The 57527-nt window shown below is 67.5% G+C and carries 47 protein-coding genes (1 of these 47 only partly in view); 32 read left to right on the forward strand and 15 right to left on the reverse strand.

The window, feature by feature from the left end; translation table 11 throughout:
* Nucleotides 1-11 precede the first annotated feature (11 nt).
* Complete coding sequence (locus AC1D2L_RS16910) at nt 12-938, forward strand: tyrosine recombinase XerC (protein WP_476847053.1); 927 nt, start codon at nt 12-14, stop codon at nt 936-938.
* Between the two features lie 67 nt (nt 939-1005).
* On the forward strand, nt 1006-1566 hold the full coding sequence (locus AC1D2L_RS16915; RefSeq protein ID WP_476847054.1) for a DUF4337 domain-containing protein: 561 nt from the start codon (nt 1006-1008) through the stop codon (nt 1564-1566).
* 6 nt (nt 1567-1572) lie between these two features.
* On the opposite strand, the gene leuD is transcribed toward AC1D2L_RS16915, so the two are convergent.
* Together leuD and leuC are read right to left on the reverse strand one after the other, a co-directional pair.
* The gene (leuD, locus tag AC1D2L_RS16920) at nt 1573-2190 is read right to left on the reverse strand and encodes a 3-isopropylmalate dehydratase small subunit (protein WP_476847055.1); all 618 of its coding nucleotides are present in this window, start codon (nt 2188-2190) and stop codon (nt 1573-1575) included.
* Nucleotides 2187-3593 (reverse strand): 3-isopropylmalate dehydratase large subunit, encoded by a 1407-nt coding sequence (gene leuC / locus AC1D2L_RS16925; protein ID WP_476847056.1) that lies wholly within the window; start codon nt 3591-3593, stop codon nt 2187-2189. The genes leuD and leuC overlap by 4 nt, the downstream gene beginning before the upstream one ends.
* 120 nt (nt 3594-3713) lie before the next feature.
* On the opposite strand from leuC, the gene AC1D2L_RS16930 reads away from it, so the two are divergent.
* The 13 genes from AC1D2L_RS16930 (at nt 3714) to AC1D2L_RS16990 (ending at nt 18538) form a co-directional block, all read left to right on the forward strand.
* Complete coding sequence (locus AC1D2L_RS16930) at nt 3714-4523, forward strand: GntR family transcriptional regulator (protein ID WP_476847057.1); 810 nt, start codon at nt 3714-3716, stop codon at nt 4521-4523.
* A gap of 25 nt (nt 4524-4548) precedes the next feature.
* Nucleotides 4549-5511: a Bug family tripartite tricarboxylate transporter substrate binding protein gene (locus AC1D2L_RS16935; protein ID WP_476847058.1), complete on the forward strand. Its 963-nt coding sequence runs from the start codon at nt 4549-4551 to the stop codon at nt 5509-5511.
* Between the two features lie 52 nt (nt 5512-5563).
* Entirely contained in the window at nt 5564-6784 is a 1221-nt protein-coding gene (locus tag AC1D2L_RS16940; RefSeq protein WP_476847059.1) for an ABC transporter substrate-binding protein, read from the forward strand.
* Nucleotides 6785-6959: 175 nt separating this feature from the next.
* A complete protein-coding gene (locus AC1D2L_RS16945; RefSeq protein WP_476847060.1) occupies nt 6960-7832 on the forward strand; it encodes a branched-chain amino acid ABC transporter permease in 873 nt (290 codons plus the stop codon).
* Nucleotides 7829-8815: a branched-chain amino acid ABC transporter permease gene (locus tag AC1D2L_RS16950; protein ID WP_476847061.1), complete on the forward strand. Its 987-nt coding sequence runs from the start codon at nt 7829-7831 to the stop codon at nt 8813-8815. Before AC1D2L_RS16945 ends, AC1D2L_RS16950 begins: the two co-directional genes overlap by 4 nt.
* Complete coding sequence (locus AC1D2L_RS16955; protein ID WP_476847062.1) at nt 8815-9570, forward strand: ABC transporter ATP-binding protein; 756 nt, start codon at nt 8815-8817, stop codon at nt 9568-9570. Before AC1D2L_RS16950 ends, AC1D2L_RS16955 begins: the two co-directional genes overlap by 1 nt.
* The gene (locus tag AC1D2L_RS16960; protein WP_476847063.1) at nt 9563-10264 is read left to right on the forward strand and encodes an ABC transporter ATP-binding protein; all 702 of its coding nucleotides are present in this window, start codon (nt 9563-9565) and stop codon (nt 10262-10264) included. Before AC1D2L_RS16955 ends, AC1D2L_RS16960 begins: the two co-directional genes overlap by 8 nt.
* Nucleotides 10265-10272: 8 nt before the next feature.
* A complete protein-coding gene (locus tag AC1D2L_RS16965) occupies nt 10273-11697 on the forward strand; it encodes an MmgE/PrpD family protein (RefSeq protein ID WP_476847064.1) in 1425 nt (474 codons plus the stop codon).
* Nucleotides 11698-11716: 19 nt separating this feature from the next.
* Nucleotides 11717-12613 carry an isocitrate lyase/PEP mutase family protein gene (locus AC1D2L_RS16970; protein WP_476847328.1) on the forward strand — a complete coding sequence of 299 codons (897 nt, stop codon included), beginning with the start codon at nt 11717-11719 and terminating at the stop codon, nt 12611-12613.
* Entirely contained in the window at nt 12610-14349 is a 1740-nt protein-coding gene (locus AC1D2L_RS16975) for a hydantoinase B/oxoprolinase family protein (protein WP_476847065.1), read from the forward strand. Before AC1D2L_RS16970 ends, AC1D2L_RS16975 begins: the two co-directional genes overlap by 4 nt.
* Nucleotides 14346-16406, forward strand: a complete 2061-nt coding sequence (locus AC1D2L_RS16980; protein WP_476847066.1) for a hydantoinase/oxoprolinase family protein — start codon at nt 14346-14348, stop codon at nt 16404-16406. The genes AC1D2L_RS16975 and AC1D2L_RS16980 overlap by 4 nt, the downstream gene beginning before the upstream one ends.
* A gap of 129 nt (nt 16407-16535) precedes the next feature.
* Nucleotides 16536-17150, forward strand: coding sequence for a cysteine hydrolase family protein (locus AC1D2L_RS16985; protein ID WP_476847067.1), 615 nt, complete (start codon nt 16536-16538; stop codon nt 17148-17150).
* A complete protein-coding gene (locus AC1D2L_RS16990) occupies nt 17147-18538 on the forward strand; it encodes an FAD-dependent oxidoreductase (RefSeq protein ID WP_476847068.1) in 1392 nt (463 codons plus the stop codon). Before AC1D2L_RS16985 ends, AC1D2L_RS16990 begins: the two co-directional genes overlap by 4 nt.
* Here AC1D2L_RS16990 and AC1D2L_RS16995 read toward each other — a convergent pair.
* Nucleotides 18529-19917: an amidase gene (locus AC1D2L_RS16995; protein ID WP_476847069.1), complete on the reverse strand. Its 1389-nt coding sequence runs from the start codon at nt 19915-19917 to the stop codon at nt 18529-18531. The genes AC1D2L_RS16990 and AC1D2L_RS16995 overlap by 10 nt on opposite strands.
* A 100-nt stretch (nt 19918-20017) precedes the next feature.
* Nucleotides 20018-20776 (reverse strand): GntR family transcriptional regulator, encoded by a 759-nt coding sequence (locus AC1D2L_RS17000; protein WP_476847070.1) that lies wholly within the window; start codon nt 20774-20776, stop codon nt 20018-20020.
* Nucleotides 20777-20928: 152 nt separating this feature from the next.
* On the opposite strand from AC1D2L_RS17000, the gene uxaC reads away from it, so the two are divergent.
* The 9 genes from uxaC (at nt 20929) to AC1D2L_RS17045 (ending at nt 29971) form a co-directional block, all read left to right on the forward strand.
* A complete protein-coding gene (uxaC, locus tag AC1D2L_RS17005; RefSeq protein ID WP_476847071.1) occupies nt 20929-22332 on the forward strand; it encodes a glucuronate isomerase in 1404 nt (467 codons plus the stop codon).
* A gap of 130 nt (nt 22333-22462) precedes the next feature.
* On the forward strand, nt 22463-23296 hold the full coding sequence (gene kduI, locus AC1D2L_RS17010; protein WP_476847072.1) for a 5-dehydro-4-deoxy-D-glucuronate isomerase: 834 nt from the start codon (nt 22463-22465) through the stop codon (nt 23294-23296).
* Complete coding sequence (gene kduD, locus AC1D2L_RS17015; RefSeq protein WP_476847073.1) at nt 23296-24060, forward strand: 2-dehydro-3-deoxy-D-gluconate 5-dehydrogenase KduD; 765 nt, start codon at nt 23296-23298, stop codon at nt 24058-24060. Before kduI ends, kduD begins: the two co-directional genes overlap by 1 nt.
* Nucleotides 24057-24398, forward strand: coding sequence for a cupin domain-containing protein (locus AC1D2L_RS17020; protein WP_476847074.1), 342 nt, complete (start codon nt 24057-24059; stop codon nt 24396-24398). Before kduD ends, AC1D2L_RS17020 begins: the two co-directional genes overlap by 4 nt.
* Nucleotides 24399-24529: 131 nt before the next feature.
* The gene (locus tag AC1D2L_RS17025; RefSeq protein ID WP_476847075.1) at nt 24530-25513 is read left to right on the forward strand and encodes a TRAP transporter substrate-binding protein; all 984 of its coding nucleotides are present in this window, start codon (nt 24530-24532) and stop codon (nt 25511-25513) included.
* A gap of 158 nt (nt 25514-25671) precedes the next feature.
* The gene (locus AC1D2L_RS17030; RefSeq protein WP_476847076.1) at nt 25672-26205 is read left to right on the forward strand and encodes a TRAP transporter small permease; all 534 of its coding nucleotides are present in this window, start codon (nt 25672-25674) and stop codon (nt 26203-26205) included.
* A gap of 4 nt (nt 26206-26209) precedes the next feature.
* A complete protein-coding gene (locus tag AC1D2L_RS17035) occupies nt 26210-27490 on the forward strand; it encodes a TRAP transporter large permease (RefSeq protein ID WP_476847077.1) in 1281 nt (426 codons plus the stop codon).
* Nucleotides 27487-28977: a mannitol dehydrogenase family protein gene (locus AC1D2L_RS17040; protein WP_476847078.1), complete on the forward strand. Its 1491-nt coding sequence runs from the start codon at nt 27487-27489 to the stop codon at nt 28975-28977. Before AC1D2L_RS17035 ends, AC1D2L_RS17040 begins: the two co-directional genes overlap by 4 nt.
* A 163-nt stretch (nt 28978-29140) precedes the next feature.
* Nucleotides 29141-29971 carry a transporter substrate-binding domain-containing protein gene (locus AC1D2L_RS17045; protein WP_476847079.1) on the forward strand — a complete coding sequence of 277 codons (831 nt, stop codon included), beginning with the start codon at nt 29141-29143 and terminating at the stop codon, nt 29969-29971.
* 97 nt (nt 29972-30068) lie between these two features.
* Here the strand turns inward: AC1D2L_RS17045 and AC1D2L_RS17050 are convergent, their stop codons facing one another.
* A complete protein-coding gene (locus AC1D2L_RS17050) occupies nt 30069-31238 on the reverse strand; it encodes an amidohydrolase (RefSeq protein ID WP_476847080.1) in 1170 nt (389 codons plus the stop codon).
* Nucleotides 31239-31412: 174 nt separating this feature from the next.
* Between AC1D2L_RS17050 and AC1D2L_RS17055 the strand changes: the two genes are divergently transcribed.
* The gene (locus tag AC1D2L_RS17055; protein WP_476847081.1) at nt 31413-33122 is read left to right on the forward strand and encodes a lysine--tRNA ligase; all 1710 of its coding nucleotides are present in this window, start codon (nt 31413-31415) and stop codon (nt 33120-33122) included.
* A 112-nt stretch (nt 33123-33234) separates the two neighbouring features.
* On the forward strand, nt 33235-33915 hold the full coding sequence (locus AC1D2L_RS17060; RefSeq protein WP_476847082.1) for a nitroreductase: 681 nt from the start codon (nt 33235-33237) through the stop codon (nt 33913-33915).
* On the opposite strand, the gene AC1D2L_RS17065 is transcribed toward AC1D2L_RS17060, so the two are convergent.
* From AC1D2L_RS17065 to AC1D2L_RS17090, 6 genes are all read right to left on the reverse strand, one after another.
* Entirely contained in the window at nt 33896-34861 is a 966-nt protein-coding gene (locus AC1D2L_RS17065) for a DUF808 domain-containing protein (RefSeq protein WP_476847083.1), read from the reverse strand. The two genes, AC1D2L_RS17060 and AC1D2L_RS17065, sit on opposite strands and share 20 nt — an antisense overlap.
* Before the next feature lie 93 nt (nt 34862-34954).
* Nucleotides 34955-35737, reverse strand: coding sequence for a 2-keto-4-pentenoate hydratase (locus tag AC1D2L_RS17070; RefSeq protein ID WP_476847084.1), 783 nt, complete (start codon nt 35735-35737; stop codon nt 34955-34957).
* A complete protein-coding gene (locus tag AC1D2L_RS17075; RefSeq protein WP_476847085.1) occupies nt 35734-36882 on the reverse strand; it encodes an acyl-CoA dehydrogenase family protein in 1149 nt (382 codons plus the stop codon). The genes AC1D2L_RS17070 and AC1D2L_RS17075 overlap by 4 nt, the downstream gene beginning before the upstream one ends.
* 144 nt (nt 36883-37026) lie before the next feature.
* Entirely contained in the window at nt 37027-38226 is a 1200-nt protein-coding gene (locus tag AC1D2L_RS17080; RefSeq protein WP_476847086.1) for an acyl-CoA dehydrogenase family protein, read from the reverse strand.
* A 142-nt stretch (nt 38227-38368) separates the two neighbouring features.
* Entirely contained in the window at nt 38369-39553 is a 1185-nt protein-coding gene (locus AC1D2L_RS17085) for an acetyl-CoA C-acyltransferase (RefSeq protein ID WP_476847087.1), read from the reverse strand.
* A 177-nt stretch (nt 39554-39730) separates the two neighbouring features.
* Nucleotides 39731-41812, reverse strand: coding sequence for a 3-hydroxyacyl-CoA dehydrogenase NAD-binding domain-containing protein (locus tag AC1D2L_RS17090; protein WP_476847088.1), 2082 nt, complete (start codon nt 41810-41812; stop codon nt 39731-39733).
* A gap of 290 nt (nt 41813-42102) precedes the next feature.
* Here AC1D2L_RS17090 and AC1D2L_RS17095 point away from each other — a divergent pair, with 290 nt between their 5' ends.
* Genes AC1D2L_RS17095 through AC1D2L_RS17110 form a run of 4 tightly spaced genes read left to right on the forward strand, consistent with a single transcriptional unit; the run spans nt 42103 to nt 45424 of the window.
* Entirely contained in the window at nt 42103-42855 is a 753-nt protein-coding gene (locus AC1D2L_RS17095; protein ID WP_476847089.1) for an enoyl-CoA hydratase-related protein, read from the forward strand.
* Between the two features lie 7 nt (nt 42856-42862).
* The gene (locus AC1D2L_RS17100; protein ID WP_476847090.1) at nt 42863-43666 is read left to right on the forward strand and encodes an IclR family transcriptional regulator; all 804 of its coding nucleotides are present in this window, start codon (nt 42863-42865) and stop codon (nt 43664-43666) included.
* Nucleotides 43663-44187, forward strand: a complete 525-nt coding sequence (locus AC1D2L_RS17105) for an N-acetyltransferase family protein (protein ID WP_476847091.1) — start codon at nt 43663-43665, stop codon at nt 44185-44187. Before AC1D2L_RS17100 ends, AC1D2L_RS17105 begins: the two co-directional genes overlap by 4 nt.
* Nucleotides 44188-44194: 7 nt before the next feature.
* Nucleotides 44195-45424, forward strand: coding sequence for a CaiB/BaiF CoA transferase family protein (locus AC1D2L_RS17110; protein WP_476847092.1), 1230 nt, complete (start codon nt 44195-44197; stop codon nt 45422-45424).
* 56 nt (nt 45425-45480) lie between these two features.
* On the opposite strand, the gene AC1D2L_RS17115 is transcribed toward AC1D2L_RS17110, so the two are convergent.
* The 4 genes from AC1D2L_RS17115 to AC1D2L_RS17130 form a co-directional block, all read right to left on the reverse strand.
* Complete coding sequence (locus AC1D2L_RS17115; protein WP_476847093.1) at nt 45481-46983, reverse strand: tripartite tricarboxylate transporter permease; 1503 nt, start codon at nt 46981-46983, stop codon at nt 45481-45483.
* A gap of 4 nt (nt 46984-46987) precedes the next feature.
* Nucleotides 46988-47479 (reverse strand): tripartite tricarboxylate transporter TctB family protein, encoded by a 492-nt coding sequence (locus AC1D2L_RS17120; protein ID WP_476847094.1) that lies wholly within the window; start codon nt 47477-47479, stop codon nt 46988-46990.
* A gap of 104 nt (nt 47480-47583) precedes the next feature.
* Nucleotides 47584-48576: a tripartite tricarboxylate transporter substrate binding protein gene (locus AC1D2L_RS17125; RefSeq protein WP_476847095.1), complete on the reverse strand. Its 993-nt coding sequence runs from the start codon at nt 48574-48576 to the stop codon at nt 47584-47586.
* A gap of 128 nt (nt 48577-48704) precedes the next feature.
* Nucleotides 48705-50138 carry a serine protease family protein gene (locus tag AC1D2L_RS17130; protein ID WP_476847096.1) on the reverse strand — a complete coding sequence of 478 codons (1434 nt, stop codon included), beginning with the start codon at nt 50136-50138 and terminating at the stop codon, nt 48705-48707.
* 204 nt (nt 50139-50342) lie between these two features.
* Between AC1D2L_RS17130 and AC1D2L_RS17135 the strand changes: the two genes are divergently transcribed.
* Together AC1D2L_RS17135 and pbpC are read left to right on the forward strand one after the other, a co-directional pair.
* Nucleotides 50343-55604: an alpha-2-macroglobulin family protein gene (locus AC1D2L_RS17135; RefSeq protein ID WP_476847097.1), complete on the forward strand. Its 5262-nt coding sequence runs from the start codon at nt 50343-50345 to the stop codon at nt 55602-55604.
* Nucleotides 55605-55700: 96 nt separating this feature from the next.
* Nucleotides 55701-57527, forward strand: partial view of a penicillin-binding protein 1C gene (pbpC, locus tag AC1D2L_RS17140; protein WP_476847098.1) — the 5' portion only. It continues 330 nt past the right edge of the window; only the first 1827 of its 2157 coding nucleotides appear in the window; its start codon is at nt 55701-55703; the stop codon falls past the right edge of the window.

Consider the following 57527-nt stretch of genomic DNA (forward strand, 5'->3'; position numbering starts at 1 on the left):
GCGGAAACACAATGACCGACCTCGATACCCTGCGCCGCGACTGGCTCGCGCATCTGGCCAATGAGCGCCGCCTCTCGCCCAAGACGCTGGAAGCCTATGGCCGCGACCTCGGCCAGTTCTCGACGTTTCTCGAGGGCCATCTCGGCGCGACGCCGGCGCTTGCCGATATCGCAGCCCTCAAGCCGTTCGACCTGCGTGCCTTCCTGGGCCAACGCCGTCGCGACGGCGTCGGCAACCGCACGCTGATGCGCCAGCTCGCGTCCCTGCGCTCCTTCGCCCGTTTCGGCGAGCGTACCGGCAAGCTGACGGCTGCGGCCTTTGCCGCGACGCGCGGGCCGCGCATCGGCAAGTCCCTGCCGCGCCCGCTCGACGCCATCGCCGCCCGGGCCGTGACCCGGACAGATATCCGCGCTGGCGAGGAACGCGAGGCCTGGGTGCTCGCCCGCGACGCTGCCGTGCTGGCGCTGCTCTATGGCTGCGGCCTGCGCATTTCCGAGGCCCTGTCGCTGACCCGCGCCCAGGCTCCAGCGAGCGCAGGTGAGACCCTGACCGTTATCGGCAAGGGCCAGAAGACCCGCATGGTCCCCGTGCTGCCGGTGGTGGTCACGGCCATCGCAGAATACATCAAGCTCTGCCCCTGGCGGCTGGCGCCGAACGAGCCGCTGTTCCTCGGCGTCAAGGGCGGCCCGCTGTCGCCGCGCATCATCCAGCTGGCGGTCGAGGGACTTCGGGGGGCGCTTGGCCTGCCCTCCTCGGCGACGCCGCATTCGCTGCGCCATTCCTTCGCGACGCACCTGCTCGGGCGCGGCGGCGACCTGCGCGCCATCCAGGAACTTTTGGGGCACGCCTCGCTCTCGACCACGCAGATCTACACCCGCATCGATTCCGCCCGGCTGATGGCAGCTTATGACGCAGCCCATCCACGCTCGGGCCGCTGAAAGAAGCGGTTGCTTTCGCATTGCAACAAAGCCATCCCCCAACGTCACATCTGGGGGCGCGAATCATATGGCCGATATTCCCGACGTCACTGACGGCAAGAACAAGCGCATCGGCCTGCTGATCGCGATCCTCGCACTGCTGCTGGCCTTCTCCGAGATCGGCGGCAAGAACGCCGAGCAGGACGCGCTCGCCAAGAATGTCGAGGCCTCCAACCTCTGGGCCTTCTTCCAGGCCAAGACGATCCGCGGCACCACCGTGCGCACGGCCGCCGAGGCAATGGAGGTCGAGCTCGCCGGGGTCAGCGATCCCGCTCTGCGCGATCGCATGCAGAAGCGCATCGCCTCCTGGCAGGCGACCTTCGCGCGCTACGACACCGAACCGGAGACGAATGAGGGTCGCAAGGAGTTGATGACCCGCGCCAAGGCAGCCGAGGCGCAGCGCGACATCTCGTCGGCGCGGGACGACAAGTACGACGTGGTCTCCGGCCTGCTGCAGATCGCGATCGTCGTTTCCTCGGCTGCAATCATCACCGGCGTCACTATGCTGGCCTTTGCCGGGGTCGGCCTCGGCCTGCTTGGCTGCGCGCTGATGGCTGTCGCGCATTTCGCACCGACGGCCCTGTTCTGAGGCGCCTCAGCCGGCGGAGGGGCGCGCCCACGGCCTCGCAGCCGAGTCCGCCATGCGGAAGCGCTCAATCTCCGCCGCGAAAGAGCGGGTCACGTCGATATCGTCCCAGCCATTGAGCAGTTGCTCGCGCCAGACCGGATCGACGGAGAAGGCGACCGAGCGGTTGCCCCAGCGCACCGTCTGCTCCGCCAGGTCCACCGAGACCGCAAGTCCAGGCTGCGCCGTCAGCGCCGCCAGCAGGTCCTCGATATCGGCCTCGTCCAGCACTGCCGGCAGCAGCCCGTTCTTGACCGAGTTAGAGGCAAAGATGTCGCCGAAGGTCGGCGCCAGCACGACCCGGATGCCGGCATCCGCGAGTGCGTAGACCGCAGCCTCGCGCGACGAGCCCGAGCCGAAGTTTCGGCGTGCCACCAGGATCGGCGCGCCACGCCAGCCCGGACGGTTGAGCGGGAAATCGGGGTTCTCCGCGCCGGCCTCATTCCGGCGCAGATCGTAAAGCAGGAAGCCGCCATACCCCTCGGAGCGCGGGCGCTTCATGAAGCGCGCCGGGATCAACTGGTCGGTATCGACGCTGGCGAGCCCCAGCGGGCAGGCCGCGCCGTCGACGCGCGTGAGCGGTTTCATATCCGGCCCTCCAGCATCGGCCTGACATCGGCGAGATGGCCGCTGACGGCCGCCGCCGCCACCATGGCGGGCGACATCAGATGGGTGCGCGCACCCGGCCCCTGCCGGCCGCGGAAATTGCGGTTGGTGGTGGAAGCGCAGCGCTCGCCGGCCGGGACGCTGTCGCCGTTCATGCCGACGCACATCGAGCAGCCGGATTCGACCCATTCGAGCCCCGCCGCGAGGAAGATGCGATCGAGTCCCTCCGCCTCGGCCTGCCGCTTGACCGCGCTCGAGCCCGGCGAGACCAGGCCGGGCACGCGCGCCTTTCGCCCGGCCAGCACGCTGGCCGCGGCGCGCAGATCCTCGATGCGGGCATTGGTGCAGGAGCCGATGAAAACGCGGTCGATCGCGATCTCGCTGAGGCTCTGCCCGGCTGAGAGGCCCATATAGGCAATCGCGTCGCGCATCGCCGCCGCCCGTCCGTCGTCGCTGACCTCGGCTGGATCGGGCACGCGCCCGTCTATAGGCAGGGCGTCCTCAGGGCTCGTGCCCCAGGTCACGACCGGCGCGATGGCAGCGGCATCGAGCGTGATCTCGCGATCGAACACCGCCCCCTCGTCGCTCGGCAGTTGGCGCCAGGCCGCGATGCCTGCTTCCAGCGCGGCGCCCTTGGGCGCATAGGGTCGGCCCGCGATCCAGGCAAAGGTCGTCTCGTCGGGGGCGATCAGCCCGCAGCGCGCGCCGGCCTCGATCGACATGTTGCACATGGTCATGCGCCCGGCCATCGACAGCGCCCGCACCGCCGCGCCGGCATATTCCACCGCATAGCCGCGCGCGCCATCGGAACCGATCCGTGCGATGATCGAGAGGATGAAATCCTTGGCGCCGACGCCGGGCGCCGGCGTCCCGTCGATCGTGATCCGCATGCGCTTGGGCTTCTTCTGCCAGAGCGTCTGCGTCATCAGCACATGGGCGACCTCGGAGGCGCCGATGCCGAAGGCGTAGGCTCCAAACGCGCCATGCGTCGAAGTGTGACTGTCGCCGCAGACCATGGTCAGTCCGGGCAGCGTCAGGCCCTGTTCGGGCCCCACCACATGCACGATGCCCTGGCGGGGATCGCGCAGGCCGAACAGCTCGATGTGATGGCGCTGCGTATTGGCGCTGAGATCGTCGATCATCCGCGCGATCTCGGAATTGCCTGGTTGGCGGTCCCTGCCTGTCGGCACATAATGGTCGGCAACGCCAAAGGTCAGGCCGGGCTCGGCGACCTCCGCCTTGCGGCCCGCCACCTGCGCGAAGGCATGGAACGAGCCCTCATGCACGAAATGCCGGTCGATCCAGAGCAGTGCGTCGCCGGACGGCCGCTCGACGATGACGTGAGCGTCCCACAGCTTGTCGAACAGGGTACGTGGCGCTGTCATTGTCCGAAATCCTCTCCGCCGTGAACATAGCGACCAAGGCGCTTGACGCAAGCAAGTTGTTCTATACGCTAGACAGGTAGTTGTCCTGACAGCCAGTCAGATTTGCGAGAGAGGACCCGCGTGGACGCATCGCTCGAACCCCTGAAGGCACGGCGGATCTATCTGCTGCTGCGTGAACGGATCGCCAGCGGTGAATTCGCGGCCGGAGCCCGCCTGCCGAGCGAGCCGGCGCTGGCCACGGAACACGGCGTCTCGCGTGTCACGATCCGGCGCGCCCTCGACAGCCTGGCCGGCGACGGCCTGATCGACCGCCGCGTCGGCTCCGGCACCTTCGTGCGCGAACCCGATGTCCAGCGCCCGATCGTCGCAGACTTCTCGAACATGATGACGCATCTGGCCGAGATGGGCCGGCGCACCGGCGTGCGCCTGCTCGCCTTCTCCTACACCATCCCGCCCGAGGCGGTGGCCCAGGCGCTCGGGCTGGAGCCCGGCGAGCGGACGCAACGTTCTGTGCGCGTGCGCCTGATAGACGGCCAACCCTTTTCCTATCTGACGACCCATGTGCCCGAGCGCATCGGCGTCGCCTATTCCGAAGCCGACCTCGCCAACCAGCCGTTGCTGGCGCTGCTGGAGCGCACCGGCGCTGCCGTCGAGCGCGCGACCCAGACGATCAGCGCCACGCTCGCGGGGCCCGATGTCGCAGAGGGGCTGGAACTCGAGGTCGGCTCGCCCCTGCTCTCGCTGACGCGCGTCGTCTACGGGCCCGATGGCAGCGGCGTCGAGCATCTGCACGCGCTTTATCGCCCAGACCGCTACTCGCTCCAGATGGAATTGGAGCGCAACGGCAGCCTCGGGGAGCGGCGCTGGTCTCCAGTGTCGCATGCAGCCGGCGATCAAGCCGAGCATGAACGTTCCGTGGCGGGAGGATAAGTCCATGATCACGCGGATACCGAGCATGAAGGCCGTCGCAATCGCCGCAATGGCGGTGATTATGGCAGGCTTTACAGCATCGGCTCAGGATAATTGGCCGAGCCGCCCCGGCAAGGTCGTCGTGCCATATCCGGCAGGCGGAGCCACCGATGTGATGGGCCGTTTCGCTGCCGAGGCGCTTTCGCAGGCGACAGGCCAGCGCTTCATCACCGAGAACAAGGGCGGGGCCTCGGGTGCGCTCGGCTCGGCCGATGTGGAGCGCGCGGCGCCCGACGGGCTGAGCTTCCTGATCGCCACGCCTGCGACCCACGTCACCAACCAGTATCTGCGCTCGAAACTGCCCTATGATCCCGATAATTTCGCGTCGATCGCGCTGTTGTCGCGCAGCCCGCTGCTGCTGATCGCGCACCCCTCGCTGAAGGCCGACAGCGTCGCCGAACTCATCGCGCTCGCCAAGGCAGAACCCGGCAAGCTCAATTACGGCAGCTCAGGCGTCGGAGCGACCAGCCATCTCGCTCCCGAACTCTTCAAGGCAATGGCTGGCGTCGAGATCACCCATGTGCCGTATCGCGGCGCGGGACCGGCGATGACCGACCTGATCGGTGGCCAGGTCGAATTGATGTTCGACAACGTCCAGACCGCGCTGCCGCAGATCGAGGCCGGCAAGGTCAAGCTGCTCGGAGTCACCAGCGCGGAACGACTCTCGACCATGCCGAATGTGCCGGCCATCGCCGAGACGGTGAAAGGCTATGAGGCGCTGAGCTTCCTGGCCCTGATGGCCCCCAAGGGCATAGCGGCGCCCATTGTGGCGAAGGCGAACGGCATCATCCAGGCCTCGTTCGAGACGCCCGACATCCGCTCCAAGCTCGCTGCCCTGGGTGTCGAATTCGTAGCCGCGACACCTCAGGAACTCGATCGGTTCATTCAGGCCGAACGCGAGAAGTGGGGCGCGCTCATCAGGGACCGCGGCCTAAAGGCCGATCAGTGACGCTCCCACGAATATAACCGACCAAAACCACAAAAAATCAGAGGAGAACGCAATGACGAAGACAACCGAACTGTCCCGCCGCACGCTGCTCAAGGCCACCGCGATCGGCGGTGCCGCGAGCCTTGCCATGCCCACCGTGCTGCGCGCCCAGGCCCCTGCGATCAAGGTCGGCATCCTGCAGCCCGTCACCGGCGCGCTCGCCTATGACGGCCAGCAGGGCCAGATCGGCGCCGAGGCCGCGATCAAGGCGATCAACGATGCTGGCGGCATCAAGTCGATGGGCGGCGCCAAGCTGCAGGTGGTGTTCGGCGATGCCCGCTCGACCCCCGAGGGCGGCACCGCTGAAGTCGAGCGCATGCAGGCCGAGGGCGTGGTCGGCATCGTCGGCGGCTTCGCCTCGCCGATCTGCCTCGCCGCCAGCCAGGCCGCCGCGCGCTACGACCTGCCCTATATCGTCGATGTCGGCGTCGCCGATTCCATCGTCACCCGCGGCCTGAAGAACACTTTCCGCTTCGGCCCCGGCTTCGGCATGGTCACCAAGACCGCGCTCGCCAACCTGGCCAAGCTGAACGAGGCCGCCGGCAAGCCCGCCAAGACCGTCGTGCTGGTGCATGAGGACGGCCTGTTCGGCTCCGGCCTCGCCAAGCTGATGCAGACGGAGCTGCCCAAGCTCGGCTTCGAGGTGCTCGACACCATCGCCCACCCGACGCCGGCGCGCGACATGTCGAACATCGCCCTGCAGATCAAGGCGAAGAACCCCGATCTGGTGATCCCGTCGAGCTACTACGGCGAATTCGCCCTGCTCGCCCGCACCATGCAGCAGCAGCGCATCAAGCCCAAGGGCATCTATGCGGTGCTCAACGGCGCGGCCTCGAACTTCCGCTTCGTCAAGGAGTTCCAGGACGCAGCCCAGTACGTCATGGACTGCAACCACTGGCACGACCCGCGCAAGCCCGTGGCGGAAGCCCTGCGCAAGCAGGTCGAGGCGTCGGGCAAGTTCTGGACCTACAACATCCCGCTCAACTACTCCTGCGTCCAGCTTCTGGCCGACGCGATCGAGCGTGCGGGTTCCGCCGACAAGGCGAAGGTCACCGAGGCGCTCGCCTCCTCGACCTTCTCCGGCCACATCATGCCCTATGGCCCGACCAAGTTCGTCAACGGCCAGAACGAGGGCGGCGCACCGGTTAACACCCAGGTCCAGGGCGCCGACATCAAGGTGATCTTCCCGGCTGACTTCGCCGACGCCAAGGCGGTCTTCCCCGTCCCGGCGTAAGGCACGACTGCGCCGCAGCTTCCCTTCTCCCCTCGCGGGAGAAGGGGGCTCGGCGAAGCCGAGACGGATGAGGGGGCGCCGTGAGCTTCCTCATCCTCGAATATCGAAGGGCACAGGCCCCCCTCATCCGGCGCTTCGCACCACCTTCTCCCACTAGAGGAGAAGGGGAGATCCCATGTTCGCACCCGAAATCATCCTCGCAGCCGTCCTGAACGGCCTTATGACCGGGTCGGTCTATGCGCTGATCGCGCTGGGCCTGACGCTGGTCTACGGCGTGCTGCACATCATCAATTTCGCCCATGGCGCGACGCTGACTGCGGCGATGTTTGCGGTTTTCGTCGCTCACAGCGTCTTCCGCATCGACCCCTATATCGCGCTGTTCATCGTGACGCCGCTGTTCTTCGGGCTCGGCTACGCGCTCCAGCGCTTCATCATCGGCCCGGCCAGCCATGGCGAGGATCGCAATATCCTGCTCGTGACGCTCGGCCTCTCGATTGTCATCGAGAACGCGATGCTGGCGGTGTTCCGGTCTGACACGCGCTCGATCGACGTGCCCTACGCCTTCTCCTCGATCGACCTCGGCATCACCTTCCTGGCCCTGCCCCGCGTTCTGGCCTTCGGCGTAGCCCTCGTGGTGGCCCTGCTGCTCGGCCTGCTGCTGACCAAGACAGACACCGGCAAGGCGATCCGCGCCGTCGCCAAGGAAAAGACCGGTGCTGCGCTCTCAGGCATCGACGTCGCCCATATCTACGCTGTCACTTTCGGGCTCGGCGCGGCCTGCGTCGCCATCGCGGCCTGCCTGCTGATGCCGACCTTCTATGTCACCCCGCGCGCCGGAAACGCCTTCGTCCTCGTCGCCTTCACCATCGTGGTGCTGGGCGGCATGGGCTCGATCCCCGGCGCCCTGCTCGGCGCGCTGTTCATCGGCGTGGTCGAGAGCCTCTGCGGCCTGTTCTTCGGCGAAAGCCTCGGCCAGATCGGCATCTTCGTGATCTTCATCCTCGTGCTTCTGGTGAAGCCGACCGGCCTATTCGGAGCCCGCGCATGACCGCCTCGCGCGCCTACGGCCCGGCTCTCCTGCTGATCCTGCTTGCAGCGTTGATCCCGGCCTTCGTCAGCGCCAACACGGTGCTGAACTTCATCGTCTTCACGCTGATCATCGCTCTCGCCGCGCAGGGCTGGAACCTGCTCGGCGGCTTCGGCGGGCAGTTCTCCTTCGGCCACGCCGCGTTCTTCGGCACGGGCGCCTATGCCACCGCGATCCTGCAGGCGCGCTATGGCGTCAACGCCTGGGCCGGCTTTGCCATCGCCATTGCGCTCGCCGCGGCGGTGGGCTGGATCATCGGCTATCTCAGCTTCCGCTCGGGCCTGCGCGGCTCCTATTTCGCGCTGGTGACGCTCGCCTTCGCCGAGGTCTTCCGCATCCTCGCCAACGCCTCGAGCTTCACGGGCGGTGCCGCCGGCACATTGGTCAAGCTCGATATCCGGCCCGAGAACTTCCAGTTCTCGAGCCGCGCCGCCTTCGTCTGGATCGGCATCGCCCTCGTCGGCTTCGTCCTGCTGATGACCATCGCGATCACGCGCTCGCGCTTCGGCGCCTGGCTGGCCGCCGTGCGCGAGAACGAGGATGCAGCGCGCGCGCTCGGCGTCGACACGCTCGCGGTCAAGCTCAAGGCGATCACTCTCTCGGCCGGCATCACCGGCGGGGCCGGTGCGCTCTATGTGCAGTATTATCTCTATCTCGACGCGAACCTTGCCTATGGCGCCTGGATCTCGGTCGAGGCGCTGATCGCGCCGATCATCGGCGGCATCGGCACCCCGTTCGGCCCCGTGATCGGTGCCGTCACGATGCATGTCATCGGCGAAGGTACGAAAATGGTCGCCGGCTCGATCCCTGGCATCGATCTCGTGCTCTATGGCGCGCTCCTGGTCGCGGCGATCGCCTTCGCACCCGACGGCATCATGGGCCTGCTGCGCAAGTTCGGCCGCAAGCCGAAGACCACCACCGCACCGACGGAAGGAGCACGCTGATGCTCGCTGTCGAGACCATCACCAAGCGCTTCGGCGGGCTCGTCGCGGTCAATGCCGCAAGCCTGACCGCCAAGGCAGGCTCGATCACCGGCCTCATCGGCCCCAACGGCGCGGGAAAGACCACGCTCTTTGCCGTCATCGCCGGTTTTGAGCGCCCCAGCGAAGGCCGGGTCCTTCTCGCAGGCCAGGACGTCACCGGAGAGCCCGCCCATCTGCGCGCCCGGCGCGGCATCGCCCGCACCTTCCAGATCGTGCAGCCCTTCGCCGGTCTGAGCGTCGTCGAAAACATCGCGGTCGGTGCCTATCTGCGCCATGCCGGGCGCAACGAGGCGCAGGCCAAGGCGCGCGATGTCGCGAGCCTCGTCGGGCTCACCCCCATGCTCGACCAGCCGGCCTCGGCGCTGACGGTCGCCGGCCGCAAGCGGCTCGAACTCGCCCGCGCTTTGGCGACCGAGCCGAAGCTGCTGCTGCTCGATGAGGTGCTGGCGGGGCTCAACCCGTCCGAGATCCGCGACATGCTGCCTGTCATCCGCCAGATCCGCGACCAGGGCGTCACCATCCTGATGGTCGAGCACGTCATGCAGGCCGTGATGAGCCTGTGCGAGGACATCCACGTGCTCGCGCAAGGCAAGATCATCGCGCAGGGCACGCCGAAGGAGATCGCCGGCAACCCGGCGGTGATCGAGGCTTATCTCGGCCAGGGTGCGGCCAAGCGGCTCCAGGGTTCGGCAGCCGAGGAGGCGTCCCATGCTTGAGGTCCGCAACCTCGTCGCCGGCTATGGTGGCACGGACGTGCTGCGCGGCATCAGCCTCGACGTCGCGGCCGGCGAGATCGTCGCCGTGCTCGGCGCCAACGGCGTCGGCAAGACCACGCTGAACCGCGCTTTGTCGGGCCTGCTCAAGCCCAGCGCCGGCACGATCTCCTTCCTCGGCCAGGGCATCGGTGGAGCCAAGCCCCCGACAATCGTCGAGGCCGGGCTGATCCATGTCCCTGAAGGCCGGCGGATCTTCCCGAACATGAGCGTGCGCGACAACCTCGTGCTCGGCAGCTACCGGCGTGGCAAGCCGGCGCGCGAGGTCAATCTCGAACGCATGTTCAACCTTTTTCCGCGCCTGCGTGAGCGTGAGACGCAAGCCGCCGGCACCTTGTCGGGCGGCGAGCAGCAGATGCTGGCGATCGGCCGCGGCCTGATGGGCGAGCCGAAACTGCTGATCCTCGACGAACCCTCGCTCGGCCTCTCGCCGCTTCTGGTCGAGGAAATGTTCACGCTGATCGCGCGGATCGCCGCGGAAGGCCTCGCCGTGCTGCTGGTCGAGCAGAACGTGGTGCAGTCGCTGGAACTCGCGGCCCGCGCCTATGTGATGGAAAACGGCCGCATCGTCGTCTCGGGCCCGTCGGCCGACATCGCCGCCGACCCTGCCTTGAAACACGCCTATCTCGGATTGTGAGGCACCCCATGAACGCTAATGCTCAAGCGAGCGGGTTTGGCCGTGCCGACCCCGTCATGCAGCGCCCGGCGACGCCCGGCTGGCTGACCGAACTCGCCACCTTCTGCGCCGGCCTCCGTTATGAGGATCTCCCGCAGGAGGTCGTCTCGCGCACGCTGCAGGTGATCGGCGATTGCATCGCCGCGATCGCCGCCGGCGCGCAGGAGCCCGAAACCGTCGCGCTCGCTGCGCGGATGGCGCCCGTCGACGACGTCAATGGCGCACCCGTCATCGGCGCCGGTCGCAATGCCAGCCCTGGCCTCGCCGCCTTTCTGAACGGCACCGCCGGCACCATGCTGGAGCTCGACGAGGGCAACCAGTTCGCCCGCGGCCATCCCGGCATCCATGTCGTTCCCGCCGTGCTGGCCGCCACCCGCGAGGCCAAGGCGAGCGGACGCGACGTGATCACCGCCATCGCGCTGGGCTACGAGATCGGCGCGCGCATCGGCATCGCCTCGAAGCTGCGCATCACCATGCATCCGCATGGCACCTGGGGCACGGTTGGCGCGGCCGTCGCCATCGCGCACTTACGCAAGCGCGATGCGGCCGCGATCATCGAGGCGATCAACGTCTCGTCCTCGCTGGGGCTGACGACAAGCCGTCGCACGATGCTGGAGGGCGGCACCGTCCGCAACAGCTTCGCCGGTTTCTCGAATCAGATCGGGCTGATGGTCGACGATCTCGTCGCCGCAGGCTTCACCGGCGAAGCCGATGGGCTCGGCACCGTCTACGGCACCGTCATCGCCGATGGCTGGCAGCCGGAGTTGATGACCGAGGCGCTTGGGCAACGCTGGGAGATCGCGCGCAACTATTTCAAGCGCCACGCCTGCTGCCGCTACAATCACGGCGCACTCGACGCGCTGGCGCGTATCGTCGCCGATGAAGGCGGCGCGATCGCTCCCGAGCAGATCGCCCGTATCGATGTCGGCACCTATATCTGGGCGGCGCAACTGGCCGGCCAGGAGCCGCACAACATGCTGGCGGCGAAATTCTCGCTGCCCTTCTCGATCGCGACCACGATCGTCCATGGTGCAGCGACTGTCGAAGCCTTCCGTGAACCCGCGCGGCTGGAGCCGGTCACCCGAGACCTCGCCCGGCGCGTCTTCGTCCTCGAGGACGAGGCCGCAACCGCAAAGCTCCCAGCTTTGCGCCCGGCCCGCGTGACGATCACGCTGACCGATGGGCGCGTGCTCGAAGCCGAGGCGCTGACCAATCGCGGTGACACCGAAGATCCCTACAGCGCCGCCGAAGTCCGCGAAAAATACCACGACCTCACCAGCCCTGTGTGGGGGGCGCCTCATGCAGCGGCAATCCTCGCCAAGGTCGATGCCCTGCCACAGGCCCAAAGCCTCGACGCACTCAACGCGCTGCTCGCAGCGCCGCCAGTCGTCTGAACGGACACCCCCGATGACCATCTCCCTCAAGAGACGCTTTGCCCAGCCGGAGATCGTGCTGGCTCCCGGCGTCTACGATTCCCTGACCGCCTCTCTCGCGGAGGCCGCCGGCTTCGAGGCGCTTTACGTCTCGGGCGCCTCCATCGCCTATACGCGCCTTGGCCGCCCCGATATCGGCCTGGTCTCGATGGCCGAGGTCGCCGAGACCATCGGCATGATCCGCGACCGGATTGCAGCCCCGATGATCGTCGACGCCGACACCGGCTATGGCAACGCGCTCAACATGCAGCGCACCATGCGCCTGTTCGAGCGCGCCGGCGCCAACGCCCTGCAGATCGAGGACCAGACCTTTCCCAAGCGCTGCGGCCATCTCGCCGACAAGGGCGTGATTACGGCAGCCGAAATGGTCGGCAAGATCAAGGCTGCCGCCGATGCCCGCGCCTCGGAGGAGACGCTGATCATCGCCCGCACCGACGCGATCGCCGTCGAGGGGTTCGAGCCCGCGCTCGAACGTGCGCACCTCTATGCGCAGGCCGGTGCCGACATGCTGTTCATGGAAGCGCCGGGCTCGGCCGCCGAACTCAGCCGCGTCGTCGCGGAGCTCAAGGGCGTCGCGCCGCTGATGGCCAACATGGTCGAGGGCGGCCGCACGCCGATCAAGTCGGCAGAGGAACTCGAGGCGCTCGGCTTCTCGCTGGTGATCTTCCCCGGCGCCATCGTCCGGGCGCTGGCTCGCACCGCCCAGGACTTCTACGGGTCGCTGAAGCGCAACGGCTCCACCGACGCCTTCCGCAACCAGATGTTCGACTTCGACCAGCTCAACGCCGTGATCGGCACCCCCGAGATGATCGCGTCCGGCCGCGCCTACGAAGCCGAACAGATCATCGCAGCCGGACAGGCCAAGGTTCGCTCATGACCACGCTCGACCCCGTCACGCTCGCCGTCCTGAAGGGCCGGCTCGAGCAGATCGCCAACGAGATGGACGCGACACTGTATCGCTCCGCCTTCAACCCGATCATCGCCGAGGCGCATGACGCCTGCCACGGCCTCTACCACGCCACGACCGGCGCCACGCTGGTGCAGGGCACCTCAGGCCTGCCGATCTTCGTCGGCGCCATGGCCTTCGCCGTGAAGGCGGTGATCGATCGCGTCACGGCCGGCGCCGGCAACGATCCCGGCGACACCTGGCTCTTCAACGACCCCTATGAGGGCGGCACGCATCTCAACGACATGCGCCTCGTCCGCCCGATCTTTCGCGACGGCAAGCTGTTCTGCTGGCTGGCCTCGGTCGGCCACTGGCTCGATGTCGGCGGCAATGTGCCGGGCAACTTCAATGCCCGCGCCACCGAAAGCTTCCAGGAGGGTTTTCGGATCCCGCCGGTGAAGCTCGCGCGCAAGGGCGAGATCCAGCACGACATCATCGAGATCCTCTCGGCGAATTCGCGCCTGCCGCAGTCGAACTGGGGCGACCTCAACGGCCAGCTCAACGCGCTCGACCTCGGCGAGCAGCGCCTCGACGCACTGCTGGCCGACTATGGCGTCGCCACCGTCGATGCCGCGCTGGAGGCCTTCAGCACCCGCGCCGAGGCGCTGATGCGGGCGGAGATCGCAGCGCTGCCGGACGGCCGCTACGCCTTCGACGACTTCCTCGACAATGACGGCATCAGCGACGAGCCCCTGCGCATCGCGCTTGACCTGACCATCGCTGGCGACGCCATGACGCTCGACTTCTCGCGCTCGGCACCGCCCTGCCAGGGCCCGCTGAACATCGCCTATTCGACGGCGGTTGCCTGCTGCTATGTCGCGTTGAAGCACATCTTCCCGCATGTGCCCGCCAATGCCGGCGTGCTTGAGCCGATAACCTTCATCATCCCCGACACCACGCTGCTCGGCGTCAAGGCGCCAAAGCCCGTCGGCGGCTACACCGAGACCATCCTGCGCGTCATCGACACCGTCTTCGGCGTTTTCGCGCAGATTGCGCCCGAGCGCACCAATGGTTCGCCCTACGCCACGATCAACGCACTCTCGCTCGCCGGCCATCGCGACGACGGCTCGCGTTTCGTGATGTTCTCCTTCTTCGGTGGCGGCCTCGGCGGCAATCCGGAAGGCGACGGCCTCAACCACGGCAACAACCCGATCTCAACCGCCACGATCCCGCCCGCCGAGATCCTGGAGGCGGCCTATCCCGTGATGTTCACGCAATGGGCGCTGCGTCCGGACTCAGGCGGCGCCGGGCGCCATCGCGGCGGCTGCGGCGCGATCTACGAGATCGAGGCCCTGGCCGGCTCGGGCGCGGATGTCTTCCTGCTCGGCGAGCGCGGAAAATTCCCGCCCTTCGGCGTCGCCGGCGGCGGACCTGCCGCAATGAACCGCTTTGGCTATGACACCGCCGACGGCCCGAAATCGCCCGCACTGGTTACCAAGATCACCGACATCCACATCGCCAAGGGGCAGCGCGTGCGCCTCGAGAGCCCGGGCGGCGGCGGCTATGGCCACGCCTATGAGCGCAGCCCCGAACTCGTCGCTGGCGACGTGGTCAAGGGCTACACCAGCGCCGAGCAGGCCCGCGCCGTCTATGGCGTGGCAATCGGCACCGACGGCAAGGCCGATCTTGCCGCGACATCCACCTTGCGTACGCAGGCCACCCGATGAACACCACCTCCCCCAAGGCCGTCGTCGGCGTCGATGTCGGCGGCACCTTCACCGATCTGTTCTGGTTCGACGAAGCCGAAAAGCGTTTTCGCGTCGCAAAGGTCCCCTCGCAACGCGGCGACGAGGCAAAAGGCTTCATCGCCGGCCTGACCACCTTCGGCCCGGTCTCAGGCCTGGCCTCGATCGTCCACGGCACCACCGTCGGCACGAATGCACTGCTGGAGCGCAAGGGCGCCAAGGTCGGCGTCATCACCACGCCGGGCTTCCGCGATGCGCTCGAAATGCGCCGCCGCGACCGCCGCCAGACCTGGGGCCTGTGGGGCGATTTCACCCCGGCCGCCAGCCGCGACTGTCGACTCGAGGTGTCCGAGCGCACGCTGGCCGATGGCACCATCCGCACGGCGGTCGATCTCGACGCCGTCCGCGAGGCGGCCCGCACGCTTGCCGCCCAGGGCTGCGAGGCGCTGGCGATCATCTTCATCAACGCCTACGCCAACCCGGCCAATGAGCGCGCCGCGCTCGAAGCGGCCCGCGAAATCTGGCCCAACGAGCACGTCGCCTGCTCATCCGCGATCCTGCCCGAGATCCGCGAATTCGAGCGCGCCTCGACCACCGCGCTCAACGCCACGCTGCAGCCGGTCGTCGGCTCCTATCTGCAACGGCTGGAGGACGCGCTCGCCGAGGACGGTTTCGAAGGCCGCTTCCACATCGTCCAGAGCAATGGCGGCGTGATGTCGACCGCCACCGCCCGCCGCTTGCCGGTGCGCACGGCATTGTCGGGCCCGGCAGCCGGCGTCATCGCCGCCGCAGCGATTGCGCGCGCGGCCGGCTTCCCCGACATCATCACCGGCGATCTCGGCGGCACCTCCTTCGACGTCTCGCTGATCGCGGGCGGCGAAGCGGCGCTCGCGGCCCAGAGCACGATCGATTTCGGCATGGTGATCCGCACCCCGATGATCGAGATCACCACGATCGGCGCCGGCGGCGGCTCGATTGCCCGCGTCGATGCCGGCGGCCTGCTCGAGGTCGGCCCCGAAAGCGCGGGCTCGCGCCCCGGCCCGGTCTGCTATGGCGGCGGCAACGATCGCCCGACCCTGACCGACGCCAATCTCGTGCTCGGCCGCATCGACGGCTCGAAGCCGCTCGGCACCCTGCAGAGCCTGAACGTCGACGCCGCCCGCGAGGCGATCCGCATCAAGATCGCCGAACCGCTCGGGCTCGACGTGATGACGGCTGCCGAGGCCATCGTGAAGATCGCCAATGCCCGCATGGCCGGCGCGATCCGGCTGGTCTCGATCGAGCGCGGCCACGATCCCGCGAATTTCATGGCGATGCCCTTCGGCGGTGGCGGCGCACTCCACGCCGGCGCCCTGATCACCGAGGTCGGCCTGAAGGGTGCGCTCGTGCCGCGCTTCCCGGGCGTGACCTCGGCGCTGGGCTGCGTCATCGCTGACATCCGCCATGACGGCGTGCAGACCGTGAACCTGATGCTCGACAGGCTCGACGCTGCCGCGCTCGACGCGCGCATGGTCGAGGCCGGGCAGGAAGCCTACGCGATCGTCGCCGATGCCGGACTGAACGTCGAGCGCATCGACGTGCTCTACGAACTCGACATGCACTATCTCGGGCAGACGCACACGGTCGCGGTACCGCTGCCGGTTACGCTTGCCGGGGCCACCACGGGCGTCACGGAACAGGTCATCCGCGCGGCCTTCGAGAAAGCCTATGGCGCGGCCTTCAGCCGGCTGCTGCCAGGCATCCCCGTGCGCATCGTCACGCTGCGCACCGCCGCCATCGGCCGTCGCCCGGCCTTCGACCTGACCGCGCTCGCTCCCGCCGAAGGCGCCAGCCTTGAGGCCGCACGTCGTGGCTCGCGCCAGGTCTATCTCGACGGCGCATGGCGCGAGACGCAGATCTGGTCGCGGCTCGACCTGCCGGTCGGTGCGGTCATCCAGGGCCCCGCCATGCTGGAGCAGTCCGACGCCACGATCCTGCTCGACCCCGGCCTCTCGGCCGAAGTCGACGCGCTCGGCAACCTCGTCATCCTCAGGAGCTGAGGATGCCAGACTCCATCGTCATTGCGAGCGCAGCGAAGCAATCCAGGAGACGTGGCGGACGGCCGCCCCTTGATTGCTCCGTCGGCTTCGCCTCCTCGCAATGACGAGCGGCCCTGAAAAGGAAAGCCCATGGCCAAGACCCTCACAGACATCGCCAGCACCGCGCTGCTGATCGTCGACCTGCAGAACGACTTCATCCATCCCGACGGCGCCTATGCGCGCGGCGGCGCCGTGTCGCCTCAGGCGGCCGCCTTGCCGGGCAAGCTCAGGCCGCTGGTCGAGAAGTTGCGGGCGAAGGGCGGCCTCGTTGCCGCCACCCAGTTCACGCTGGTGCCGGGACGCGGTGGCGCGCCCCTGATCTCGCCGCATCTCCTCCAGCTGCGCCCCTTCCTGCGCAAGGGCGATTTCCTGCCCGGCGGCTGGGGCCACAGCGTCGTGGACGAACTCCAGCCGATCGATGTCGGCGTCGAGAAGATCGCCTATTCCGCGTTCTACCAGACGCGGCTCGAATGGCTGCTGCGCAAGCTCGGCATCGAGCATCTCGTGGTCGCCGGCATCGTCACCAATGGCGGCGTCGCGTCCACCGTACGCGACGCCCATGTCCGCGACCTCGACGTGACGCTGCTCGAGGATGGCTGCGCCGCCCCGACCCCGGCCATGCACGACGCCGCCGTCGAGGGGCTGAGGCCCGTTGCGCGGATCGCCACGATTGCCGGGCTGATGGCGGAGATCGACGCGCTATGAGCACGATCGCGTCAGCAGACGGAGTTGCCTTCGAGGTCACCGCCGACGTCCTCATCATTGGCGCCGGCGCGGCCGGGCTGGTCGCGGCGCTCGCCGCTGCCGAGGCCGGCGCGGAGGTCGTCATCGTCGAGCGCGACGCGGTGCCCTCGGGCTCGACCGCGCTCTCGGCGGGGCTCATTCCCGCCGCCGCGACGCGCTTCCAGCGCGAGGCCGGCATCGATGACAGCCCCGAACGTTTTGCCAGCGACATCCTGGCGAAGGCCCATAACGAGCCCGATGCCGGCATCGTCGCGCACCTGACCCGCCATATCGGTCCCGTACTCGAATGGCTCGCCGACAAACACGGCCTGCCCTTCGATGTCGTCACCAATTTCAGCTACCCCGGCCATTCCGCCCGCCGCATGCACGGCCTGCCCAAGCGCACCGGCTCGGAGCTGGTCGACCGGCTGCGCGAGTCCGTCGAGGCGAAGGGCATCCCGATCCTCACCGATTTTCGCGCCACCACGCTGTTTCGCGACCTGAGCGGCACGATTGCCGGAATCGCGGGCGCCCGCCCCGGTGGCGGCGAGGAGCGGATCGGCTGCAAGGCGCTAGTGCTCGCCTGCAACGGCTATGGCGGCAATGCCGCGCTCATCGCGCAGCACATCCCGCAAATGCGCGAGGCGCTCTGGTTCGGCCATTCGGGCAATGAGGGCGACGCCGTGCTCTGGGGCGAGGCGCTCGGCGCCGAGCTCGTCCACATGTCCGGCCATCAGGGCCATGGTTCGGTGGCGCAGCCGCACGGCATCCTGATCACCTGGGCGACCGTCATGGAAGGCGGTTTTCAGGTCAATGCCCGCGGGCAACGCTTCTCCGACGAGAGCCACGGCTATTCCGAACAGGCGACGAACGTCCTTCGCCAGCCTGAAGGCAAGGCCTGGACGATTTTCGACGCCCGCATCGCCGGCATCGCGCGCCAGTTCGAGGACTTTCGCAATGCCGAGGCGCAGGGCGCCATCGTCAGCGCGGACACAATCGAGGCACTGGCTGCAAAGCTCGGCCTGCCTGCCGATGCCCTAGCGCGAACCGCGTCAGAGGTCGAGGCGCTGAAGCGTGGCGAAGGCGCCGACAGCCTCAGTCGCGACTTCGCCGGGACATCGCCACTGGTCGCGCCGTTCTGCGCGGTCAGGGTGACCGGCGCACTGTTCCACACCCAGGGCGGCCTGCGTGTCGACGCCTCGGCGCGCGTGCTGCGTCGTGATGGCGCGGCCATCCCAAACCTCTACGCCTGCGGCGGCGCGGCGGTCGGCGTCTCGGGCGCGCAGGCCTCGGGCTATCTCTCTGGCAACGGCCTGCTGACGGCGGTGGCGCTGGGCGAGATCGCCGGCAGGGCCGCGGCTCAGGGCTGAACCACCGGCCAGGCCGGCATCTCGTCGCGCAGATCTTCCCAGGCTTTTGCCATGCGCAGCACGCCGAGATCGTCGAAGCGCCGGCCGGTGATCTGCAGGCCGATCGGCAGCCCAGTCGACGTCATGCCGGCATGGACCGAGATCGAGGGCTGGTCGGACATGTTGGCGGGCAGCGTGAAGCAGATGTGCTCGAAGGGCCGCTCGGGATCATGGATCGGCGAGGCGAGCTCGGCGGCATAGCTCGGCACCGGCGCGACCGGCGAGAGCACGAAGTCGAACGGCGCGCTCTGGCGCAGCGCCGCATCGCGGATCGCGATCATCTGGCTCATGCCGCGATAGACCCGTTCGCCCGAGAGCGCCTGCCCACCCTCGGCCCAGGCCAGGATATAGGGCAGCACCCGCGCCCGCTTTTCCTCCGGCAGCGCGCCGATATCCGCCCAGGCGCGCTGGCGCCAGAAATCGTCGAGTCCGTCCAGCATCTCCCGCGTCAGGAAGGGAGGCGCCGTCTCGACCTCCGCCCCGGCCTGCGCAAAGCGTCGTGCAGCCGCCTCGATCGCGGCGCGCGTCTCCGGCTCGACCGGCAGTCCGATGCCGGGATCGAGCTGGAGCCCGATCTTCACCCCCTTCAGGTCGATCTCGAGCGAAATCCAGTCGATGTCCTGCGGCGGCAGGCTCATGCCGTCGCGGGAATCGGGCTTCGACAGCTCCCGCATCATCAGCGCCGCATCCTCGACCGTGCGCGTCATCGGGCCCGCGACGCGGCCGTAATAGGGCGGGTCGACCGGCACGCGCCCGAAACTCGGCTTGAGCCCAACGAGTCCGCACCAGCCAGCCGGCAGCCGGATCGAGCCGCCGATGTCGGTGCCGACATGCAAGGGACCGTATCCAGCAGCGCCCGCTGTCCCCGCACCGGCCGAGGAGCCGCCCGGGTTTTTGCTGAGGTCCCAGGGATTGCGCGCCAATCGGTGGAAGCTCGAAAGCCCGGAGGAGAGCATGCCGTAATCGGGCATGGTGGTCTTGGCGAGCAGCACGAACCCGGCCTCGAACAGGCGCGCCGCGGCCGGCGCATCGGCGGGCTGGGGGGTGAGTTCGCGCGCCGCCGTGCCCAGCGGCATCGGCAGGCCCTTGGTGGCGACGTTCTCCTTGATCGTGCCGGGCACGCCGTCCAGCGGCAGTGCCTCGCCTTTCAGCCAGCGCGCCTCCGACATCTTCGCCGCCGCGCGGGCACCGATAGGATCGAACGCATAGAGCGCCCCAAGCTTCGGCTCGCTGGCCTCGATCCGGGCGATCGCCGCCTCGGTGACCTCGACAGGTGAGAGCGATTTGTTGGCATAGGCCGCGAGCATCTCGACCGCGCTGAGATCGGCAGGGTTGGTCATGTCAGATCATCCTCGTCCTGGAAGCGGTCGCCACGCGAGCCTCGCCGACAAGGTCGCGCAAGGCGATGCTTCCAAGCAAGGCCCGCGCCGCAACAGCCGCTCAGGCGAAATAATCGGGATGCTTGTCGCGCAGGTATACGAGGTCCGGCAGCAGCGTGCCCAGATGCTTGCGCATGGCCGCCTGCGCCGCCGGGCCGTCCTGCCGCCGCACGGCGTCGACGATCGAGAGATGCTCGCGGATCACCATCGCCATCCGGCCCGGCACCGGCAGCGTCATGCGCCGGCAACGGTCGATCTGGCTCTTTGCGGCCTGCGCGAGCTTCCAGATGCCGGGATAGCCGGCCGAAATCGCGATCGCCTCGTGAAAGCTTTCATCCGCAAGGTGAAAGCGCTCCTGGTCGCCCTCGTCGAACGCCTCGTGCTGGCGGGCGATAACCGCGTCCAGCCGCGCGACGATCTCGGGCGTCGAGACCTGCGCCACCAGATCGACGGCAGCGCATTCCAGCGCCTGGCGGATGAACACGGCCTCCGGTATCGCCTCGACCGGAATTCGGGCGACGAATGTTCCTGCCTGCGGGAAAATCTCGACCAGCCCCTCCTCGCGAAGCTTGATCAGGGCCTCGCGCACCGGGGTCCGGCTGATGCCGAAGCGGGCCGTCAGCTCCTTCTCCACGAGGGCCGAGCCCGGCTCGATCTGCATGGCGAGGATGGCGCGGCGCAGCTCGTCCTGAACGAAGGAGGCGGCGGTGCCCCGTGGCGGGCCGGTTCGCTGGACACGGCGTTCGCGGCGACCGGCCTGGTTGTCCTCGTCCCCGGCAAGCGCGCCCCGCTCGATCTGCTCCACACCCTGCTCCGCCACCTTGGCCTCGTCCTGTCGTCGTCAAATCAATCGCTAACCCGAATTGCGACGAAGCGCTAACATGGGGCGCGTTTGACACGCTAGTATATTAGTATATTTATCCTGCCGTTCCAGGCCAAGAGCTGGGAACGGCCGACCGAGGGCTTGACCTGATGCTGCTGAACGATGATCGCCTCTTCCCCGCAGACCCGGTGACGCGCGGCATTGCGCGTCGGCTGTATGCCGAGATCCGCGATCTCCCGATCATCTCACCCCACGGCCACACCGACCCGCGCTGGTTCGCCGAGGACAAGGCCTTTCCCGATCCCGCGACGCTCTTCGTCAAGCCCGACCACTACATTTTCCGCATGCTCTATTCGCAGGGCGTCCGGCTCGAGCAACTCGGCATCGGCCGCAAGGACGGCGGCGAGGTCGAGACCGATCCGCGCGCGATCTGGAAGTTGTTCGCCAGCCATTGGCACCTGTTCCGCGGCACGCCGACCCGGCTCTGGTTCGAACACGCCGCCTCAGACGTCTTCGGGATCAACGAGCGCCTGACCCCGGCCAATGCGGACCGCATCTACGACACCATCGCCGCGAAACTCGACCAGCCGGAGCTCCGCCCGCGTGCCCTGTTCGAGCGCTTCAACATCGAGGCGATCTCGACGACGGAAGGCGCTCTCGACGATCTGAAATGGCACGACATGATCCGCGCCTCGGGCTGGGGCGGCAAGGTCGTCACCGCCTACCGGCCCGACGGCGTCGTCGATCCGGAATTTGAAGGGTTTCGCGACAATCTCGAGCAATTCGGTGAGCTGACCGGCGAGGACGTGACGAGCTGGCAGGGCTATCTCGCCGCCCATCGCGAGCGCCGCGACTATTTCCGCCAGCGCGGCGCGACCTCCTCCGACCACGGCCATGCCAGCGCCCGCACCGCCAACCTCAGCGCAGCCGACAGCGAAAAGCTCTTCGCAAAAATCCTGAAGGGCAAGTTCTCGGCCGAGGACGCCGACCTCTTCCGTGGCCAGATGCTGACCGAGATGGCCAAGATGAGCCTCGATGACGGGCTCGTCCTGCAGATCCACCCCGGCTCCTTCCGCAACCACAACGCCGCGCTATTTGGCGAATTCGGCCGCGACATGGGCTGCGACATCCCGCGCCAGACCGACTACGTCAGCGCGCTGAAGCCGCTGCTCGACGCCGTCGGCAACGAGCCCGGCCTCACCGTCATCGCCTTCACCCTCGACGAGACCAGCTATTCGCGCGAGCTCGCGCCGCTGGCCGGGCATTATCCGGCACTGCGCCTTGGGCCGGGCTGGTGGTTTTTGGACGCGCCGGAGGCGATGCTGCGCTTCCGCGAGCTCACCACAGAGACCGCCGGCTTCTACAACACGGTCGGCTTCAACGACGACACGCGCGCCTATCTCTCGATCCCGGCGCGCCACGACGTCGCCCGCCGGGTCGACTGCGCCTATCTCGCCAAGCTCGTGGCCGAGCACCGGCTCGACGAGGACGAGGCCGCTGAAGTCGCCCATGACCTCGCCTATCGCCTGGCGAAGGAGGCGTATCGCCTGTGACCGGCCCCACAACGAAGTCAAAACACCGTCATTGCGAGGAGCGTAGCGACGAAGCAATCCAGGAGCGGCAGAGCTCGACGCCAGCCCTGAATTGCTTCGCTGCGCTCGCGATGACGTGGAGGATCGAGAAATGACCGACGAACGCCAGGCGGCCCATCCCCGCGATGTCAGGAACTATGACACCGACGCCCTGCGCGAGGATTTCCTGATCGAGCGCATCTTCGTCTCCGGCGAGATCGCGCTGACCTACAGCCATTACGACCGCATGATCGTCGGCGGGGCCATGCCGGTGTCCGGCCCGCTTGCCCTGCCGCCTTATCCACCGACCGGCACGCCCTTCTTCATGGCGCGCCGCGAACTCGGCGTGATCAATCTCGGCGGCGCCGGCACGGTCACCGTGGACGGCAAGGCCTTCGACCTGCCGTCGCTCGACGCGCTCTATGTCGGGCTCGGCGCGAGGGACGTCTCCTTCGCCAGCGCGGACGCGGCCAATCCCGCAAAATTCTACCTGACCAGCGCGCCGGCCCACCGCGAGGCGCCGCACCAGATCGTCAGGAAGGACCAGGCGAACACGCTGCATCTCGGCAGCCAGGAGACGTCGAACAAGCGGATCATCCGGCAATACATCATGCCCAACAGCACCGGCACCAACCAGCTGGTTATGGGCATGACGGCGCTCGAGCCGGGCTCGGTCTGGAACTCCATGCCCTGCCACACTCATACGCGCCGGATGGAGGCCTATCTCTACTTCAACCTCGACCCCGCCCACCGCGTCTTCCACTTCATGGGCGAGCCACAGCAGACCCGGCATATCGTGGTCGCCAACGAACAGGCGGTGATCTCGCCGAACTGGTCGATCCATTGCGGCTGCGGCACCTCGAACTACGCCTTCGTCTGGGCCATGGCCGGCGACAATGTCGAGTTCACCGACATGGACGCAGCCCCCGTGGAGACCTTGCGCTGATGGCCGCCCGTTCACCCTTCGACCTCGCTGGCCGCACCGCGCTGGTCACCGGGGCCAATACCGGCATCGGCCAGGGCATTGCGCTGGCGCTCGCGCAGGCCGGCGCGAAGGTCGTGGCAGCGGGCCGCTCCAGCATGGACGAGACCGTCGCGCAGGTCACCGCTGCTGGCGGCACCTGCATCCCGCTCGCCGTTGACCTCCAGGAAAAGGGCATCGTACCCGCTGTCATCGCGCAGGCGAGCGAACTCGCCGGGTCGCTCGACATCCTCATCAACAATGCCGGCATCATCCGCCGCGCCGATGCGCTCGATTTCGGCGAGGACGACTGGGACGAGGTGATGAACCTCAACCTCAAGGCCAATTTCTTCCTGGCCCAGGCCTTCGCGCGACACTGCCTCGCGGATGGACGCGGCGGCCGCATCGTCAACATCGCCTCGCTGCTCTCCTTCCAGGGCGGTATCCGCGTCGCCTCCTACACCGCCAGCAAGAGCGGCCTGGCCGGGTTGACGCGGCTTCTCGCCTGCGAATGGGCGGCCAAGGGCATCAATGTGAACGCGATCGCGCCGGGCTACATCGAGACCAACAATACGCAGGCGCTGCGCGAGGATCCCGACCGCAGCGCGGCGATCCTCGCCCGAATTCCGGCCGGGCAGTGGGGCAAGCCCTCCGACATCGGCGGCACCGCCGTTTTCCTGGCCAGCGATGCCGCAGCCTATGTGCATGGCACGGTCATCCCGGTCGACGGAGGCTGGCTGGCGCGATGACGGACCATCTCGACTCCTTCTTCCAGCTTGACGCCGAACTCCCCTGGGAGGCGACGGATCCCGGCGTCGAGCGCAAGATCATGGCCTATGGCAGCGACCTCATGGTCGTGCGCGTGCGCTTTACGGCAGGCGCGGTCGGCAAGCCGCACAGCCACGTCCATCGACAGGCCTGCTACGTCGAAAGCGGCGTCTTCGACGTCACGATAGATGGCCGGACCCGGCGGTTGAAGGCAGGCGACACTTTCTTCGTGCCGTCCGGGCTCGTGCACGGCGTCGTCAATATCGAGGCCGGCCAGCTCGTCGATTCCTTCACGCCGATGCGGGAGGAATTTCTCTGAAGGCATTCTCCCTGTCGGCTCGCGCCGGCGGGAGTTCCCAACCTTGGGGCAAAAGCGACCGGGGCAAAAGCAACCGGGACAAGAACGACCGGGACAACCCGGCGGGCATCACAAACGGGAGGACCACCACCATGCTGACCAGACGCACCCTATCGGCGCTCGCGGGCGCTGCCCTGCTCTCAGGCCTTGCCGCCTCGGCACAGGCACAGAACGTCACCTTGCGGGCGACAGACATCCACCCCGATGGCTATCCGACCATCGAGGCGGTCAAATATATGGGCCAGCTGCTCGAGCAGCGCAGCAATGGCCGCATCAAGATCAACGTCTTCCACTCCGCGCAGCTCGGCCAGGAGAAGGACACGATCGAGCAGACGCGGTTCGGTGTCATCGACATCAACCGCATCAACATGGCACCGTTCAACAACCTGATCCCGGCGACCAACGTGCCCTCGCTGCCCTTCATCTTCCGGTCTGTCGACCACATGCGCAAGGCGATGGACGGCCCGATCGGGGACAACCTGCTGAACGAATTCGAGAAGCACGATCTGATCGGCCTGGCGCTCTACGATTCCGGCTCGCGCTCCTTCTACAACGGCAAGCGCGCCATCAATACGCCCGCCGACATGAAGGGCATGAAGATCCGCGTGCAGCAGTCGGACATGTTCGTGGCGCTGGTCTCGGCGCTTGGCGCAAACGCCACCCCGATGAACTATGGCGAGGTCTATTCCGGCCTGCAGACGGGCGTCATCGACGGCGCCGAGAACAACTGGCCAAGCTACGAATCCTCGCGGCATTTCGAGGTCTCGAAGTTCTATTCGCTGACCGAGCACTCGCTCTCCCCCGAGGCGCTGGTGATGTCGAAGAAAAGCTTCGCCAAGTTCAATGCCGCCGACCAGGCGCTGATCAAGGCAGCAGCCAAGGAATCCGTCGCCAAGATGCGCGAGCTCTGGGACGCCCGCGAAAAGGCCTCCGAGGCGAAGGTCAAGGCCGGCGGCGTGCAGGTGAACAACGTCGAGAAGCAGCCCTTCATTGATGCGATGAAGCCGGTCTACGACAAGTTCGTCACCGACCCCAAGCTCAAGGAGATGGTCGCCGCGATCCAGGCGGTGAAGTGAGCTGATGCTCTGCGCCTCCCCGTTTTTGCGAGGAGGCGCAGCCGACGAGGCAATCCGGAACGGGCCGCGCTCTACGGCCTTCTGGATTGTTTCGCTCCGCTCGCAATGACGAATTTCGTCCGCGCCTTGCGCCCAGAAGCAGTCACCACGGTGAGCCCATGCACGCCTTCACCATCATCCTGACTCGCATCGCGGCCAGGCTCAGCCTCGTGGCGCTGCTGCTGGCGGGCGCCGGCCTGCTCGCGATGACCGTCATGGTCGCCTGGGGCATCTTCGGCCGCTACGTGCTGAACGACACACCGACCTGGGTCGAGGCGACATCGCTGTTCCTGATGGCCTGGTTCATCCTGCTCGGCGCGTCGGTCGGCGTGCGCGAGAGCGACCATCTCGGCTTCGAGGTCGGGCTGGTGTTCTCGCCCCCGCCATTGCGCGCCGCGCTGATCGTGACGACGGAACTCGCCGTGATGCTGTTTGGGCTGGCGATGCTCTATTACGGCTGCGAACTCGCCATCGGCACCTGGAGCGACCGCATGCCGATCATCGGCATCTCGCGGGGCTGGGACTATGTCCCGATTGCGGTCGGCGGCGCGCTCATCGCCTTCTTCTCGCTCGAAAAACTCATGCTCTACCTGACCAGCGTCAAGCCGGCGCCGCTCGGATTCACCCATTTCTCCTCGGCGCAGGAAGTCTAGGCGGATGGAACTCTGGGTCCTCTTCGGCGTCTTCGCCTTCTTCCTGCTGATCGGCACGCCGGTCGCCTTCTGCCTCGGCCTCGCCTCGCTGGCGACCGTGATCTACATGGGCATTCCGGCGGTCGTGGTGTTCCAGCAGGTTAATTCGGGGATGAACGCCTTCGCGATGATGGCGATTCCGTTCTTCATCTACGCCGGCGACCTGATGATCCGCGGCGGTATCGCCGAACGCCTCGTCCAGATGGCATCGAGCCTCGTCGGCCATCTGCGCGGCGGCCTCGGGCAGGTCAACGTCGTCACGAGCACGCTGTTTGGCGGCATCTCCGGCTCGGCTGTGGCGGACGCCTCTGCCGTCGGCGGGCTGATGATCCCGCAAATGGTCAAGCGCGGCTATGACGCGGACTACGCGGTCAACGTCACCGCCAACGCGGCGATCATCGCGCTGCTGATCCCGCCCTCGCACAACATGATCATCTACTCGCTCTCGGCCGGCGGCTCTATCTCGATCGCCGACCTGTTCACGGCCGGCGTCATCCCCGGGCTGATGCTCTGCGTCGCGTTGATGATCGCGGCCTGGGCGGTTGCGGTCCGGCGTGGCTATCCGCGCGAGGCCTTCCCGGGTTTTGCCGCCGTCGGGCGCTACGCGATTCTGGCCATACCGGGCCTGCTGCTGATCGGCATCATCTTCGGCGGCGTGCGCTCGGGCATCTTTACCGCGACGGAATCCTCATGCGTCGCGGTCGTCTATGCTTTGCTGATCACGGTCTTCGTCTATCGTCAGCTCAGCTGGACGAGCTTCGTGGAGGCAACGCTGGGTGCCGTCCGCACCACGGCGATGGTGCTGCTGGTCATCGGCACGGCGGGCGCCTTCGGCTGGCTGATGGCCTTCCTGCAGGTACCGCAGGCGACGATCAGCGCCATGAAGGCCGTCTCCGACAATCCGCTGCTGATCCTGCTGATGATCAACGTGATCCTGCTGGTGCTCGGCACCTTCATGGACATGGCGCCGATGATCATCATCTGCACGCCGATCTTCCTGCCCGTGGTCAAGGCGTTCGGCGTGGACCCCGTGCATTTCGGTATCATCCTGATCCTGAACGCCGGCATCGGCCTCAACACTCCGCCGGTCGGCTCCGTCCAGTTCGTGGCCTGCGCCATCGGACGGGTCTCGATCGGAGAGTCCATGCGCACGATCTGGCCGTTCTACGGCGCCTCTGTCGCCGTGCTCCTGCTCGTGACATATGTTCCTGCGATCTCCCTCTGGCTGCCGAGCGTGTTCCATTGACCCGACTCTCCTCCAAGACCCTCGCCTCCAAGACCCTCGCCTCCGCTTTGCCCGCAGCCATCCGTCGTCCTGGCTATGATCGTGCCGCGCTGACTCCCGGCATCGTGCATCTGGGGCTGGGCGCCTTCGCCCGCGCCCATCTCGCCGAATACACCGACGATGCGCTGGAGCGGGAATTCGGCGCCTGGGGCATTGTCGGCGCGAGCCTGCAACGGCCCGACCAGCGCGACAGGCTTAAACCGCAGGACGGCCTTTACACCTTCCTGAAGCGCAGCCCTTCCGGGCCGGAGCTTCGCGTCATCGGCTGCGTGCTAGACGTCCTCGTCGCACCCGAAAGCCCGGCTGCACTGATCGCCCGTCTCGCCGCACCCGAGACACGCGTCGTGTCGCTGACGGTGACCGAGAAGGGCTATTGCCATGATCCCGCCACCGGTCGCCTGAAGGCGGATCATCCTGATATCGTCCACGACCTCGCCAATCCCGATGCCCCGCGCTCGGCCGTCGGCCTGCTGGTCGCGGGGCTGAAGGCGCGCCGCGCCGCGGGGCTCGGGCCCTTCACCGCGCTGTGTTGCGACAATCTTCCGTCCAATGGCCATGTCCTGCGCGGTCTTGTCCGCGATTTCGCTGCCTTGAGCGACGATGCCCTTGCCGGCTGGATCGAGGCCAATGGCGCCTTCCCCTCGACAATGGTGGACCGCATCGTGCCCGCGACCACCGATGCGGATCTCGCCGAAGTGGAGGCGCTGCTCGGTGCCCAGGACGCGGCGCCCGTGATCGGCGAGCCTTTCCGGCAATGGGCGATCGAGGACGTCTTTGCCGCGGGTCGCCCGGCCTGGCACGAGGTCGGAGCGCAGATGGTCTCCGAAGTCGCGCCCTTCGAGTTCATGAAGCTGCGCATGCTCAATGGCGCGCATTCCTCGCTGGCCTATCTCGGCTACCTCGCCGGTCATGAGACGGTTGCCCAGGCGAGCGGAGACCCGGTGCTCGCGCGCTTCCTGGAGGGCCTTTGGTCCGAGATCATCCCGGCGGTGCCGGCTCCGCAGGGCGTGTCGCTTCCTGATTATGCCAGCGCCCTGCTCGCGCGCTTCCAGAACCCGGCGATCCGCCACCGCACCTGGCAGATCGCGATGGACGGCTCGCAGAAACTTCCCCAACGCCTGCTCGGCACCATCCGCGAGCAGCTGCAGGCCGGCGCCCCGATCACGCATCTCGCGCTCGGCGTTGCCGCATGGATGCGCTACGTGGCCGGCACGGACGAGACGGGCGCGGCGATCGACGTGCGCGACCCACTCGCCGCCGAATACGCCCGCCGCGCGGCGGTTGCGGGCCGCAACGCCCAGGCGCTGAGCCAAAGCCTGCTCGGCATCGAGGCGATTTTCGGCAGCGACCTGCCGCGCGAGGCCCGCTTCGTTCAGGCCGTCGAAGGCCACCTCGCGGCCCTGTTCGAAAAGGGCGCAAAGGCGACCGCAGCCAGCATCGCGGGGTAAGGCCTGTTCGACCTCTGCGCCGTCCTTCCGGGATGACCGGCGCGATTGGCTTTGACATTCCAGCGCGGAGAAAGCGTTCGCGACGCTATCACCCCGTCCCTCAGCAGGTTCGAGAACGGCGAGAGCTCTTGATAATCTCGCGTGCCTGAAGCCAGATGAGCGCATGAAGCGCCTCGCCGCCATCGCTTTGGTTCTCGGCTTCGCCCTTCTGGCGGCCGGTGCGGGCGCCCAGTCGCGTGTCACGGTTCCCAACTTCTGGGATCCGCATATCCGGCTCGACCGGCCCGAGCCGGGCCCTCCGCGCGTGGTGCGGTTCCTGACAGATGACGAGTACCCGCCGCTGCATTTCCTTGCCGGCGACGGCAACCTGACCGGCTTCTCGGTCGAGCTTGCGCGCGCGGCTTGCGAAAAGCTCGGCTGGACCTGCACGGTCCAGGCCCGGCGTTTCGATACGCTGCTGGGTTCGCTCGCCGAGGGGCGCGGGGATGTCCTCGCCGCGGCGCTCAACCTGACACCGCAGCTGCGCCAGGGTTTTGCCGCAAGCCACCTCTATTTCCGCAGCACGGCGCGCTTCATGACGACCCGCGCCAATGCCCAGGCGGATTTCGACCCGCGCCATCTGCAGGGCAAGCGCGTCGCCGTGGTGGGCGGCAGCGCGCACCAGGCCTTCCTCGAGCGATTGATGCCCTTCGTCCAGCGCCGCGAGACCGGCACGCTGGCCGCCGCCGTGACCGCGCTGCGCAGCGGCGAGGCCGAGTTCGTCTTCGGCGATGGCGTCGCGCTGTCGTTGCATCTGGCCGCTGGCGGCAACGACCTCGGCTTCACCGGAGGCCCGTTCCTCGAAAGCCGCTATTTCGGCGAGGGCGTCGCCTTCATGACGCGCAAGGACGACCCCGCTCTGAAGCGCGGGCTCGACTACGCCCTCCAGGCCCTGTGGGACGACGGCACCTACGCCCGGCTCTACCTGCGCTTCTTCCCGGTCAGCCCGTTCTGAAGCGTTTCGCCGTCGCGAGCGCCGCGAAGCCATCAGGCTCCGTTGCGCCCGCTATCCCTCTCCAGAGCCGCCTCTTCCAGGCACGCGATGGCGCGTGTCAGGCGCCGGCCGTGTTCGACAGCTCGCCTTCCAACGCCTGCTTGGCGACGGCGGCATACCAGCCGGAGGTCGCGGGCAGGATGGCATCGTTGAAATCATAGCGGTCATTGTGGAGTTCGCCGCCATCGCGCACAGGTCCGTTGCCGATCCAGACATAGGCGCCGGGACGATGCTGGAGGAAATGCGTGAAATCCTCGCCCGTCGTGCTGGCTTTGAGGTCGCGGCGCACAGGCATGCCAGTCGCCGCGCCGGCGGTCGCTGCGATCTCTTCCTCCAGCGGCGTGTTGATCGTCGCCAGGCCACCCAGCGTCGGCGCGACCTCGACCGACATCTCATAGGTCGCGGCGATGCCTTCGGAGATCGCGCGCAGGCGAGCCCGCACGCGGTCGCGCACGGCCGGGCTGAAGGTGCGGATCGTACCCTCGATGAAGACGCTGGTCGGGATCTGGTTGGAGACGAGCCCGCCATGAATCTGGCCGATCGACACCACGGCGGCGTCCATCGGGTCGACATTGCGCGCCACCACCGTCTGCAATGCGACGATCAGATGGGCCATGGCGACGATCGGATCGCGCGTCAGGTCCGGCTTGGCCGCGTGGCCGGCGGTGCCGTTCAGCGTGATCCGGAAGCGGCTCGCCTCGGCCATCACCGGACCGCGATGCACGGCGAGCGCCCCCGCCTCCAGTCCCGGCCAGTTGTGGAAGCCAAAGACGCGTTCCATCGGGAAGCGCTCGAACAGCCCGTCCTCGATCATGGCGCGCGCACCGGCACCGTTTTCCTCCGACGGCTGGAACAGGAACTGCACGGTGCCGCTCCAGCTTTCGTCGCGCGCCAGCAAGGCAGCGGCTCCCAAAAGCGAGACGGTGTGGCCGTCATGGCCGCAGGCGTGCATCACGCTGGGATTGCGCGACTTGTAGGGGACGTCGTTGGCCTCGTTGATCGGCAGCGCATCCATGTCGGCGCGCAGCCCCACCGAGCGGTCCGAACTGCCCCGCGTCAGGGTGGCGACCACGCCGTTCCCGCCGACACCCGCCACGAACGGAATGCCGAGTTCGGTCAGCTTTTCCTGCACGAAGGCGCTGGTGGCGCTCTCTTTCAGCGAAAGTTCCGGATTGGCATGCAGGTGGCGGCGCCAGGCAGTCAGGGTCTCAAGCAGGTCGTGGTCCAAGACAAAATCCTTTTGGAACGCATGTGAGACGGGCAACCTATACCCCTTCGCAGCCCCGACAAACGCCGATGGCGGATGGCCGCGCACCTGCCAAGCGCATTGACGCGCACCCGCGCGATCTGCGAAAGCCCTAGCCCGCTTTTCTTGCTAAATCCGGAGAGGACCAGCCTCGTCATGCCCGCCTTCGATCCCGCCCTTGTTGACGCCGCCCAGCGTTCGGCCTCCTGGCCGTTCGAGGAGGCACGCAAACTCGTGGCCCGGATCGAGAAATCGGGCAAGAAGCAGGTCGTGTTCGAGACCGGCTACGGCCCGTCGGGCCTGCCCCATATCGGCACCTTCGGCGAGGTCGCGCGCACCTCGATGGTTCGCCACGCCTTCCGCGTGCTGACCTGCGACGCCATTCCCACCCGCCTGATCGCCTTCTCCGACGACATGGACGGGCTGCGCAAGGTGCCCGACAACATTCCCAACAAGGAGCTTCTGGCGCAGCATCTCGGCAAGCCGCTGACGGAAGTGCCGGACCCCTTCGGCACGCATGACAGCTTCGGCCGGCACAACAATGCCCGCCTGCGCGCCTTCCTCGACCAGTTCGGCTTCGACTACGAGTTCAAGTCCTCGACCGATGCCTACCGGGCCGGCGAATTCGACGCGACGCTGCTGAAGATCCTCGCCCGCTATGACGCGGTGATGAAGATCATGCTGGCGACCTTGCGCGAGGAGCGCGCGGCGACCTACTCGCCCTTCCTGCCGATCCACCCGACGACACGCATCGTCATGCAGGTTCCGATCGACGAGGTGAATGTCGAGACCGGCACTATCGCCTGGCGCGATCCCGAGACCGGCGAGAGTTTTATCACGCCCGTCACCGGCGGCCACGTCAAGCTGCAGTGGAAGCCGGACTGGGCGATGCGCTGGGTCGCGCTCGGCGTCGACTACGAGATGGCCGGCAAGGATCTGATCGACTCCGTCAAGGTCTCGTCGGCAATCGCTCGCGTACTCGACGCCACGCCGCCCGAGGGCTTCAACTACGAGCTGTTCCTCGACGACCTCGGCCAGAAGATCTCGAAGTCGAAGGGCAACGGCCTGACCATCGACGAATGGCTGACCTATGCCAGCCCCGAGAGCCTGTCCCTGTTCATGTATTCGCGGCCGCGCGAGGCCAAGAAGCTGCATTTCGACGTCATCCCGCGCGCCGTCGACGAGTACCTGCAGTTTCTCGGCGGCTATGAGCGCCAGGATGCGAAGAACCGCCTCGGCAACCCGGCCTGGCACATCCATGGCGGCCAGCCCCCTCAGCCCGAACTGATCGGCAGCGGCGCCGGCGACAATGCACCCAAGGCCCAGGTCACCTTCGGCCTGCTGATGAACCTCGTCGCCGTGGCGAATTCCGAGGACAAGGCCGTGCTCTGGGGCTTTCTCCAGCGCTATGCGCCCGGGATCTCGCCCGAAACGCACCCCCGGCTCGATGCGCTCGTAGGCTACGCGATCGCCTATTTCCGCGACTTCGTGAAGCCTGCCAAGACCTATCGCCTCGCGGACGAGGTCGAGACGGCGGCCTTCACAGCACTCGACAAGGCGCTCGCGGCACTCCCGGCTGACGCCACCGCGGAGACGATCCAGGACACCGCGCTCGACGTCGCCCGGGCCGTGCCGCGCTACCAGAACCTCACCGCCAAGAACGCCACGCCCGAGCGCCCCGGTGTCTCTGGCGAGTGGTGGAAGGCGATCTACCAGGTCATGTTCGGCGAGGAGCAGGGTCCGCGCTTCGGCTCATTCGCTGCGATCTACGGCCTGGCCAACACCCGCGCTCTGATCGCAAAGGCGCTGGCCGGCGATCTCGTCAGTGAGCACGCCGCATTCCTTGCAGCGCGCAAGGCCGGATGAAGACCTCACCATCATTGCGAGCGCAGCGATGCAATCCAGCGAACGTAGAGCGCTGCAGACCTGGATTGCTTCGCTGCGCTCGCAATGACGGATAGCTTGGGAACGTGGTGACATGACCGGACCTGAAGCCGTCGAGCACGCCATCACCACGCGCCGAGCCATCCGCGCCTTCCTGCCCGATCCCATCGACCCGGTCCTCGTCCAGCGCATCCTGGAGGTCGCCGCACAGGCGCCCAGTGGCACCAACATGCAGCCGTGGAAGGTCCGCGTCATCGGGCCCCGCACCCGGGCGCGGCTGGAGCCCGCGCTGATCGCGGCGCTGGATTCCCCCGACCTGCCGGCGGAAGAGGAATATCGCTACTACCCAAAGAGCTTCCGCGAGCCCTATCTATCCCGCCGCCGCAAGGTCGGCTGGGATCTCTACGGGCTGCTCGGCGTAACCAAGGGCGACGTCGAGGGCATGAAGCGCCAGACGGCAGCCAATCTGCGCTTCTTCGATGCGCCCGTCGCGCTGATGGTGACGATCGACCGCGACCTCGAGATCGGATCCTGGCTCGACCTCGGCATGTTCGTGCAGAATATTCTCGTCGCGGCGCAAGGGCACGGGCTCGATACCTGCCCTCAGGCGATCTTTGCGCGCTTCCACCCGGTAGTGCGTCGCGAACTCGCTATCCCCGAGGGCGAGGTCGTGGTCTGCGGCATCGCTATCGGCAAGGCCGACCCTGCGGCACCCGCCAACCGACTCGTGCCCGAGCGCGAGCCTGTGTCCAGCTTCACGACCTGGCTGGACTGAAGCGCTTCGTCAGCGGTCCGACGATGGCGTGCATCGCGACGATCGCGACGCCGCCGACAGCCAGCCCGAACACGGCCGAGAGCCCGGCCCCGGCGAACCATTCGACGGCGGCGCCCAGCATGGGGACAGCCCGTCCGGCTGCCGCGCCGAAATCATGTACGAGGTGGCCAAGCCAGCCGAAGCCATAGCCCTCGAAGCCATGGATGATGATGCTGCCGCCGACCCAGAGCATCGCGGCGGTACCGACGCCGCTGAGCACCGTCAGGAAATAGGGCATCCCGATCACCAGCCCACGCCCCAGCAGGCGCACCGGTGCGAATTGCCGTCTCGCCAGCGCAACGCCGACATCATCGGCCTTCACGATCAGCGCCACGACGCCATAGACCGCGATGGTTATGCCGATTCCGACGATCGCGAGCACGATCGCCTGCGTCCAGAACGATGACGCCGTAACGTTCGCCAGCGTGATCGCCATGATTTCGGCAGACAGGATGAAGTCGGTCTTGATGGCGCCCGAGACCTTGGCGTTCTCCAACTGGCTGGCGTCGCGGATGGCCGCGCCCGGCTCGCTCGCCTCGACATGGGCGTGCGGCACCACGAGTTCCAGGATCTTCTCGGCACCCTCGTAGCAGAGATAGACCCCGCCCAGCATGAGCAGCGGCGTGATCGACCAGGGCGCGATGTAGGCCAGCAGCAGCGCGCCGGGCAACAGGAACAGAAGCTTGTTCCGGAACGAGCCGAGGGCGATCCGCCAGATGATCGGCAATTCGCGCTCGGCTGCGAAACCGACCGCATAGCGCGGTGTCACGGCAGCGTCGTCGATGACGATGCCTGCCGCTTTCGCTCCTGCCTTGCTTGCCTGGGCCATGACGTCATCGACGGACGCGGCTGCGACCTTGGCGATGGCTGCGACATCGTCGAGCAGCGCAAACAGTCCAGAACTCACAGGCGCACCTCTCGAGCCGGCAGTCGACGATCAGCAGCGGCAAGCGATACCCCATTGCCGCCGGATGACAAACGACCGGAGCGCCCCACAAGTTCAGGCGAAGGCGACGCCGACCCGGCCGAGCGCGCCGAAATCAGCCTCGATGCTGTCGCCGGGCGCGATCGCGATCGGCACCAGGCAGGTACCGGTGGTAACGACTTCTCCCGTCTGCAGCGTGACGCCCAGCGCCGAAAGCTCGTTGGCGAGCCAGGTCAGGGCGATGCGCGGATCGCCCAGTACATTGGCGCCGAGCCCGGCCTGCTCGCCACGTCCCGGCATCCGCGCCACCGGCTGATAGGCCGCGAGATCGAGTTCGCGCCAGGGCGTACCGGTGCTCTCGCCCAGCACGAATTCATGGGCGCAGGCATTGTCGGCAACGAGCTGGACACCGCCTGCCGCCACGAAATCGCTGAAGCGCGAATCCGGGATTTCAATGGCCGGGTGCAGGCTGGCGACGGCATCCAGGACCTCGGCCTGCGTGTAGGGCGCATCGCGTGGCGGCAGGTCCCGCCCCATGCGAAAGGCGAACTCGACCTCGGCCACGCGCATGCCATTGCCGGACAGCGAACTGGTGGACCTATCCGGCAGCACCCGCTCGGCAAGTATCCGCCCGGCGAGGGGCCCGTCGACGCCTATATGTGCCTGCCCGGCCTTGCTGGTGGCGGCGATCTTCCAGCCGAACAGGGCGGCGGAACTCGCACGCTCCAGCTGCGCCTGCATGGCGTAGGCCTCGCGACGGTCCGCCGGGCGGAGCGCCTCAGGCATCGTTTCGCATTTGGTCCCCGCCCGCCAATGCGACAGCAGGAAGGCGGCGGAGGCGGAGAACGGGTCGCTCATGCCGCAAGCGCCCCGGCGGCCGCGACGATTTTCAGATGATGCGGCGTGTCGCCAAAGAGGCTTTCGATCATCGTCAGGCGCTTGAAGTAATGTGCGCCCAGATATTCCATCGTCATCCCGATGCCCCCGTGCAGCTGGACCGCCTCCTGCCCGACCAGCCGGCAGGAGCGATTGATCTGGACTTTGACGGCAGACATCGCGGCCGCGCGTTCGGCTGCGTCCTCATGCTCGACCATCATCGCGGCATAGAACGCCATCGAGCGCGCCTGTTCCAGCGCGATGAACATGTCGACCGCGCGATGCTGGAGCACCTGGAACTGCGCGATCGGCGCGCCGAACTGCTGGCGCGTCTTGAGATACTCGACCGTCATCGCATGCAGCGCTGCCATGATGCCGACAGCTTCGGCCGCCAGAGCAGCGATGGCATGCTCGGCGACGCGCTCCAGGATCGGCAGGCCACCATGCAGCGGGCCGATCATGGCGTCGTCCGCGACACGGACCTCGCCAAAGGAGATTTCGGCGGCTCGGCCACCATCCTGCGTCGGGTAGCTATGGGCCTTCAGCCCCGGCGCATCGGCCGCGACGAGGAACAGGCTGATGCCGTCGCGGTCGCGCCGTTCTTTGGCGGTACGCGCACTCAGCACGATCTTATCGGCGCTGTCCCCGCTGACCACGACGCTCTTCGCGCCCTCCAGCACATAGCCGCCCTCGACCTTGCGCGCCGTCGTCGCAACATCGTGGAGATCGTAGCGGGACTGCTTCTCTGTGAAGGCGAGCGCGAGCCGCAAGCTACCCTCGACAAGCGCAGGAATGACGCGCTCCTTCTGCTCCTGCGACCCGCCGAGCCTGATCGCGCTACCGCCCAGCACAACCGTCGCGAGATAGGGCTCCAGCGCCAGCCCTTTGCCCAGCGCCTGCATCACCACCAGCGTCTCGACCGGGCCGCCGCCGAAACCGCCCTCCTCCTCCGAAAACGGGATGCCGAGCAGCCCCATCTCCGCGAACTGCGCCCAGGTCCTGTCGCTGAAGCCGAGCGGCCCCGCCCCCTGCTCCTTGCGCGCCTCCAGCGAGCCATAGCTCGCCGCCATCAGGCGCTCCACGCCATCCTGAAGCTGCGTCTGTTCGGGAGAGAGGTCGAAATCCATGGTGCATCCTCGAAACCGGAAACTCAGCCCTCATCCTGAGGAGCGGCTCTCGGGCCGCGTCTCGAAGGATGATCCAGCGCCCTGTGATCCATCCTTCGAGACGCCGCTTCGCGGCTCCTCAGGATGAGGGCTGGAGTCTATCGCTCACAAACCCAGCACCGCCTTGGCGATGATGTTCTTCTGGATCTCATTGGAACCGCCATAGATCGAAACCTTACGATTGTTGAAATAGCTCGCGGCGGCGGCATCGGCCCAGTCATGGTCGAACGGCCAGTCATTGGTCAGGTCGCTGCTCCGCACAGGCGCCGCCAGCGCGAACGGCCCCGCCAGTTCCAGCATCAGCTCGGTCGTCGCCTGCTGCAGTTGCGAGCCCTTGATCTTTAGGATCGAGGAGGCGGGGTCGGGCCTGTTGGAATCGCCCTTCGCCTGCGCTGCTGCCACCCGCATCTGCGTGATCTCCAGCGCCTTCAGCTCGATCTCGACCTCGGCGACCCGCTCGCGGAAGCCGAGGTCGTCCCAGGCCATGCCTGCGCCCGCCGGCATCTCCTTCGCCAGTTGCTTGACCCGCGCCAGCCGCTCCTTCGAGAGGCCGATGCGGGCGATGCCCGTGCGCTCATTGGCGAGCAGGAACTTTGCGTAGTCCCAGCCCTTGTTCTCCTCGCCGACGAGGTTCTCGACGGGCACGCGGACATCGTCGAAGAAGATTTCGTTGACCTCGTGGCGCCCCTCCAGCGTGATGATCGGGCGCACGGTGATCCCCGGCGTCTTCATGTCGATCAGGATGAAGGAGATGCCGGCCTGCTTCTTGACGGTCGGGTCGGTGCGGACGAGGCAGAAAATCCAGTCGGCATGCTGGCCAAGCGTGGTCCAGGCCTTCTGGCCGTTCACGATGTAATGCTCGCCCTCGCGCACCGCCCTCGTCTTGAGCGAGGCGAGATCGGAGCCCGCGCCCGGCTCGGAAAAGCCCTGGCACCACCACTCGTCGAGATTGGCGATACCGGGCAGGAAGCGCTGCTTCTGCGCCTGGCTGCCGAAGGCCGCAATCACCGGCCCGACCATGTAGCAGTTGAACTGCAGCGGCAGCGGCACGGCAGCCAGCTGCATTTCCTCGGTGAAGATGTAGCGCTGGATCGGCGTCCAGTCCTGCCCGCCCCATTCGCGCGGCCAGTGCGGCACAGCCCAGCCGCGCGCATTGAGCACGCGCTGCGAGATGACGATGTCCTCGCGCGTCAGCCCCCGCCCTTCCGAGACCTTGCGCCGGATCTCGGCCGGCACCTGCGTGCGGAAGAACGTCCGGACCTCGTCGCGAAACGCGATCTCCTCGGGGGTGAAACGTAGATCCATGGCTCAGTCCTTCAACGCAAACGCAAGCCGCCATCCGTCATTGCGAGCAAAGCGAAGCAATCCAGGCGGCGCAGAGCTCCGCGAGCGCGGGATTGCTTCGTCGCTTTCGCTTCTCGCAATGACGGCACGCGGCACCGCGGCGTCAGTTGTTGATCTCGAACAGTCCGGCGCAGCCCATGCCGCCGGCGACGCACATCGTCACCACCGCATAGCGCGCCTTGCGGCGGCGGCCTTCGAGCAGCGCGTGCCCCACAAGCCGGGCGCCGCTCATGCCGAAGGGATGGCCGATCGCGATCGCACCGCCATTGACGTTGACCTTCTCGGGATCGATCCCGAGCGTGTCGCGGCAATAGAGCGACTGCGAGGCAAAGGCCTCGTTGAGCTCCCAGAGATCGATGTCGTCGACGGTGAGCCCGTTGCGCTCGAGCAGGCGCGGCACGGCGAAGACGGGACCGATGCCCATCTCGTCGGGCTCGCAGCCGGCTGAGGCGAAGCCACGGAACGTCCCCAGCGGGGTCAGGCCACGTCGCGCGGCCTCCGCCGCCGACATCACCACGCTGGCCGCAGCGCCGTCCGAGAGCTGGCTGGCGTTGCCGGCGGTGATGAACTGGTCCTCGCCGCGCACGGGCTTGAGCTTCAAAAGCCCCTCCAGCGTGGTGTCGGGCCGGTTGCCCTCGTCCTTGTCGAGCGTGACCTCGCGCTGGCTGACCTCGCCGGTCGCCTTGTCCGTGACGGCCATTACCGCGCTCATCGGCACGATCTCGTCGGCGAACAGGTTGCGCTGCTGCGCGGCGGCGGTGCGGCGCTGGCTTTCCAGCGAGAACGCGTCCTGCGCCTCGCGCGAGATGCCGTAGCGCTGCGCGACATTGTCGGCGGTCTCGATCATCGAGGTGTAGATCTCGGGCTTGTTGGCGAGCAGCCAGTCGTTCTGGGTCAGCTCGCGCCGGACCACTGGCTGCACGAGGCTGATCGACTCGACGCCGCCGCCGACCGCGACCGGAACACCATCGAGGATCACGCGGCGCGCCGCGTGCGCAATGGCCTCCAGACCCGAGGCGCAGAAGCGGCTGACCGTGACGCCGGCCGACTGCACCGGGATGCCCGCCACCAGCGCAGCATGGCGCGCGACATTGCCGCCCGTCGCCGCTTCGGGATAGCCGCAGCCGAGCACGATCTCCTCGATCGCCTCGGGCTCGACATTGGCCCGCAGCAGCGCATGGCGGATGGCATGGGCAGCCATGTCGGCGCCGCGCACCTGGTTGAAGGCGCCGCGATGCGCCTTGCCGATCGGCGTGCGGGCAGTGGAGACGATGACGGCTTCAGTCATGGACAAATGGTCCCTCGTTCAAATCTCGATCGATAATCCGCCGCGGTCATCCCGGGCGACTGAAAGGAGACCCGGGATCCATTCCGGAGCGCCATCGGCTCATGCTCCGGAATGGATCCCGGGTCTTCGCTACGCTACGCCCGGGATGACACCGGAAACTCCGTCACGGGCGGGCGCTCAAACCGCCGCGCCCTTGAAGTCGGAAAAGCCCTTGCCCTCAACCGCCAGCTTGCGAAGCAGGGACGATGGCTGCAGCGAGGCGTCGCCGGTCTCGGCCGCCTGCGCTTCCAGGCGCTTGACGATGGTGGTCAGGCCCACGCTGTCGGCCCAGTGCATCGGGCCGCCGCGCCAGGCTGGCCAGTTGTAGCCGTTGAGCCAGATGATATCGATGTCGCCCGGCCGCGCCGCGATGCCCTCTTCGAGAATGCGCGCGCCCTCGTTGACCATCGGATCCATCAGGCTGGCGACGATTTCGTCGGCGGTGAAGCTGCGACGGGTCACACCCTTCTCCTGCGAGATGGCGGCGATCAGCGCCTCGACCTCAGGGTCGCGCTGTCCGGTGCGGGCACCGGCCGGATAGAGGTAGTAGCCGCGCCCGGTCTTCTGGCCGAAGCGCCCGGCCTCGCAAAGCGCATCGGCCACGGCGGCCTTCTTGCCCAGCGACTTGCGCGTGCGCCAGCCAATGTCGTTGCCTGCGAGATCGGACATTGCGAAGGGTCCCATCTTGAAGCCGAAGCCGGTCACCGCCGCATCGACCTCATGGGGCAGCGCGCCTGCAATCAGCAGCCTCTCGGCGGCCCGGGTCCGCGCCGCCAGCATGCGGTTGCCCACGAAGCCGAAGCAGTTGCCGACAACGACCGGCACCTTGCCGAGCCGGCGCCCGAGCGCCACGGCGGTCACCACGACATCGTCGGCTACGCCGGCCGGCCGCACGATCTCGAGCAACTTCATGACGTTGGCGGGTGAGAAGAAATGCATACCGAGCACGTCGGCGGGTCGCTTCGTCGCCGCGGCGATGGTCGGGATGTCGAGATAGGAGGTGTTGCTGGCGAGGATCGCGCCGGGCTTGGCGATCCCGTCGAGTGCGCTAAAGATCTGCTGCTTGACGCTCATCTCCTCGAAGGCGGCCTCGATCACGATATCGGCGTCCGCCGCCGCAGCAAGCCCCACGGCGGGCGTGATCAGTGCCAAGCGCTTGTCGCGCAGTTCCGGCGTCACCGATCCCCGCGAGACCGACATCTCGTAGATGCCCGCGACGCGGTTCATGCCGTTGTCGATCTGCGCCTGCTCCTGCTCGATCAGCGTCACCGGGATCCCGGAATTGGCGAAGCACATGGCGATGCCGCCGCCCATCGTGCCCGCGCCGATCACCGCGGCCTTCGCGATGGCGCGCGGCTTCACATCCGCAGAGATGCCCGGGATCTTCGCTGCCTCGCGCTCGGCGAAGAAGACATGGCGCAGCGCCTTCGAGCGCTCGTCGGCGACCAGCGTCGTGAAGAGCGCACGCTCTGCCGCGAGCCCATCCGTGAAGGGCAAGGTGAACACGCCGCGTACGGCCTCGATCAGCGCCATGGCGTTGGGCATGTCGCCGGACTTCTTCGTGGTATCGGCGGCCAGCCCCTCGAAGGCGTCGCGGTCTTCCTGCGTCAGGGCCTCGGACTGCGCAGAGCTCCGGCGAGGCTCACCCTTGCCGGCAAGCTGTTCGGCCAGGGCAACGGCCGCGGAGACGAGATCATCGGGCGCGATTGCGTCGACCAGACCGAGCTGTGCGGCCTTCTCGGCGCTGATGGGCTCCCCACTCAGCATCATCGGAAAGGCTTTTGCAGCACCGATCAGGCGCGGCAGGCGCTGCGTGCCGCCGGCACCGGGGATGATACCGAGCCTGATCTCGGGCAGTCCGAGACGTGCCGCGGGCGTCGCGATGCGGGCGTGGCAGGCGAGCGCGACCTCGAGCCCGCCGCCCAGCGCGACGCCCTGGATCGCCGCGACAACCGGCTTGTCGCTCATCTCGATCGCGTGGAGCACGTCGGGCAGCAGCGGCGCGACCAATGGCTTGCCGAACTCGCTGATGTCGGCGCCTGCGATGAAGGCCTTGCCGGCGGCCGCCAGCACGATCGCATCGGTCGCGGGATCGGCCGCGGCCTTCGTCACCGCCTCCAGCAGCCCGGCCCGCAGGCCTGCGCTCAATGCATTGACCGGCGGGTTGTCGATCACCGCCACCGCGACCCTGCCGCGCTGCTCAAGCCGGACGAACGTCATAGGCGTCTTCCCTATCTCGCATCGTTCTGCAATGCAGAATGCAGAACCGCATTTGTGAACCTAGAAAGCGAGCGCTGGCAGTCTTGTCAAGGCACCCCTCGCAGCTGCTCTCACATGCCGATAGCCAGTTCTGCAATGCAGAACGACCAGCCGGCTTGACCCCTCCAGAAAGGGCATGCCATGGCTTCAGGACAGCCCATCATGCACGAAATCGGGCGGGGTGAAGACCCCTCGCCGCGCGACGACAAACGAGCCTGGTTTCACTGGCCCCCGACTGGAGAGCGATGACGATGACCGCGACCATCCTGACCGAAGCTGTGGCCCCGGGCGTAATGCAGATCACGATGAACCGTCCCGAGCGGAAGAATGCGCTCGACCGCGCGAGCTATCAGGGCCTGATCGACGCGATCAAGGCCGCCGACGCGGACGCCGATATCCGCGCCATCGTGCTGACCGGCGCGGGCGGCTGCTTCACCAGCGGCAACGACATCAAGGATTTCGCCGCGGCGACCGCCAGCGGCACCGGCGCCCGGATCGCGCTGGATTTCCTCGATGCGATCTCGACCGCAAAAAAGCCGATCGTCGCGGCGGTCGAAGGCTTTGCCGTCGGCATCGGCACCACCATGCTGCTGCATTGCGACCTCGCCTATGCCGCCAAGGGCGCGAGCTTCCGCCTGCCCTTCGTCACGCTGGGGCTGTGCCCGGAAGGAGGCTCCAGCTATCTCCTGCCGCTGATCGCCGGCACCAAGCGCGCCGCCGAGTTGCTGATGCTGGGCGAAGCCTTCGGCCCCGAGACCGCGCGCGAAGCCGGCCTCGTCAATGCCGTCCTGCCCGAGGGCGGCGCGCTCGCTTTCGCCATCGAGAAGGCCCGGGCGCTTGCAGCCCTACCGCCGGAATCGGTCGCGCTGACGAAGTCGCTGCTGAAGCGCGGCAACGCCGCCCAGATCGCCGAGACTATCACGACCGAAGGCAAGCTCTTTGGCGAGCGTCTGCTCTCCGACGAAGCGCGCGCCGCCTTCGCCGCCTTCCTGATGAAGCGCTGAGCGCGCGATGACGGCGAGCCCGACCGATTCCGACCTCGCCGACACCGGCAAGGAGGATCGTCACTTCGTGACGGCGCTGGCGCGCGGGCTCGAGGTTCTGGCCTGCTTTCGCAAGGGCGAGGAGGCGCTGGCCAATTCCGATATCGCCAGCCGCTGCGGGCTCGCCCGCTCGACCGTGTCGCGCCTGACCCACACCCTGACCACGCTCGGCTATCTCAGCCACTCCCAGCAGAGCGGCACCTATCGTCTCGGCATGGCGCTGATCGCGCTGGGCTCCACGGCGCTGGCCGGTCTCGATGTCCGCCAGATCGCCCGGCCGGGCATGCGCGACCTCGCCCGCTTCGCCAACGCCACGGTGGGGCTGGGCGTGCGCGATCGTTTGAGCATGCGCTATGTCGAATGCGCGCGCGGCGATGTGCCGATCGCGCTCAACATGGACACGGGCTCGCGCGTCGCGATCATCCGCAGTGCGATGGGCCGCGCCTACCTCGTGGCCTGCGACGAGACCGAGCGCCGCGCCATCCTCGACGAGGTCCGCTCTGCCGATGACGCCGCCTGGCCCAGGCTGCGCGATGGCGTCGAGCAGGCGATGGACGACTACCGGACATTTGGCTGCACCCGCTCTTTCGGCGACTGGGTGCCGACGGTCAGCGCCATCGCGGTCGCCTTTCACCCAGGCGGAGGACTGCCCGCAATGGCAATCAATTGCGGGGCGCCGAATGTCATCATCGATCGCGAATTCCTGATGGCCGAAGTGCGCCCGAGGTTGATCGCGCTCGCGGCCAGCCTAGAGGGAGTGATGGGGTCATGAGTGAGGGCGGGCTAGTCCGGGCCATCCAGCTCGCCGATGTCGAGGGTTTCCGAGCAGCGCTCGACGAGGTAGCTCGCGAGAGGCTCTATCTCCTTTTCGAGGAGGCGCCTTCGCTCGAGCGGATGACGGCTTTCGTCGAAGCCAACATCCGGTCCCGCAATCCGCAGTTCGTGGCCGTGGTCGACGGTACGATTGTCGGCTGGTGCGACGTGCTGCGCGAGACCGGCCGGCCCACGCGAACCCATTGTGGGTCCTTGGGCATCGGCCTGGTCGGACGCCATCGCGGCAGGGGTCTTGGGAAACTGTTGCTCCGCGAGGTCCTGGCAGCCGCAGTCTCGGTCGGGATCAAGCGCGTCGAGCTGACCGTACGGACCTCGAACCACAGCGCAATCGCGCTTTACCGTGCCTTCGGCTTTGTCGAGGAGGGGCTGCGCAGCAAGGCCTACCTCAGCGACGGCGTCTATGGCGACAGCCTCGCGATGGCGTATCTCGCCCCCGAGCTTCGCACGCAAACCGCATGAGCAGCCCATGACCTCTGCCGACCTGTCACTTGCCGGACTGCCACTTGAAGACCTGCCGCTATCCGGCATTCGCGTGCTCGACATCTCGCGCATCCTGGCGGGGCCCTGGTGCGGCCAGGTGCTCGCCGATCTCGGCGCCGACGTGATCAAGGTCGAGCATCCCGAGCGCGGCGACGACACCCGCGACTGGGGCATGCGCCTTGGCGAGCGCAACACCTGTTATTTCAACAGCGTCAACCGCAACAAGCGCGCCATCGGCGTCGATATCGGCACGCCCGAGGGGCTCGCCATCATCCGCGACCTTGCGGCCCGCAGCGACGTCCTGATCCAGAACTTCAAGGCCGGCGGCGCCGAGAAGCTCGGTCTCGGCTATGAGGCGCTGCGCGCGCTCAACCCCGGGCTGATCTACTGCTCCATCGCAGGCTACGGCTCCGACGGTCCAGAGGCGGCGCGGCCCGGCTACGACCTCGTCATCCAGGGCGAATCCGGACTGATGGGCATGAACGGCACGGACGACCAGCCGCCGCTGAAGTTCGGCGTCGCCATCGTCGATCTCTTCACCGGCCACTATGCCGCGCAGGCCGTGCTGGCGGCGCTCGTCCAGCGTGGCCGCACCGGCACGGGCCGACATATCGAACTGGCCCTGTTCGATGCCGGCGTCTCAGCCACCTCCTATTACGGGCTGGAGGCGCTGGCGCTGGGCGACAATCCGCCGCGCTGGGGCAACTCCCACCCTTCCATCGTGCCCTATGGCGTCTTCGAGTCGGCCGATGGCCCGCTCGTCATCACGGTCGGCAACAATGCGCAGTTCGAGCGTTTTTGCATCGAGGTCATCGCGCGCGCCGATCTCGCCCGCGATCCGCGCTTCGCCACCAACCTGCTGCGCACACGCAACAGGCCGGAGCTGATCGCGATCATCGACGCCGAGCTCAAGCAGCGGCCGCGCGCGGAACTGCTGCGGACACTCCGGGCCAACGGCATTCCCTGCGGCGAGGTGCTTGGGCTGAACGAGGCGCTGCTGTCGGAGCGGGCCGAGCAGGCCGGCATGGTCTCGCACGCGCCCGACGATGCAGGTCGCCCCGCCGTGCTCAGCCCGCCCTACCGGATCGACGGTGAGCGCCTCCCGCTGCGCCATCGTCCGCCGGGCCTGGGACAGGACACCGACGCTGTGCTGGGCGAAGTCGGACTTGATGCCGGCCGCATCGCCATGCTGAGGCAGAGCGGCGTCATTGCCTGAGGGGCGCGGGAAGACCCCTCTCTTCGGGAGAGGGGCTTCGTCGAGGTTCCGCAGGCTCAGGCCACCGCCATCCGCCTCGCCTTGAGCTTCTGCATCGTCCAGCTGAACACCGGCCAGAGCAGCGCGGCGAAAGTCATCGCCGCCAGGATGCTGGAGACCGTCCGGCTGAAGAAGGGCAGGATCGAGCCGTCCGACTTGATCAGCGATGTGACGAAGCTCTGCTCGACCATCGTGCCCATGACGATACCCAGCACCATGGCGGCGACCGGATAGCCGTTCTTCTCCATGACGTAGCCGACGATGCCGAAGGCCGCGACGCAGTAGACGGCAAAGAGGTTGTTGCCGGCCGTAGCGAAGGCGCCGACCGAGCAGAAGATCATGATGATCGGCATCACGGCCGAGCGCGGCGCGCCGACGATGAAGCTCGCACCCCGGATCATCATGATGCCCAGCGGGATCATGATGATGTTGCCCAGCAGGAAGATGATGTAGAACGCATACATGCTCGACGCCTGTTCGCTGAACAGCGACGGTCCGGGGTTGAGCCCCTTCATGTAGAGCACGCCGATGGCGATCGCGGTGATCGTGTCGCCGGGAATGCCGAAGAGCAGCGCCGGCACCCAGCCCGATGCGAGGCTGGCATTGTTGCTCGCGCCCGCCTCGATAAGCCCCTCGGGATGGCCGGTCCCGAACTTCTCCGGCGTCTTCGAGAAGCGCTTGGACATGGCGTAGCTGACCCAGGCCGCCATGTCGGCACCGGCGCCCGGCAGGACGCCGATGATGATGCCGACGATGTTGCCCCGGGCCTGCTGGACCGGATACTTCTTGGTCAGCGCGATCTGCCCCTTGAGGATACTGCCCAACCTCCGATGCGCGAGTTTCGGCGGCTCGCGCTCGCTGAGGGCGCGCATGACCTCGGACAGCGCAAACACGCCGACCAGCGCCGGAATCACTTCGATGCCGCCGAGAAGGTCCGTGAAGCCCAGCGTGAAGCGAGGCACGCCGCCGGGGTTGTCGATGCCGATGCAGGCGATCAGGAGCCCCAGCAGCATCGACGCGATCGCCTTGATCGGCGACGAGCGTGCCACCAGCGTGGCGCACATCAGGCCGAGCATGGCGAGCCAGAAATTCTCATAGGTCGAGAAGCTCAGGGCGAATTCGGCCAGCACCGGCGCGATGATCATCAGGGAGAGCGTGCCGGCGATGCCGCCAAGAGCGGAGAACCAGAGGCAGATGCCCAATGCGGTTTCCGCCTCGCCCTTGCGCGTCATCGCATAGGCGTCGTCGGTATAGGCGGCGGACGCCGGCGTGCCGGGAATGCGCAGCAGGCAACCCGGGATGTCGCCCGAGAAGATCGCCATGGCAGACGCCGTGATAATCGTGGCGATGGCGGCGATCGGCGAGAGATAGAAGGTGACGGGCACGAGCAGCGCTGTCGCCATCGTGGCCGAAAGTCCGGGCAACGACCCCACCATCAGCCCGTAGACGGCGGAGGCCAGGATCGCAATCAGCACATCGGGTGCGAAAACGAGGCCGAAGGCATCGATCAGCGTGTTCATCGGCTCACCACGGGAACGGCAGCAGACCGCCAGGCAGCGGCACGCGCAAAAGCTTGAGGAAGATCATGTTGATGACGAAAGGGCCGATCAGGGCCAGCGGGACGGCCAGCTTGGCCTTTGCACCAAAGGCGAATGAGGCGATCAGAACCATGATCGCGGTCGTTGGCAGGAAGCCGAGCGGCTCCGAGGCCAGCGCGTAGAAGCACAGAAGCAATGGCGGCAGCACCGCCAGCCAGGCTTTCCAGGCCGGCACCGGCTCGAGATATTCAGGCGCCGTATGCTTGGCGACGTCGGCCTCCGCGACCTCCTCGAAATGACGCCCGACGCCCAGCGCGATCAGGACCCCGCAGATGACCAGCCCGGCGCCGACCACCATCGGGAAGGCAGCGGGGCCAACCTGCTGCCCAGGTACGGGCGGAAGCTTGGAGCCGTAGTAGAAGGAGGCGGAACCGAGCGCTGCGATAAGCGTGCCGGTGAAGCGATCGGGTAGTTGCATAGAGACGACCCTGTCCCAGGAGGAAATTCGGGCGGCTGCGCAGCCCGGAGTCGAGAACGCCGGGGCACTTGCGCAAGCGCCCCGGCGTCGGAAGTCTGGGGGAATCAGGCCTTGGCCAGGCCCGCGGCTTTCATCGCGACCGCCATCGAGGCGTCACTATCGGCCATGAACTTCGCGTATCCGGGACCGTCGGCGAATTTCATGCCGAAGCCGCGAGCGTTCATGAAGTCCTGATATTCCTTGGAATCGAAGGCCTTCTTCAGCGAAGCCGTGACCTTGGCCTGGATATCGGCCGGCAAACCCTTGGGCCCGCCGATGCCACGCCAGGCGCCGACCGAGTAGTTGATCCCCAAGGTCTCGTTGAGGGTCGGCACGTCCTTGAACTGCGGATTGCGCTCGGTCGCCATGATCGCCAGCGACTTCGCCTTGCCGGCATCGATCATCGCGCGGGCCTCGGGCACCGAGCAGGTCACGAGGTCGACGCCGCCTGCCGCCAGATCCTGCATGCCGGGCGCTGCGCCGTTCGACGGCACCCAGGCGACATGATCCGGCTTCAAGCCCATCGCCATCAGCCAGCCGATCAGGCCCAGATGCCAGATCCCGCCCTGCCCGGTTCCCGACGCCTTCAGCTTGCCAGCGGGGGCAGCCTTGATCGCCTCGGCCAACCCCTTGATATCCTTGTAGGGACCAGCTGTGCTGACCTGCACGCCCGGAGGGTCCTCGTTCATCAGGCCAAGGGCGGTGTAGTCGGTAGATTTAAGCTGGGTCAGGCCCTGATGATGCATCATGGCGATCTCGACCGTAATGATGCCGATATTGTAGCCATCGGGCGCAGCCGCCGCGATGGCGGCATGACCGACCACGCCCGAACCGCCGGTGCGGTTGACCACGTTCACAGGCTGGCCGAGGTCGCGTTCGAGCAATTGCGCGACGATGCGGGCAGTCGCATCGGTTCCGCCGCCCGCACCCCATGGGCAGGTCAGCGTAATCGGCCGCGAGGGCCAGCTTGCCTGTCCGATGGCGGGGCTGGCGATGAGGCCTGCGCCGGCCGCTGCCGCCGCGCCCTTGATGATCGTGCGTCTGCTGATGTCGCTCATGCTCGTTCCCTGTCCCTAATCGATTTAGTTCTCGAGCACTCCTCGTTTCGAGACGGGGCGCTCTTTTGCATACAAGACTATCAGAACCGATTGTCTCTCCGGAGACAACTGGTCTTTGAAAGGATTTTCTAGAGTGCGCAGATGATCGGCAGCGCGGACCTGCCGACCTTGTCCACCACCGCGCCGGTGCTGAGCTCGCCCCCCGCAGGTGCTGCCCCCAGAGTGAGGCCAGCCTTCGTCGCAAAGGCCCGCAGCGCGGCAGCATCGGCCACGGCATAGGCGCGCTGCGGCGCGACCCCGGCGATCAGGATCTTGTCGGAGGGATTGCCGGTGACGAGGCCAGCCAGCCTGCCCTGCCGGTCGAAGACGGCACTGCCCGCCTGGCCCGGCTGCAGCGGCGCGAACACGGCCGGCCCGCCCGTGGCGCGCACGGCCTGGCCGGGCAGTGCCATCGGGACCCGCTTGCCGCCATCATCGCCAAACGCGATCAGGACCAGGCTTTCCCGCTCGCCGAGACCGTCGCCGCGAAGCGTCGAGACGGGGGCGATGCCACCCTCGATATCCAGCAGCGCGAGCCCGCTGGCATCGTCTTTGAGACGAAGGCGCGCAGGACGCCCTCCGGCCCGGAGCGAGCGACAGGCATCGAGCGCCGATACCGCTGTCAACGCGACCGTGTCCGACAAGGTGAGCGCGACGCCATAGCGCTCGGCCGGCCGCGCGGGGGACGGCACCCCGCCCGGCAGCGCTATCGGCACCGTCGCCACGATCCGGGGCTGGTCGGATGGCAGCGCCCCGCTCGGGAAAGGCTCGAAACTGCTGGCGATAGCGATGACCAGCCTGTCGATGCTGGGCGCCAGCGCCTTGTCGTAGCCGATCGAGAAACCGCGCAGGCCCTGCGGCCCGGACGCCAGCCGGCGGTAGAACTTGCCCGTCGGGGTTTCGCCCGTGACCACGAAGAAATCCGGCCGCAGCAGCTTGTAGGTGATCTTTCGGCCCGGCGCGTTCGGGTTGACCGTGATCGCCCGCTCATAGGTCGCAGTGAGGTCGTCCCCCGGCGGGCTCGCACTGGCGTCGAGTGTGACCTTCCCGTCGGCGCTCTGCCAGCGACTGCCGCCGGCCGGCGTGGTTTCGCGCCGGGGCAACACGCGTTCGGGGATGCCGATGCGCACCCCGGTGCGTGCATCGTCGATCACCCGGAATCCGGTGATGTCCCGCGCAGCCTTCGCCGCCTGCGACAGCGCCTCGCGCTCCGCCGGGGCGAGCAATCCATCGGGCACGCCCCGCCCGCCCTTGAGGGCATTGATCGCGCGGAAGGTCAGTGGCCCGTAGGTGCCGCTTGCAGCGCCGTTGAAATGGCCGGTCCAGATCAGGTCGCCCTGGATCGCCTTGCGTTCGGCCTCGGGCATCGCCTCGAAGCGCATCTGCGCGGCAGCGAGTTGCGGATTTGGTGCGGGAGCCTGCGCCACCGCCAGCCCGCATGTCAGCATCAGGGTCGGGGCGACCAGCAGCACGCGCCACATCGCAGCGCGGCGCCTTGAACGGCCCGTGGTCGCATCCGCCATCATTCGTCTCCAGCCCTGGCGCAACGGTGCCGCATTGAGCGACAGATTGCGGCGTCCCGCAACCGCGATGGCGCCCTGCCGCCACCTTTCGCATTGCGCCCGCAGGCACTGATGCTAGCTTGCCGGCAGGCTCCAGCCCTGCCGCTTCGCCCGCGCGACAGGTTACGGGACTGCCGGACCAGATCGACTTCAAGGAGCCCGCCTATGACCTTGCTCGCCCGCGTCGCGCTGCTGCTGGGTCTGGCGCTCGCAGCCTCCCCGGCTTTGGCCCAGAAGGCCTATGTCAGGAACGACCTCGCTGCGGATGGCCTGCGCCTCGAGGAGCGGCTCAAGCGCGAGGTATCCGTCGGCGGGCGCACCGCGGCATCCGCCCTGCGCGACGGCGAGGCGGCGATGGCGCGCGGCGATGCCCGTGGCGCCCTGCCGCTCGCGCTGGTCGCCGCGACCGCCGAGCCCGCAAACGCCGCTGGCTGGCGCCTGATGGCGCGTGCGTCCAACGCCATCGAGCCCCGCGATTACCGCGAGCGCTGGGAGCTGCGCGAGCGTGCGATCACGGCGGGATACCTTGCCTACCAGCGTTCCGCGAACCGCACCGACGAGGCCGGCTCGCTGGGCGTACTGGCGCGCACCTTCGAGAAAAACGAACTCTGGCGCCCGGCGCTGACGACCTATCGGCTGAGCCTCGACATCGTCGACAACACCTCGCTGCGCACGGCCTATGAGGCGTTGCGCAATCAGCGCGGCTTCCGGCTGATCTCCAACAAGGTCGACTCCGACGCCGCAAGCCCGCGCGCCTGCTTCGAATTCTCCGAGCCGCTGGCACGCGGCCGGGTCGATTTTGCGCCTTATGTCGCGATCTCCAACGCGAGCGCTGCGCGTGGATCCGGTGATTTCGCCGTCAGCGCCGAGGACCGTCAGATCTGCGTCGACGGCCTGCGTCATGGCGAGCGTTACGCCATCGTCATCCGCCAGGGCCTGCCCTCTGCTATCCCCGACGAGATCCTGCAGAAGGCGGCGGACTACGAGATCTATGTCCGCGACCGCACACCGTCCGTGCGCTTCACCGGCAAGAACTATGTGCTGCCGCGCACCGGCCAGCAGGGCATTCCGGTCGTCTCGGTCAATGCCGAGAAGCTTGGCCTCGAGGTCATGCGCATCGGCGACCGCAACCTGATCAACTCCGTGCATTCGGAGGATTTCCTGGGTCAGCTCGGCTCCTACCAGGCTCGCCAGATCGCCTCCGACAAGGGCCAGACCGTCTGGACGGGCACGATGGACGTGAAGTCCGAGCTCAACAAGGACGTGGTCACCGCCTTTCCGGTGATCGAGGCGGTCGGCGCGCTGCAACCCGGCGTCTATGTGATGTTCGCCAAGCCGGCGACCGGCCGGGCACCGCGCGCGCAAAGCGATGATGGCGATTATGATTCCGAGACATCGGCAACGCAGTGGTTCGTCGTCTCCGATCTCGGGCTGACCTCCTTTTCCGGCCCTGACGGCGTACATGTGCTGGTGCGCTCGCTCGCCAATGCCGCCCCCGTCGCCAATGCCGAGCTCAGGCTCGTCGCCCGCAACAACGAGGTGCTGGGCACGGTCCGCTCCGACGGCAACGGCTATGCCCGCTTCGATGCCGGCCTCGGCAAGGGCTCCGGCGGCAACTCACCCGGGCTGGTGACGGCCCTGCTCGGCGAGGATTACGGCTTCCTCGACCTCAAGCAGACCGCCTTCGATCTCTCCGACCGCGGCGTCAAGGGTCGCGTCGCGCCCAGCGGCCTCGACGCCTTTCTCTACACCGAGCGCGGGGTCTACCGTTCCGGCGAGACCGTCTACCTGACGGGCCTGCTGCGCGATGCCAAGGGCGCTGCCGTCACCGGCCTGCCGCTGACGATCGTGGTCAAGCGTCCCGACGGCGTCGAGTATCGCCGCCGGCAGGTCGAGGATCAGGGCGCGGGCGGTCGCGCTCACGCGATCCCGCTGATCTCCGGCGCCGCGACAGGCACCTGGCGGGTCCAGGCCTATGCCGACCCCAAGGGCCTGGCGATCGGCGAGGTCAGCTTCCTGGTCGAGGACTATGTCCCTGAAAAGCTCGAACTGACGCTCGCGCCCAAGGCGCCGCTGCTGCAGGCCGGCGAGCCCGCCGAGATCAACGTCAACGCCCGCTACCTCTATGGCGCGCCCGGCTCGGAGCTCGATGTCACGGGCTCGATGACGGTGCGCGCGGCCGGCCAATCGGCCATTCCCGGTTTTGCAGGCTATCAGGTCGGGTTGACCGACGAGGAGTTCCAGCCTGTCCAGAGCGATTTCGAGGAAAGCGCCAAGACCGATGCAGGAGGCAAGGTCACCGTCTCCAATCCGGTCACCCAGCCCGAGACCAACCGCCCTCTGGAGGCCGAATTCACCATCCGAGTCGGTGAGCCCGGCGGACGCGCCATCGCGCGCTCGCTGACGCTGCCGATCGTGCCCAAGGGCGCGGCCATCGGCGTTAAGCCGCTCTTCAAGGACGGCGAGATCGGCAACGGCCAGACGGCGACCTTCGAGGTCATCATGGCCAATGGCGATGGCCGCCGCCTGGCGCGGCCGGGCGTGAAATGGACGCTCTCGAAGGTCACGCGCAACTATCAGTGGTTCTTCCACGATGGGCGCTGGAACTATGAGGGCGTGAAGCAGACCCGCCGCATCTCCGATGGCGAGGTCGCGGTCAGCGCCACCGCTCCGGCCCAGATCACCTCGGCCGTGCAATGGGGGAACTACCGGCTCGACGTTGCGGCCGACGGCCCCGATTCCACCGAGACCTCGGTCTCCTTCAGCGTCGGCTACGAGGCCGACAAGACCGCCGACACCCCCGACGTGCTCGACATGGCGCTCGACAAGGCCGCCTATGGCAATGGCGAGACCATGCAGGTGCGCCTCTCGCCGCGCTTTGCCGGCAAGGCCACGCTGGCCGTGATCAGCGACAAGGTCAACGAGATCAGGACGATCGACATCGCCGCGGGCGGCGCCACCGCCAGCATCCCGGTCAAGGCCGAATGGGGCGCCAGCGCCTATCTCGTCGTGCTCGCCCATCGCCCGATGGATACCGCCGCCCAGCGCCTGCCGGGCCGCGCCATCGGCCTGTCCTGGTTTGCAATCGGCAAGGACAGCCGCACGCTGGCGCTCGATCTCGGCGCCCCGCAACTGGTGCGTCCGCTCTCGAAGCTGACGTTGCCGGTCAAGGTCACAGGCGCGAAGGCCGGCGAAGATGCCTTCGTCACGGTCGCCGCCGTCGATATCGGCATCCTCAACCTGACCCGTTTCGAAAGCCCCGACCCGAGCAGCTTCTTCTTCGGCCAGCGCCAGATCGGGCATGAACTGCGCGATCTCTACGGTTACCTGATCGACGGCATGCAGGGCACGCGCGGCGCGATCCGCAATGGCGGCGACGGCGCAGCCCCGATGCAGGGCGAGAAGCCGACGCAGGAACCGCTCGCGCGCTATTCCGGCGTGGTCAAGGTCGGCGCTGATGGCACCGCCAGGGTCGAGTTCGACCTGCCCGCCTTCAACGGCTCGGTCCGCGTCATGGGCGTGGCGTGGTCTGCGAGTGCGACGGGGCAGGCCAGCGCCGACGTCATCATCCGCGACCAGATCGTGGCTCAGGCGACGCTGCCGCGCTTCCTGGCCATTGGCGACCAGTCGCGCTTCCATCTCGCCATCGACAATGTCGAGGGCCCGGCCGGCTCCTATGTCGTCGATCTCGACGTGCGCGGCCCCGTGCTCGTCGCAGCCGATGCGACCCGTCGCACGATCCAGCTGGCAGCAGGCGCCAAGAGCCAGATGACGATACCGGTCACGGCGGCAGGCCTCGGTCGCGCCGAGTTCGATGTCCGGATCACCGGCCCCGGCGGCATCGGCACGGTCCAGAACCTCGCCGTGCGCGTGCAACCCTCCGCCAACACGATCGCGCGCCGCATCGTGCGGCCGATCCCCGGCAATGGTGGCTCGATCACCGTCTCGGCCGATCTCCTGGCCGATCTCGTGCCGAACTCCGGCCAGGTCTCGGTTTCGGTCTCGCCGCTGGCCTCGCTCGATGTGCCTGGCCTGCTCAAGGCGCTCGACCGCTACCCCTATGGCTGCACCGAGCAGACGGTGAGCCGCGCGCTGCCGCTGCTCTCGGTCAACAAGCTCGCCTCGATGGAAAACCTTGCACTCGACGCCAATGCCGACGAGCGCGTCAACGGCGCCATCGAGCGCGTGCTCGCCCGCCAGGGCGGCAATGGCTCCTTCGGGCTCTGGAGCGTCGGCGGCGAGGATCTCTGGCTGGACGCCTTTGTGGCGGACTTCCTGACCCGTGCCCGCGAGCGCCAGTTCGCGGTGCCGCAGATCGCCTTCAACCTGGCCTTGGACCGCCTGCGCAACCAGGTCGTCAACACCAGCGAGATCAACAAGGAGGAGGCCTCGGGCATCGCGTACGCACTCTATGTGCTCGCCCGCAACGGCCGGCCCGTGATGGGCGATCTGCGCTATCTCGCCGACAACAAGCTGACGGATTTCGCAGCACCGCTGGCGCGTGGGCAGATCGGCGCGGCGCTCTCGCTGCTGGGCGATCGCGGCCGTGGCCGTGCCGCCTTCTCGAGCGCTCTGGCGAGCCTGCAGGAGACCCGCGACGACGGGTTGTCTCGGCCCGATTACGGCACACGCCTGCGCGACGGCGCCGGCGTGCTCGCGCTGATCGCCGAGGCCAATGGCGAGCGAGCCGACATCACGCGCGCCGCTGCGATCGTCGATTCCGCCCGCAATACGTCGCGCTACACCTCGACGCAGGAGCAGATGTGGATGGTCGTGGCCGCCCAGGCGCTGGCGAAAGATGCCGAGGGCATGTCGCTCGTCGTCGACGGCGCCGAACGCAAGGGCCCGCTGTACCGGACGATCTCCGCCGAGGCGCTCGAAGCGCAGCCGCTGACCGTCGCCAATCCAGGCGCAGCAACCGCGCAGGCGGTGATCACCGTGGCCGGCATCCCGACCACGCCGGAGCCCGCGCTCAACCAGGGCTTTGGCCTTGAGCGGGTGATCTACACGATGAAGGGCGAGCGGGCCGATCCGGCGCGCCTGCGCCAGAACGAGCGCTATGTCGTGGCCCTGACCGTCAGCGACCCCGGCAGCCGCTATGGCCGCCTGCTTCTGGTCGATCCCGTTCCGGCGGGGCTCGAGATCGAGAACGCCAACCTGACCGAAGGCGCCTCGGTCGCCGGCCTCGACTGGCTCAAGCAGGAGGTTTACCCGGTCCACACGGAGTCCCGCGACGATCGCTATGTCGCGGCCTTCGAGCGCACCGGCGGCAGCACGCAGAAGCCCGTCTTCACCGTGGCCTATATCGCGCGCGCGGTCTCGCCCGGGCGCTATGTCTCGCCTGCGGCCGTGATCGAGGACATGTACCGCCCCGACCGCTTCGGACGCACAGGCTTCGGCACGGTCGATATCGCGTCGGCCAGGTAGACGGTCGTGAGCGGTCACAGGCCCTCACCCGTCATTGCGAGCGCAGCCAAGCCATCCAGGGGCGGCCGCGCGGCACGCTGGATTGCTTCGTCGCTAGTGCTCCTCGCAACGACGGGCGGCGCAGCGCTTGCCTACTACGCCATCACCATGCCGCCACTCGACCTCGCCGCAGCCGCAGACCGCTCCACCGTGGTGCTCGATCGCGAGGGCAAGCTGCTGCGGCCCTTCCTGACCCGGGACGGTCGCTGGAAGCTGCCGGTGACATCGGACGATGTCGATCCGCGCTATCTCGCCATGCTGAAGGCCTTTGAGGACAAGCGCTTCGACAGCCATCGGGGCGTCGACCCGCTGGGCCTCGCACGCGCAGCCGCCCAGATGCTGGCAAGCGGTCGTGTCGTTTCGGGCGGCTCGACGCTGACCATGCAGGTCGCGCGCCTGCTCGAACCGCGCGAGGACCGCAGCCTGGCGGCAAAGCTGCGCCAGATGATCCGCGCCATCGAGCTCGAACGGCGCTTCGACAAGAGGCGCATCCTCGACCTCTACCTGACGCTGGCGCCCTTCGGCGGCAATCTGGAGGGTGTGCGCGCCGCGAGCTTTGCCTATTTCGGCAAGGAACCCAAGCGCCTCTCCACCGCCGAGGCGGCGCTGCTGGTCGCCCTGCCGCAATCGCCCGAGACACGCCGGCCGGACCGTTTTGAGGCGGCTGCGATCAAGGGGCGCGAGCGCGTGCTGGCGCGCGCCGAGGCTATGGGGCTGGCCACAGCGTCAGAGGTCGAGGCCGCCCGGGCCGAGCCGGTGCCGACCTCGCGAAAACTTTTCCCCAATCTCAGCCCCCATGTCGCCGAGCAGGTCGTGGCCGAGGCTCCGGGCGAGCCCGTCCAGCGCCTCAGCATCGATGCGCGCCTGCAGGCGAACCTCGAGGGGTTGGCCCGCGAACGCAGCCTCGGGCTGGCCACCCAGGTCTCGATCGCCATTCTCGCCGTCGACAACGAGACTGGCGAAATCCGCGCCTCGGTCGGCGGCGTCGACTACTTTGCCGCAGAGCGGGCCGGCAGCCTCGACCTGACGCGGGCGCTGCGCTCGCCGGGGTCGGCGCTGAAGCCCTTCATCTACGCGCTCGCCTTCGACAACGGCATCGCCCATCCCGAGACCATGCTGGAGGACCGCCCGGCCCGCTACGGCGTCTATGTCCCGGAAAACTTCGACATGACGTTCCAGGGCATGGTCAGCGCGCGCAAGGCGCTGCAGCTTTCGCTGAACGTGCCGGCGGTGGAACTGCTGGCGGCCTTGGGTCCGCAGCGCTTCCTGTCGCGGCTGCGTGACAGCGGCGTCGGCATCGCCATGCCCAAGGAGGGCGGCGCACCAGGCCTGGCGGTCGGGCTCGGCGGGCTCGGCATCACCTTGCAGGACCTGACGCGGCTCTATGTCGCCCTGGCGCGCGGTGGCGAGGTGCTGCCCCTGCGGGTCCGCAACAGCCAATGTATTCTCGCCGTCATCCCGGGCGACCGTAGGGAGACCCGGGATCCATGCCGGAACGGTTCAGGAATGGATCCCGGGTCTGCGCTTCGCTTCGCCCTGGAGGAGGACGCAGAACTCTACAAAGTTGCCGGCAGCACTCGCCTCGTCGATCCCGTCGCCGCCTGGTATGTCGCCGACACGCTGCTCGGGGCGCCGGCCCCGCTGAACGCCCTGCCCGGCCGCATCGCCTACAAGACCGGCACGTCCTACGGCTATCGCGATGCCTGGGCCGTCGGCTTCGACCGCAAGCACACCATAGGCGTCTGGGTGGGCCGTGCGGATAACGGGGCGACGCCCGGGCTTGTCGGGCGCCTCGTCGCGGCCCCGATCCTGTTCGACGCGTTTGCACGGCTGGGCATCGATCCGCATCCCTTCGTCCAGCCGCCGGACGCCATCGTCGCCAGT

The organism is Allobosea sp. P1_B10 (assembly GCF_056406735.1).

Excerpts from the sequence above, each read along its gene's own strand:
- AC1D2L_RS17130 (WP_476847096.1), bottom strand. The coding sequence starts at position 50,138 with ATGGCGGATGCGACCACGGGCCGTTCAAGGCGCCGCGCTGCGATGTGG.
- AC1D2L_RS17070 (WP_476847084.1), bottom strand. The coding sequence starts at position 35,737 with ATGAGCGACCCGTTCTCCGCCTCCGCCGCCTTCCTGCTGTCGCATTGG.
- AC1D2L_RS17100 (WP_476847090.1), top strand. The coding sequence starts at position 42,863 with ATGACGGCGAGCCCGACCGATTCCGACCTCGCCGACACCGGCAAGGAG.
- AC1D2L_RS17115 (WP_476847093.1), bottom strand. The coding sequence starts at position 46,983 with ATGAACACGCTGATCGATGCCTTCGGCCTCGTTTTCGCACCCGATGTG.
- AC1D2L_RS16955 (WP_476847062.1), top strand. The coding sequence starts at position 8,815 with ATGCTCGCTGTCGAGACCATCACCAAGCGCTTCGGCGGGCTCGTCGCG.
- AC1D2L_RS16965 (WP_476847064.1), top strand. The coding sequence starts at position 10,273 with ATGAACGCTAATGCTCAAGCGAGCGGGTTTGGCCGTGCCGACCCCGTC.
- AC1D2L_RS16935 (WP_476847058.1), top strand. The coding sequence starts at position 4,549 with ATGAAGGCCGTCGCAATCGCCGCAATGGCGGTGATTATGGCAGGCTTT.
- AC1D2L_RS17120 (WP_476847094.1), bottom strand. The coding sequence starts at position 47,479 with ATGCAACTACCCGATCGCTTCACCGGCACGCTTATCGCAGCGCTCGGT.
- AC1D2L_RS17105 (WP_476847091.1), top strand. The coding sequence starts at position 43,663 with ATGAGTGAGGGCGGGCTAGTCCGGGCCATCCAGCTCGCCGATGTCGAG.
- AC1D2L_RS17080 (WP_476847086.1), bottom strand. The coding sequence starts at position 38,226 with ATGGATCTACGTTTCACCCCCGAGGAGATCGCGTTTCGCGACGAGGTC.
- uxaC (WP_476847071.1), top strand. The coding sequence starts at position 20,929 with ATGCTGCTGAACGATGATCGCCTCTTCCCCGCAGACCCGGTGACGCGC.
- AC1D2L_RS17090 (WP_476847088.1), bottom strand. The coding sequence starts at position 41,812 with ATGACGTTCGTCCGGCTTGAGCAGCGCGGCAGGGTCGCGGTGGCGGTG.
- kduD (WP_476847073.1), top strand. The coding sequence starts at position 23,296 with ATGGCCGCCCGTTCACCCTTCGACCTCGCTGGCCGCACCGCGCTGGTC.
- AC1D2L_RS17045 (WP_476847079.1), top strand. The coding sequence starts at position 29,141 with ATGAAGCGCCTCGCCGCCATCGCTTTGGTTCTCGGCTTCGCCCTTCTG.
- AC1D2L_RS16960 (WP_476847063.1), top strand. The coding sequence starts at position 9,563 with ATGCTTGAGGTCCGCAACCTCGTCGCCGGCTATGGTGGCACGGACGTG.
- AC1D2L_RS17020 (WP_476847074.1), top strand. The coding sequence starts at position 24,057 with ATGACGGACCATCTCGACTCCTTCTTCCAGCTTGACGCCGAACTCCCC.
- kduI (WP_476847072.1), top strand. The coding sequence starts at position 22,463 with ATGACCGACGAACGCCAGGCGGCCCATCCCCGCGATGTCAGGAACTAT.
- AC1D2L_RS17095 (WP_476847089.1), top strand. The coding sequence starts at position 42,103 with ATGACCGCGACCATCCTGACCGAAGCTGTGGCCCCGGGCGTAATGCAG.
- AC1D2L_RS17025 (WP_476847075.1), top strand. The coding sequence starts at position 24,530 with ATGCTGACCAGACGCACCCTATCGGCGCTCGCGGGCGCTGCCCTGCTC.
- AC1D2L_RS17135 (WP_476847097.1), top strand. The coding sequence starts at position 50,343 with ATGACCTTGCTCGCCCGCGTCGCGCTGCTGCTGGGTCTGGCGCTCGCA.
- AC1D2L_RS17030 (WP_476847076.1), top strand. The coding sequence starts at position 25,672 with ATGCACGCCTTCACCATCATCCTGACTCGCATCGCGGCCAGGCTCAGC.
- AC1D2L_RS16910 (WP_476847053.1), top strand. The coding sequence starts at position 12 with ATGACCGACCTCGATACCCTGCGCCGCGACTGGCTCGCGCATCTGGCC.
- AC1D2L_RS17085 (WP_476847087.1), bottom strand. The coding sequence starts at position 39,553 with ATGACTGAAGCCGTCATCGTCTCCACTGCCCGCACGCCGATCGGCAAG.
- AC1D2L_RS17060 (WP_476847082.1), top strand. The coding sequence starts at position 33,235 with ATGACCGGACCTGAAGCCGTCGAGCACGCCATCACCACGCGCCGAGCC.
- AC1D2L_RS16940 (WP_476847059.1), top strand. The coding sequence starts at position 5,564 with ATGACGAAGACAACCGAACTGTCCCGCCGCACGCTGCTCAAGGCCACC.
- AC1D2L_RS16945 (WP_476847060.1), top strand. The coding sequence starts at position 6,960 with ATGTTCGCACCCGAAATCATCCTCGCAGCCGTCCTGAACGGCCTTATG.
- AC1D2L_RS16950 (WP_476847061.1), top strand. The coding sequence starts at position 7,829 with ATGACCGCCTCGCGCGCCTACGGCCCGGCTCTCCTGCTGATCCTGCTT.
- AC1D2L_RS16915 (WP_476847054.1), top strand. The coding sequence starts at position 1,006 with ATGGCCGATATTCCCGACGTCACTGACGGCAAGAACAAGCGCATCGGC.
- AC1D2L_RS16980 (WP_476847066.1), top strand. The coding sequence starts at position 14,346 with ATGAACACCACCTCCCCCAAGGCCGTCGTCGGCGTCGATGTCGGCGGC.
- AC1D2L_RS16995 (WP_476847069.1), bottom strand. The coding sequence starts at position 19,917 with ATGACCAACCCTGCCGATCTCAGCGCGGTCGAGATGCTCGCGGCCTAT.
- AC1D2L_RS16990 (WP_476847068.1), top strand. The coding sequence starts at position 17,147 with ATGAGCACGATCGCGTCAGCAGACGGAGTTGCCTTCGAGGTCACCGCC.
- leuC (WP_476847056.1), bottom strand. The coding sequence starts at position 3,593 with ATGACAGCGCCACGTACCCTGTTCGACAAGCTGTGGGACGCTCACGTC.
- AC1D2L_RS17075 (WP_476847085.1), bottom strand. The coding sequence starts at position 36,882 with ATGGATTTCGACCTCTCTCCCGAACAGACGCAGCTTCAGGATGGCGTG.
- leuD (WP_476847055.1), bottom strand. The coding sequence starts at position 2,190 with ATGAAACCGCTCACGCGCGTCGACGGCGCGGCCTGCCCGCTGGGGCTC.
- AC1D2L_RS17110 (WP_476847092.1), top strand. The coding sequence starts at position 44,195 with ATGACCTCTGCCGACCTGTCACTTGCCGGACTGCCACTTGAAGACCTG.
- AC1D2L_RS17035 (WP_476847077.1), top strand. The coding sequence starts at position 26,210 with ATGGAACTCTGGGTCCTCTTCGGCGTCTTCGCCTTCTTCCTGCTGATC.
- AC1D2L_RS17125 (WP_476847095.1), bottom strand. The coding sequence starts at position 48,576 with ATGAGCGACATCAGCAGACGCACGATCATCAAGGGCGCGGCGGCAGCG.
- AC1D2L_RS16975 (WP_476847065.1), top strand. The coding sequence starts at position 12,610 with ATGACCACGCTCGACCCCGTCACGCTCGCCGTCCTGAAGGGCCGGCTC.
- AC1D2L_RS16985 (WP_476847067.1), top strand. The coding sequence starts at position 16,536 with ATGGCCAAGACCCTCACAGACATCGCCAGCACCGCGCTGCTGATCGTC.
- AC1D2L_RS17055 (WP_476847081.1), top strand. The coding sequence starts at position 31,413 with ATGCCCGCCTTCGATCCCGCCCTTGTTGACGCCGCCCAGCGTTCGGCC.